The organism is Gordonia sp. (in: high G+C Gram-positive bacteria), from assembly GCF_052106715.1.
Taxonomy (GTDB): domain Bacteria; phylum Actinomycetota; class Actinomycetes; order Mycobacteriales; family Mycobacteriaceae; genus Gordonia.
Genome location: NZ_JBQEDL010000002.1, coordinates 129,050 through 182,729 on the forward strand (window position 1 = coordinate 129,050; position 53,680 = coordinate 182,729).

Annotated in this window: 64 protein-coding genes and 2 tRNA genes (1 of these 66 only partly in view); 12 read left to right on the forward strand and 54 right to left on the reverse strand. The window is 64.6% G+C overall.

Features of this window, described 5'->3' with window-relative positions:
- Window positions 1–142: 142 nt before the first annotated feature.
- Both coaD and rsmD read right to left on the reverse strand, forming a co-directional pair.
- Window positions 143–631, reverse strand: a complete 489-nt coding sequence (gene coaD / locus ACTIMF_RS01600; protein ID WP_442348518.1) for a pantetheine-phosphate adenylyltransferase — start codon at window positions 629–631, stop codon at window positions 143–145.
- Window positions 628–1,188, reverse strand: coding sequence for a 16S rRNA (guanine(966)-N(2))-methyltransferase RsmD (rsmD, locus tag ACTIMF_RS01605; protein ID WP_442348519.1), 561 nt, complete (start codon window positions 1,186–1,188; stop codon window positions 628–630). The genes coaD and rsmD overlap by 4 nt, the downstream gene beginning before the upstream one ends.
- A gap of 27 nt (window positions 1,189–1,215) precedes the next feature.
- Between rsmD and ACTIMF_RS01610 the strand changes: the two genes are divergently transcribed.
- The 4 genes from ACTIMF_RS01610 to ACTIMF_RS01625 all read left to right on the forward strand — a co-directional run bounded on the left by ACTIMF_RS01610 (window position 1,216) and on the right by ACTIMF_RS01625 (window position 4,493).
- Window positions 1,216–2,130, forward strand: coding sequence for an NAD-dependent protein deacetylase (locus tag ACTIMF_RS01610; protein ID WP_442348520.1), 915 nt, complete (start codon window positions 1,216–1,218; stop codon window positions 2,128–2,130).
- Between the two features lie 106 nt (window positions 2,131–2,236).
- Window positions 2,237–2,761, forward strand: coding sequence for a diaminobutyrate acetyltransferase (gene ectA, locus ACTIMF_RS01615; RefSeq protein WP_237019009.1), 525 nt, complete (start codon window positions 2,237–2,239; stop codon window positions 2,759–2,761).
- 35 nt (window positions 2,762–2,796) lie between these two features.
- Entirely contained in the window at window positions 2,797–4,068 is a 1,272-nt protein-coding gene (ectB, locus tag ACTIMF_RS01620) for a diaminobutyrate--2-oxoglutarate transaminase (RefSeq protein ID WP_442348521.1), read from the forward strand.
- The gene (locus ACTIMF_RS01625) at window positions 4,065–4,493 is read left to right on the forward strand and encodes an ectoine synthase (protein WP_442348522.1); all 429 of its coding nucleotides are present in this window, start codon (window positions 4,065–4,067) and stop codon (window positions 4,491–4,493) included. Before ectB ends, ACTIMF_RS01625 begins: the two co-directional genes overlap by 4 nt.
- Window positions 4,494–4,582: 89 nt before the next feature.
- Here the strand turns inward: ACTIMF_RS01625 and proB are convergent, their stop codons facing one another.
- The 11 genes from proB to mobA form a co-directional block, all read right to left on the reverse strand.
- Window positions 4,583–5,698, reverse strand: a complete 1,116-nt coding sequence (proB, locus tag ACTIMF_RS01630) for a glutamate 5-kinase (protein WP_442348523.1) — start codon at window positions 5,696–5,698, stop codon at window positions 4,583–4,585.
- A complete protein-coding gene (gene obgE, locus ACTIMF_RS01635; protein WP_442348524.1) occupies window positions 5,691–7,187 on the reverse strand; it encodes a GTPase ObgE in 1,497 nt (498 codons plus the stop codon). The genes proB and obgE overlap by 8 nt, the downstream gene beginning before the upstream one ends.
- A 138-nt stretch (window positions 7,188–7,325) precedes the next feature.
- A complete protein-coding gene (rpmA, locus tag ACTIMF_RS01640; RefSeq protein ID WP_442348525.1) occupies window positions 7,326–7,589 on the reverse strand; it encodes a 50S ribosomal protein L27 in 264 nt (87 codons plus the stop codon).
- 39 nt (window positions 7,590–7,628) lie between these two features.
- Entirely contained in the window at window positions 7,629–7,940 is a 312-nt protein-coding gene (rplU, locus tag ACTIMF_RS01645; protein WP_442348526.1) for a 50S ribosomal protein L21, read from the reverse strand.
- 224 nt (window positions 7,941–8,164) lie between these two features.
- A complete protein-coding gene (locus ACTIMF_RS01650; RefSeq protein WP_442348527.1) occupies window positions 8,165–11,404 on the reverse strand; it encodes a translation initiation factor IF-2 N-terminal domain-containing protein in 3,240 nt (1,079 codons plus the stop codon).
- Between the two features lie 331 nt (window positions 11,405–11,735).
- Window positions 11,736–12,152 carry a nucleoside-diphosphate kinase gene (gene ndk / locus ACTIMF_RS01655; RefSeq protein ID WP_442348528.1) on the reverse strand — a complete coding sequence of 139 codons (417 nt, stop codon included), beginning with the start codon at window positions 12,150–12,152 and terminating at the stop codon, window positions 11,736–11,738.
- 37 nt (window positions 12,153–12,189) lie between these two features.
- Entirely contained in the window at window positions 12,190–12,699 is a 510-nt protein-coding gene (locus ACTIMF_RS01660; protein WP_442348529.1) for a hypothetical protein, read from the reverse strand.
- A gap of 93 nt (window positions 12,700–12,792) precedes the next feature.
- A complete protein-coding gene (locus ACTIMF_RS01665; protein WP_442348530.1) occupies window positions 12,793–13,194 on the reverse strand; it encodes a DUF4233 domain-containing protein in 402 nt (133 codons plus the stop codon).
- Window positions 13,191–14,606, reverse strand: coding sequence for a bifunctional tetrahydrofolate synthase/dihydrofolate synthase (gene folC / locus ACTIMF_RS01670; protein WP_442348531.1), 1,416 nt, complete (start codon window positions 14,604–14,606; stop codon window positions 13,191–13,193). The genes ACTIMF_RS01665 and folC overlap by 4 nt, the downstream gene beginning before the upstream one ends.
- The gene (locus ACTIMF_RS01675; RefSeq protein WP_442348532.1) at window positions 14,606–17,269 is read right to left on the reverse strand and encodes a valine--tRNA ligase; all 2,664 of its coding nucleotides are present in this window, start codon (window positions 17,267–17,269) and stop codon (window positions 14,606–14,608) included. The genes folC and ACTIMF_RS01675 overlap by 1 nt, the downstream gene beginning before the upstream one ends.
- 9 nt (window positions 17,270–17,278) lie before the next feature.
- Window positions 17,279–17,881, reverse strand: coding sequence for a molybdenum cofactor guanylyltransferase (gene mobA, locus ACTIMF_RS01680; protein ID WP_442348533.1), 603 nt, complete (start codon window positions 17,879–17,881; stop codon window positions 17,279–17,281).
- A gap of 135 nt (window positions 17,882–18,016) precedes the next feature.
- Here mobA and ACTIMF_RS01685 point away from each other — a divergent pair, with 135 nt between their 5' ends.
- Window positions 18,017–18,970, forward strand: coding sequence for a hypothetical protein (locus tag ACTIMF_RS01685; protein WP_442348534.1), 954 nt, complete (start codon window positions 18,017–18,019; stop codon window positions 18,968–18,970).
- A gap of 129 nt (window positions 18,971–19,099) precedes the next feature.
- Here the strand turns inward: ACTIMF_RS01685 and clpX are convergent, their stop codons facing one another.
- From clpX to ACTIMF_RS01710, 5 genes are all read right to left on the reverse strand, one after another.
- Window positions 19,100–20,383: an ATP-dependent Clp protease ATP-binding subunit ClpX gene (clpX, locus tag ACTIMF_RS01690; protein WP_442348535.1), complete on the reverse strand. Its 1,284-nt coding sequence runs from the start codon at window positions 20,381–20,383 to the stop codon at window positions 19,100–19,102.
- An 87-nt stretch (window positions 20,384–20,470) separates the two neighbouring features.
- Window positions 20,471–21,151: an ATP-dependent Clp protease proteolytic subunit gene (locus ACTIMF_RS01695; protein ID WP_442348536.1), complete on the reverse strand. Its 681-nt coding sequence runs from the start codon at window positions 21,149–21,151 to the stop codon at window positions 20,471–20,473.
- 41 nt (window positions 21,152–21,192) lie between these two features.
- Complete coding sequence (locus tag ACTIMF_RS01700; protein WP_442348619.1) at window positions 21,193–21,771, reverse strand: ATP-dependent Clp protease proteolytic subunit; 579 nt, start codon at window positions 21,769–21,771, stop codon at window positions 21,193–21,195.
- A 248-nt stretch (window positions 21,772–22,019) separates the two neighbouring features.
- A complete protein-coding gene (gene tig, locus ACTIMF_RS01705; RefSeq protein ID WP_442348537.1) occupies window positions 22,020–23,381 on the reverse strand; it encodes a trigger factor in 1,362 nt (453 codons plus the stop codon).
- A gap of 40 nt (window positions 23,382–23,421) precedes the next feature.
- A tRNA-Pro gene (locus ACTIMF_RS01710) sits at window positions 23,422–23,495 on the reverse strand.
- A 132-nt stretch (window positions 23,496–23,627) separates the two neighbouring features.
- On the opposite strand from ACTIMF_RS01710, the gene ACTIMF_RS01715 reads away from it, so the two are divergent.
- From ACTIMF_RS01715 to ACTIMF_RS01730, 4 genes are all read left to right on the forward strand, one after another.
- Window positions 23,628–23,701, forward strand: a tRNA-Gly gene (locus ACTIMF_RS01715).
- A gap of 220 nt (window positions 23,702–23,921) precedes the next feature.
- Window positions 23,922–24,800: a GmrSD restriction endonuclease domain-containing protein gene (locus tag ACTIMF_RS01720; RefSeq protein WP_442348538.1), complete on the forward strand. Its 879-nt coding sequence runs from the start codon at window positions 23,922–23,924 to the stop codon at window positions 24,798–24,800.
- Window positions 24,797–25,252 carry an excalibur calcium-binding domain-containing protein gene (locus ACTIMF_RS01725; RefSeq protein WP_442348539.1) on the forward strand — a complete coding sequence of 152 codons (456 nt, stop codon included), beginning with the start codon at window positions 24,797–24,799 and terminating at the stop codon, window positions 25,250–25,252. Before ACTIMF_RS01720 ends, ACTIMF_RS01725 begins: the two co-directional genes overlap by 4 nt.
- 7 nt (window positions 25,253–25,259) lie before the next feature.
- Entirely contained in the window at window positions 25,260–26,072 is an 813-nt protein-coding gene (locus tag ACTIMF_RS01730) for a hypothetical protein (RefSeq protein WP_442348540.1), read from the forward strand.
- Between the two features lie 412 nt (window positions 26,073–26,484).
- Here ACTIMF_RS01730 and ACTIMF_RS01735 read toward each other — a convergent pair whose 3' ends face one another.
- Window positions 26,485–26,718 carry a hypothetical protein gene (locus tag ACTIMF_RS01735; protein ID WP_442348541.1) on the reverse strand — a complete coding sequence of 78 codons (234 nt, stop codon included), beginning with the start codon at window positions 26,716–26,718 and terminating at the stop codon, window positions 26,485–26,487.
- 240 nt (window positions 26,719–26,958) lie between these two features.
- Between ACTIMF_RS01735 and ACTIMF_RS01740 the strand changes: the two genes are divergently transcribed.
- Complete coding sequence (locus tag ACTIMF_RS01740; protein ID WP_442348542.1) at window positions 26,959–27,480, forward strand: OsmC family protein; 522 nt, start codon at window positions 26,959–26,961, stop codon at window positions 27,478–27,480.
- A 122-nt stretch (window positions 27,481–27,602) separates the two neighbouring features.
- Here the strand turns inward: ACTIMF_RS01740 and ACTIMF_RS01745 are convergent, their stop codons facing one another.
- From ACTIMF_RS01745 to ACTIMF_RS01805, 13 genes are all read right to left on the reverse strand, one after another.
- Window positions 27,603–27,791 (reverse strand): hypothetical protein, encoded by a 189-nt coding sequence (locus ACTIMF_RS01745; protein ID WP_442348543.1) that lies wholly within the window; start codon window positions 27,789–27,791, stop codon window positions 27,603–27,605.
- Between the two features lie 76 nt (window positions 27,792–27,867).
- The gene (locus ACTIMF_RS01750; RefSeq protein WP_442348544.1) at window positions 27,868–29,541 is read right to left on the reverse strand and encodes a hypothetical protein; all 1,674 of its coding nucleotides are present in this window, start codon (window positions 29,539–29,541) and stop codon (window positions 27,868–27,870) included.
- Between the two features lie 15 nt (window positions 29,542–29,556).
- Window positions 29,557–30,012 carry a hypothetical protein gene (locus ACTIMF_RS01755; protein WP_442348545.1) on the reverse strand — a complete coding sequence of 152 codons (456 nt, stop codon included), beginning with the start codon at window positions 30,010–30,012 and terminating at the stop codon, window positions 29,557–29,559.
- A gap of 34 nt (window positions 30,013–30,046) precedes the next feature.
- Complete coding sequence (locus ACTIMF_RS01760; RefSeq protein WP_442348546.1) at window positions 30,047–30,478, reverse strand: hypothetical protein; 432 nt, start codon at window positions 30,476–30,478, stop codon at window positions 30,047–30,049.
- Window positions 30,479–30,487: 9 nt separating this feature from the next.
- On the reverse strand, window positions 30,488–31,243 hold the full coding sequence (locus tag ACTIMF_RS01765) for a hypothetical protein (protein WP_442348547.1): 756 nt from the start codon (window positions 31,241–31,243) through the stop codon (window positions 30,488–30,490).
- Window positions 31,243–31,584: a hypothetical protein gene (locus tag ACTIMF_RS01770; protein WP_442348548.1), complete on the reverse strand. Its 342-nt coding sequence runs from the start codon at window positions 31,582–31,584 to the stop codon at window positions 31,243–31,245. The genes ACTIMF_RS01765 and ACTIMF_RS01770 overlap by 1 nt, the downstream gene beginning before the upstream one ends.
- Window positions 31,574–32,029 (reverse strand): hypothetical protein, encoded by a 456-nt coding sequence (locus ACTIMF_RS01775; protein WP_442348549.1) that lies wholly within the window; start codon window positions 32,027–32,029, stop codon window positions 31,574–31,576. Before ACTIMF_RS01775 ends, ACTIMF_RS01770 begins: the two co-directional genes overlap by 11 nt.
- Window positions 32,026–32,268: a holin gene (locus ACTIMF_RS01780; protein WP_442348550.1), complete on the reverse strand. Its 243-nt coding sequence runs from the start codon at window positions 32,266–32,268 to the stop codon at window positions 32,026–32,028. Before ACTIMF_RS01780 ends, ACTIMF_RS01775 begins: the two co-directional genes overlap by 4 nt.
- On the reverse strand, window positions 32,268–33,773 hold the full coding sequence (locus ACTIMF_RS01785) for an N-acetylmuramoyl-L-alanine amidase (protein WP_442348551.1): 1,506 nt from the start codon (window positions 33,771–33,773) through the stop codon (window positions 32,268–32,270). The genes ACTIMF_RS01780 and ACTIMF_RS01785 overlap by 1 nt, the downstream gene beginning before the upstream one ends.
- Complete coding sequence (locus ACTIMF_RS01790) at window positions 33,770–34,147, reverse strand: phage gene 29 protein family protein (RefSeq protein ID WP_442348552.1); 378 nt, start codon at window positions 34,145–34,147, stop codon at window positions 33,770–33,772. Before ACTIMF_RS01790 ends, ACTIMF_RS01785 begins: the two co-directional genes overlap by 4 nt.
- A 3-nt stretch (window positions 34,148–34,150) precedes the next feature.
- Window positions 34,151–35,830, reverse strand: a complete 1,680-nt coding sequence (locus ACTIMF_RS01795) for a Gp37-like protein (protein ID WP_442348553.1) — start codon at window positions 35,828–35,830, stop codon at window positions 34,151–34,153.
- A 2-nt stretch (window positions 35,831–35,832) separates the two neighbouring features.
- A complete protein-coding gene (locus tag ACTIMF_RS01800) occupies window positions 35,833–36,744 on the reverse strand; it encodes a hypothetical protein (RefSeq protein ID WP_442348554.1) in 912 nt (303 codons plus the stop codon).
- A complete protein-coding gene (locus ACTIMF_RS01805) occupies window positions 36,745–41,649 on the reverse strand; it encodes a tape measure protein (protein WP_442348555.1) in 4,905 nt (1,634 codons plus the stop codon). It lies immediately after the preceding gene.
- A gap of 70 nt (window positions 41,650–41,719) precedes the next feature.
- Here ACTIMF_RS01805 and ACTIMF_RS01810 point away from each other — a divergent pair, with 70 nt between their 5' ends.
- Window positions 41,720–42,151 (forward strand): hypothetical protein, encoded by a 432-nt coding sequence (locus ACTIMF_RS01810; protein WP_442348556.1) that lies wholly within the window; start codon window positions 41,720–41,722, stop codon window positions 42,149–42,151.
- Here the strand turns inward: ACTIMF_RS01810 and ACTIMF_RS01815 are convergent.
- From ACTIMF_RS01815 to ACTIMF_RS01895, 17 genes are all read right to left on the reverse strand, one after another.
- Window positions 42,148–42,330 (reverse strand): hypothetical protein, encoded by a 183-nt coding sequence (locus tag ACTIMF_RS01815; protein ID WP_442348557.1) that lies wholly within the window; start codon window positions 42,328–42,330, stop codon window positions 42,148–42,150. The two genes, ACTIMF_RS01810 and ACTIMF_RS01815, sit on opposite strands and share 4 nt — an antisense overlap.
- Window positions 42,331–42,533: 203 nt before the next feature.
- A complete protein-coding gene (locus tag ACTIMF_RS01820) occupies window positions 42,534–42,998 on the reverse strand; it encodes a hypothetical protein (RefSeq protein ID WP_442348558.1) in 465 nt (154 codons plus the stop codon).
- A gap of 136 nt (window positions 42,999–43,134) precedes the next feature.
- Window positions 43,135–43,380, reverse strand: a complete 246-nt coding sequence (locus ACTIMF_RS01825) for a hypothetical protein (protein WP_442348559.1) — start codon at window positions 43,378–43,380, stop codon at window positions 43,135–43,137.
- Between the two features lie 62 nt (window positions 43,381–43,442).
- Window positions 43,443–44,027, reverse strand: a complete 585-nt coding sequence (locus ACTIMF_RS01830; protein ID WP_442348560.1) for a hypothetical protein — start codon at window positions 44,025–44,027, stop codon at window positions 43,443–43,445.
- 49 nt (window positions 44,028–44,076) lie between these two features.
- Entirely contained in the window at window positions 44,077–44,376 is a 300-nt protein-coding gene (locus ACTIMF_RS01835; RefSeq protein ID WP_442348561.1) for a hypothetical protein, read from the reverse strand.
- A 68-nt stretch (window positions 44,377–44,444) separates the two neighbouring features.
- A complete protein-coding gene (locus ACTIMF_RS01840) occupies window positions 44,445–44,708 on the reverse strand; it encodes a hypothetical protein (protein ID WP_442348562.1) in 264 nt (87 codons plus the stop codon).
- Window positions 44,705–44,896 (reverse strand): hypothetical protein, encoded by a 192-nt coding sequence (locus ACTIMF_RS01845; protein WP_442348563.1) that lies wholly within the window; start codon window positions 44,894–44,896, stop codon window positions 44,705–44,707. Before ACTIMF_RS01845 ends, ACTIMF_RS01840 begins: the two co-directional genes overlap by 4 nt.
- A complete protein-coding gene (locus ACTIMF_RS01850) occupies window positions 44,893–45,231 on the reverse strand; it encodes a hypothetical protein (RefSeq protein WP_442348564.1) in 339 nt (112 codons plus the stop codon). The genes ACTIMF_RS01845 and ACTIMF_RS01850 overlap by 4 nt, the downstream gene beginning before the upstream one ends.
- The gene (locus ACTIMF_RS01855; RefSeq protein WP_442348565.1) at window positions 45,228–45,608 is read right to left on the reverse strand and encodes a hypothetical protein; all 381 of its coding nucleotides are present in this window, start codon (window positions 45,606–45,608) and stop codon (window positions 45,228–45,230) included. The genes ACTIMF_RS01850 and ACTIMF_RS01855 overlap by 4 nt, the downstream gene beginning before the upstream one ends.
- Entirely contained in the window at window positions 45,547–45,738 is a 192-nt protein-coding gene (locus tag ACTIMF_RS01860; RefSeq protein WP_442348566.1) for a hypothetical protein, read from the reverse strand. Before ACTIMF_RS01860 ends, ACTIMF_RS01855 begins: the two co-directional genes overlap by 62 nt.
- Entirely contained in the window at window positions 45,738–46,775 is a 1,038-nt protein-coding gene (locus ACTIMF_RS01865) for a major capsid protein (protein ID WP_442348567.1), read from the reverse strand. The genes ACTIMF_RS01860 and ACTIMF_RS01865 overlap by 1 nt, the downstream gene beginning before the upstream one ends.
- A gap of 2 nt (window positions 46,776–46,777) precedes the next feature.
- Window positions 46,778–47,152, reverse strand: coding sequence for a potassium transporter (locus tag ACTIMF_RS01870; protein WP_442348568.1), 375 nt, complete (start codon window positions 47,150–47,152; stop codon window positions 46,778–46,780).
- A gap of 55 nt (window positions 47,153–47,207) precedes the next feature.
- The gene (locus tag ACTIMF_RS01875; RefSeq protein ID WP_442348569.1) at window positions 47,208–47,756 is read right to left on the reverse strand and encodes a capsid assembly scaffolding protein Gp46 family protein; all 549 of its coding nucleotides are present in this window, start codon (window positions 47,754–47,756) and stop codon (window positions 47,208–47,210) included.
- Window positions 47,757–47,864: 108 nt separating this feature from the next.
- Entirely contained in the window at window positions 47,865–48,512 is a 648-nt protein-coding gene (locus tag ACTIMF_RS01880; protein ID WP_442348570.1) for a VG15 protein, read from the reverse strand.
- Window positions 48,509–50,113: a phage portal protein gene (locus ACTIMF_RS01885; protein WP_442348571.1), complete on the reverse strand. Its 1,605-nt coding sequence runs from the start codon at window positions 50,111–50,113 to the stop codon at window positions 48,509–48,511. Before ACTIMF_RS01885 ends, ACTIMF_RS01880 begins: the two co-directional genes overlap by 4 nt.
- A complete protein-coding gene (locus ACTIMF_RS01890) occupies window positions 50,110–51,771 on the reverse strand; it encodes a hypothetical protein (RefSeq protein WP_442348572.1) in 1,662 nt (553 codons plus the stop codon). The genes ACTIMF_RS01885 and ACTIMF_RS01890 overlap by 4 nt, the downstream gene beginning before the upstream one ends.
- A complete protein-coding gene (locus tag ACTIMF_RS01895) occupies window positions 51,771–52,238 on the reverse strand; it encodes a phage terminase small subunit (protein WP_442348573.1) in 468 nt (155 codons plus the stop codon). Before ACTIMF_RS01895 ends, ACTIMF_RS01890 begins: the two co-directional genes overlap by 1 nt.
- Before the next feature lie 97 nt (window positions 52,239–52,335).
- On the opposite strand from ACTIMF_RS01895, the gene ACTIMF_RS01900 reads away from it, so the two are divergent.
- On the forward strand, window positions 52,336–52,593 hold the full coding sequence (locus ACTIMF_RS01900) for a hypothetical protein (protein ID WP_442348574.1): 258 nt from the start codon (window positions 52,336–52,338) through the stop codon (window positions 52,591–52,593).
- A 262-nt stretch (window positions 52,594–52,855) separates the two neighbouring features.
- On the opposite strand, the gene ACTIMF_RS01905 is transcribed toward ACTIMF_RS01900, so the two are convergent.
- The 5 genes from ACTIMF_RS01905 to ACTIMF_RS01925 form a co-directional block, all read right to left on the reverse strand.
- Window positions 52,856–53,149 carry an HNH endonuclease gene (locus ACTIMF_RS01905; protein ID WP_442348575.1) on the reverse strand — a complete coding sequence of 98 codons (294 nt, stop codon included), beginning with the start codon at window positions 53,147–53,149 and terminating at the stop codon, window positions 52,856–52,858.
- Entirely contained in the window at window positions 53,146–53,283 is a 138-nt protein-coding gene (locus tag ACTIMF_RS01910) for a hypothetical protein (protein WP_442348576.1), read from the reverse strand. The genes ACTIMF_RS01905 and ACTIMF_RS01910 overlap by 4 nt, the downstream gene beginning before the upstream one ends.
- Window positions 53,280–53,447 (reverse strand): hypothetical protein, encoded by a 168-nt coding sequence (locus ACTIMF_RS01915; RefSeq protein ID WP_442348577.1) that lies wholly within the window; start codon window positions 53,445–53,447, stop codon window positions 53,280–53,282. Before ACTIMF_RS01915 ends, ACTIMF_RS01910 begins: the two co-directional genes overlap by 4 nt.
- Before the next feature lie 74 nt (window positions 53,448–53,521).
- Window positions 53,522–53,653, reverse strand: a complete 132-nt coding sequence (locus ACTIMF_RS01920) for a hypothetical protein (protein WP_442348578.1) — start codon at window positions 53,651–53,653, stop codon at window positions 53,522–53,524.
- Between the two features lie 12 nt (window positions 53,654–53,665).
- Window positions 53,666–53,680: the 3' end of a hypothetical protein gene (locus ACTIMF_RS01925; RefSeq protein WP_442348579.1), read on the reverse strand. Its footprint extends 591 nt past the window's final position; the window shows 15 of its 606 coding nt (coding positions 592–606); its start codon lies beyond the right edge, outside the window; its stop codon occupies window positions 53,666–53,668.

Consider the following 53,680-nt stretch of genomic DNA (forward strand, 5'->3'; position numbering starts at 1 on the left):
CCTGAGATACTTCGTCGCACCCTCATTGCGTCTTAGCAGCCTGGGCGGAGGCTGCTAAGACGCAATGAGGGTGCGTCGACGTTAGCGAGGGTGCGATGACGCAGACGCGGGTGCGCAAACGCAGGTGAGGCTGCGGGAACCGTCAGACGCTCGCGACACCATCGATCTTGCCGCGGAGCGCGGCGTGGATGTGCGGCGCGAGATACGGGGTGACGTCGCCGCCGAGCTTTGCGACTTCCTTGACCAGGGAACTCGAGACGTGCGCGAACGAGGGGTCGGTCAGCATGAACAGCGTCTCGGCGTCGGCGAGTTCCCGGTTCATCTGCGCCATCGGCGTCTCGTAGGCGAAGTCAGTCGCCGACCGCAGACCTTTCACGATGGTCGGAAGGTCGTCGTCGCGGACCAGATCGACGAGCAGACCGGACCAGGACCGCACCTCGACGTTGGGTAGGTCAGCACAGTCGGCGCGGATCAGGTCGATCCGCTCGTCGATCGAGAACATCCCCTGCTTATTGGGGTTCACCACCACCGCGACCACGACTCGGTCGAAGCGAGCTGATGTGCGCTCGACGACGAACCGGTGGCCGAGGGTGAACGGGTCGTACGATCCGGGGCACACCGCAGCACTCATGACGGCGAATCTACCCGTTGCAGCAGATGGACCACCGAGTCGCCGTACTTCTTGTCCACGACCACCTCGAGTCCAGCGGGCAATTCCACGGCTTCGGTCCGGGACCCTCGTTCGACCACGACCCACGCCTCCTGCGCCAACGCGGGCAGGAGCATCGTCAGGACCGCGGCGACATCGTCGGACGCCACGTCGTAGGGCGGGTCGATGAAGACGAGATCGAACGGCCCCGCAGTCGATGCGAGGAAGGATTCGACGCTGCGCTCGACCACACGCACCCGACGCTGGGCCCGACATATACCGACATTGTCTGCGATCACCTTCGCCGCACGGTGGTCGGCTTCGATGAGCACAGATGATTCTGCACCCCGCGAGACCGCCTCTATACCGAGCGCGCCGGTTCCCGCATACAGGTCGGCAACCTGGGCGCCTTCGAGATCCGTGCGTGCGCCGAGCATCGAGAAGACCGCCTCGCGGACGCGGTCAGACGTGGGTCGGGTGGTGTCGGCAGGCACGCTCAGACGGCGCCCGCGGAACTCTCCGGCGATGATCCTGGTCATATCGGTGAACCATCGTATCCTCGGAGCATGCGAACGCGCGTCACGGCTTGGACACCGGCAGCCCCGACCGTTGCCGACGCAGACCCGTTCGAACGCGCGAATATCGCGGCCCGCGTGCTGGACGGGCGGCGGACCGTCGTCCTCACCGGAGCCGGAGTGTCGACGCCGTCGGGTATCCCCGACTATCGCAGTCCCGACGCGACCCCGCGCAGTCCGATGACGATCGAGCAGTTCCTCTCCTCCCCCGAGTTTCGCCGCCACTACTGGGCACGCAACCACCTCGGGTGGCGACACATGGACTCCGCGACGCCGAACGCCGCCCACCGCGCCATCGCCGATCTGCAGCGTTCAGGCGCTGCGACCGGAGTCATCACCCAGAACGTCGACATGCTGCACCTCAAAGCCGGTTCCCGCCCGGTGCTCGACCTCCACGGCTCGTACGGGCGGGTTATTTGCCTCTCGTGCGGACATACCCAGTCGCGGCACCTGCTCGCGCAGGCTCTGGAAGCAGCGAACCCCGGCTTCGCCGACCGGGCACGCGGGCGCGGAGCCATCGAAGTGGCGCCCGACGCCGACGCGATGCTCGATGACACGTCCGATTTCAGAATCGTCGACTGCACCGCATGCGGCGGGATCTTGAAGCCTGACATCGTCTACTTCGGCGAGAGCGTCCCGCGCCCGGTCGTCGACCGTGCGTTCGCCATGGTCGACGACGCCGACGCATTGCTCGTAGCGGGATCCTCTCTCAGCGTCATGTCCGGACTACGTTTCGTGCGACACGCGGCCCGAGCGGGCAAGCCAGTCGTCATCGTGAACAGGGGCCGCACCCGCGGAGACGATGTCGCCACAGTCAAGATCGACCATCGGTGCGAGTGGGTCCTGCCCATGCTCGTCGATCTGTCACAACCGTCCGCTCGACGTGTTTCGGACATTTTCGTGTGATTCAATGCACACTCGGTGGTTGGCCTGCACAAAGCTCAGCCATTATCGGGCCTCCTGCGCCGATCGTGTGACATCGATGTGACCGCTGGCTAACCTTGAACACGTCATGAACCCGGAATCAGAGACTCAGTTCGATTTGAACGACGACAACGGTGTCGCCTACCGGCGACCGAGGGTTGACGATGGAATCAGAATGTGGGAGATCGCTCGCGACTCGCAGGTACTCGACGTGAACTCGAGTTACGCCTACGTGTTGTGGGGCGCAGACTTCTCCGACACCTCCATCGTCGCCGAAGTAGAGGGAAGGGTCGTAGGCTTCGTTACCGGATACCGCCGACCGCAGGCCGATCACGCACAGATGGTGTGGCAGGTCGCGGTCGACTCCGATCAGCGGGGCAAGCGGATCGCCGGAACCATGCTGCGCGAGCTGTTCAAGCGCAACGCCGGGTCGGGCGTGACAGCTATCCACACCACGATCAGCCCCGACAACGAGGCCTCGCAAGCGCTCTTCGCGGGCGTCGCCCGCGAGCTCGGTCTGGAATTCACTCGCGAGCCCTTCCTCAAGGCCGAACTCTTCGGCGATTCACACGAGCCGGAAGATCTATACCGGCTTTCGCCGGCGTCCAAGTAATCACGACGCCGACAAACTGTTAGGACAACTACACAATGACGACGCAGAATAGCCCCGTGACTGAAGACATCTTCACCACGTACGAATCCCAGGTCCGCTCCTACTGCCGTAACTGGCCGGCGATGTTCGACACCGCCAAGGGAAGCTGGATCACCGACGTCGACGGCAAGCGTTACCTCGACTTCTTCGCCGGTGCAGGCGCACTGAACTACGGGCACAACAACCCGAAGTTCAAGGAAGCACTGATCGACTACATCTCGCGTGACGGCATCACGCACGGCCTCGACATGAACACCGTGGCCAAGGGCGAGTTCCTCGAGGCTTTCGCAAACAAAATCCTCGCTCCGCGAAACCTGGACTACGTTGTCCAGTTTCCCGGCCCGACCGGCACCAACGCCGTCGAGTCCGCGCTGAAGCTGGCACGTAAGGTCACCGGCCGCGAAGCCATCGTGAACTTCACTAACGCTTTCCACGGTATGACCCTCGGCTCGCTGTCGGTCACCGGTAATGCGATGAAGCGCGCCGGCGCGGGCATCCCGCTGGTCCACTCGACCCCGATGCCGTTCGACAACTACATGGGCGGCGCCCACGAGGACTTCAGCTGGTTCGAGCGAGTCCTCAACGACGAGGGCAGCGGGCTCAATCACCCCGCAGCCGTCATCGTCGAGACCGTTCAGGGCGAGGGCGGCGTCAACGTCGCCCGGGCCGAGTGGTTGCAGGGCCTGGCTGAGCTGTGCAAGCGCCAGGACATGCTGCTGATCGTCGACGACGTGCAGATGGGCTGCGGCCGCACCGGCGACTTCTTCTCGTTCGAGGAGTCGGGCATCACCCCGGACATCGTCACGCTGTCGAAGTCGATCGGCGGCTACGGCCTGCCGATGGCGCTGACCCTCTGCCGTCGTGAACTCGACGTCTGGGAGCCGGGCGAGCACAATGGCACGTTCCGCGGAAACAACCCGTCGTTCGTGACCGCCAAGGCCGCTATCGACACCTACTGGTCGGACGACTCCTTCGCCGAGCAGACCAAGGTGAAGGGCCAGCGCATCGCCGACCGCTTCGAGGAGCTGTGCAAGCGCAACGAAGGCATAAAGCGTCGTGGCCGCGGCATGATCCAGGGCCTCGCATTCGAAGACGCCGAGAAGGCAGGCCAGGCCTGCGCCAAGGCGTTCGGCAGCGGAATGCTGGCCGAGACGTCGGGACCGTCCGACGAGGTCATCAAGCTTCTGCCGCCCCTGACCCTCAGCGAGGACGAGCTCGAGCAGGGCATGGACATTCTGACCGCATCCGTTGAGGAGGTACTCCGATGATCGTTCGCACCACCCAAGAAATCACCGGCACCGACCGTGAGGTCGCCGACCCGAAGGGCAACTGGGTCTCCAAGCGCATCGTGCTCGGCGGCGACCGCGTCGGTTTCTCATTCCACGAGACCACCATCAAGGCCGGTTCGGTCAACGAGTTCCACTACGCGAACCACATCGAGGCCGTGTGGCTCGTCGAAGGCGAGGGCGAACTGCTCGACCGCGAGACGGGCACTACGTACCCGCTCGCCGCGGGCACCATGTACATGATGGACAAGTACGACCGCCACACCGTCACCGCGAAGACCCAGCTGCGCATGCTGTGCGTCTTCAACCCGCCCGTCGTCGGCACCGAGGTGCACGATGCGGACGGCGTCTACCCGCTGGTGGAGGTTCCGCCGGTGGAGGACGCTTCGGGCAAGCACCGGGCCTGATCGGCGAACACGCCGCTACCGAAGAGCGCGTCGCAGCCACTGTCCTTCGAGTGGTAGCGACGCGCTCTTTCGTCGTTCGAACCAGATCCCTACACGGGCACGAGATGATCTGCGTGGATCAACGGCCGCTGCAGATCTGATGGGAGCTCATCGGTCGACTTGCCGATCATCCGTGCGATGTCGTCGGCGTCGTACCCGACCACTCCCCGTCCGCGAACGCGCCCGGCGAGATCGACGAGGTCGACGACGTCCCCACTGGAGAAGTCGCCGTGCGCGGCGACGACACCCGCGGCCAGAAGCGAACGCCGCCGCAGACAGACTGCTGTGACCGCGCCGGCGTCGAGAACGAGTCGGCCGTGCGACTGCGCAGCGTGCCGCACCCAGAATCGGCGCGCCGACAAGCGCTCGGGTCGTGCCGCGAACGCCGTACCGACCGTCGCCTGGCGCAGCGCGAGGTCGGCGTCAGACGCCGATGCCAACAGCACCGGCACACCGGAGTCGGAGGCGAGGCGGGCAGCAGCGAGCTTCGAGGCCATCCCGCCGGTCCCGAGGGCTCCGCCCGACCCGGCGATCACGCCGTCGAGATCGTCCGGCCCGTCGACCTGCTCGATGAGGCGCGCAGGCGTACCGTCCGGCCCCGGCCTGCGGGGGTCGCCGCTGTACAACCCGTCGACGTCGGACAGAAGCACCAGCGCGTCGGCACTCACGAGGTGTGCGACGAGTGCGGCGAGTCGGTCGTTGTCGCCGAATCGGATCTCGTTGGTTGCCACCGTGTCGTTCTCGTTGACGACGGCCACCGCGTGCAACGAGCGCAGGCGGTCGAGTGTCCGCTGCGCATTCGCGTGATGCGCCCGGTCGGAGAAGTCGTCGGCGGTCAACAGTACCTGTCCCACCACGCGCCCGTACCGGGCGAACGACGTTCCCCATGCATGTGCGAGCGCCAGTTGGCCGACACTGGCTGCGGCCTGCTTGGTCGCAAGGTCGGTGGGTCGTTTCCGTAGACCGAGTGGTGCGATCCCGGAGCCGATCGCCCCCGACGACACGACGACCACGTCCGATCCGGACCGCATGCGGCCTTCGAGAGCATCGACGAGAGCGTCAAGACGATCCCGGTCGAGACCGGTCGCGATGTCGGTGACCGCGGATGAGCCGATCTTTACGACGATGCTGCGCGCGGACGCTATGCCGCGGCGAACCTCACTCATCGTCCTCGGAGGCCTCGTCATCCCAACCGAGGGCCTCCTGCGACTCGTCGTCAGAGCTTCGACGACGCATCTCGCGGGCGATCTTGCGTTCGGCTGCGCCGATACGATCGGTGCGGTCGAGGCGGATGTCGGTTCCTCGGCCCGTCAACGGCACCTGTTCGATGCCCGGGGTCGTCGGCTCCCAGTCGAACGTCACGCCGGCAATCGTGACTCCAGCACCGGGCTGTGCGCCCTTCTTGACGAGCGCGGCCTCGACACCGAGCCGGTTGAGTCGGTCGGCGAGGTAACCGACGGCCTCGTCGTTGTCGAACTGAGTCTGTCGGATCCATCGCTCGGGTCGGGCACCACGGACGATGAACCCGCCTTCGATCGACGGGTCTGCCTCGACGGTGAACTCGCCATGGTCGACGGCCTTGGGCCGAATCACTTGACGACGCGCGACGGGCTTGGCGTGTGCGGCGCGGTACTCGCGGACCATCTCGGCGAGCGCGAAGGTCAACTCCTGCAGTCCCTTGTGTGCGACGGCGGAGATCCGGAACACCGGCCAGCCTCGCTCCGCGATATCGGCTTCGACGAGTTCAGCGAGCTCATCGGCCTCCGGGACGTCGACCTTGTTGAGGACGACGATCCGTGGGCGGCTCGCGAGGTCGCCGAGTGAATGGTCTGCGTCGAGGGCGGGCTGGTAGGCGGCGAGCTCGGTTTCGAGAGCGTCGATGTCCGACAACGGGTCGCGTCCGGGGTCGAGAGTCGCGCAGTCCACGACGTGCGCGAGCACTGCGCACCGTTCCAGGTGCCGCAGGAACTCCAACCCGAGCCCACGGCCCTGCGAAGCGCCCGGGATGAGGCCCGGGACGTCTGCGACGGTGAACACGTCGGCGCCCGCTGTGACCACTCCGAGGTTCGGGGTCAGCGTCGTGAAGGGGTAGTCGGCGATCTTCGGCTTCGCCGCGGACAGCACCGACACGAGCGACGACTTGCCCGCCGACGGGAAGCCGACGAGCCCGACGTCGGCGACGGACTTGAGTTCGAGCACGAGTTCGCGCTCTTCCCCCGGCTCGCCGAGGAGCGCGAAGCCGGGAGCGCGCCGCGCCTTCGACGCAAGCGCCGCGTTCCCGAGACCTCCGCGCCCGCCCTGTGCGGCGACGAACTCGGTGCCCTCACCGACCATGTCCGCCAGGATCGCCCCCTTGTCGTCGAGGACGACGGTACCGTCCGGCACCGGGAGGACTAGCTCGGCGCCGTTGGCCCCGCTGCGGTTCCCGCCCTCTCCGGGCCGACCACTGCCGCCGCGGGCATGCGGGCGGAAGTGGAAGTCGAGGAGCGTGTGCACCTGAGGGTTGACGATGAGGCGTACGTCGCCGCCGTTCCCACCGTTGCCGCCGTCGGGACCGCCGAGCGGCTTGAACTTCTCGCGGTGAACCGACGAGCAGCCGTGCCCGCCGTTACCGGCGACGACATCGATTTTGACGCGGTCGACGAAGCGCGACACGGCGTCTCCTTCCTAGGATGAATCTAGAGCGGCCCGATTCGGGACGGGCCAGAAAAACGAAGCAGGGCGGGTCGGGGTTCTCGATGACCCTGACCCGCCCTGCTGCAGAGCTGAGTTGTTACCAGTTCGACCGGGTCGTCAGACCGAGGTCGGCTCCGGAACGATGTTCACAGTCTTGCGTCCGCGCTTGGTGCCGAACTCCACCGCGCCCGCTTCGAGAGCGAACAGCGTGTCGTCGCCACCGCGTCCGACGCCAACGCCGGGGTGGAACTTGGTGCCGCGCTGGCGAATCAGGATCTCACCGGCGCTGACGACCTGGCCGCCGAAGCGCTTGACGCCGAGTCGCTGAGCATTCGAATCGCGACCGTTGCGCGAGCTGGATGCACCCTTCTTGTGTGCCATGGTTCATTCCTCCTGGGAACTAAGAAATAGTGAGAGCTACTACTTGATACCGGTGACCTTGAGGACCGTCAGGTTCTGACGGTGACCCTGGCGCTTGTGGTAGCCGGTCTTGTTCTTGAACTTGTGGATGCGGATCTTCGGGCCCTTCACGTGCTCGAGGATCTCGGCGTCGACCGACTTGCTTTCCAGCTTGTCAGCATCGGTGGTGAGGTTCGCACCGTCGACGATCAGCGCCACGGGCAGCGACACGGTGCTGCCCTGCTCGGCGTCGATCTTCTCGACCTTCACAATGTCGCCCTCGGCGACCTTGTACTGCTTACCGCCGGTCTTGACGATCGCGTACGTTGCCATTCCCGCTGTCCTCTTACTCGTCTCATAGGGCCGAATCCGCAGGCCAGTCCTGCTCATCAGCGAATCTTTGGTGTGCTGCAGCTCCGAGAACCCTCGAAGCAGCTTCCGCGCCATGCGCGCACGTCAGCGCGCGTCTGCGGAAGGCGACTTGTCAAGGCTACGGGACCGCAGCCTATCGGGTCAAACTCATCGACAGCGCGTCGATGCGTGCCCCGCGGCCGCGGTCACTCGCCCGACGGCGGAGGCCCCGCCGCCCGTCGCCCGGTCCGCCTGCGCGGTGTCCGGGTCACTGCGACGACCGGCTCAGCGGTCTGCGCAGCGACCGTTGTGACGGGATCGTCCGTCGTCACCGTGATCGGTTCCGGCGCGAATGCCGTCGGAGCCGACGTGCGCCGCACCGCCCGACGCCGTCGCGTCACCGTCGTCGCGGGAGCGACGGGTTCAGGAGCAGGAACGGTAGCGCGCGGCGGCTCCGGCGCGGCCTCGACGACCGGACTACTCGCGGATTCATTCTTGCCGTCTGCCTTCTTGCCACGCGAACGCTTGGCCCGCGAGTCGCTGTCGCCCGTGTTCTCGTTACCCGAGTTCGCATTGTGCGAGTCGCTGTCGCCCGTGTCCTTGGCCACCGGGTCCTTCTGCTCGACATCGTCGTCGTGGTGGGCCATCGCTCGGAACAGCGGATGCTCGGCCGCAGGCTTGTGCGGCGCCTCCTTCGGCTGCTCTGACGTCTGCGGGCCCGGCGACTCCGTGCGAGCGTTGTTGCCGCCCTTCTTACGTCGCGAACGCCTGCCGCTGGAATCCGATCGGGAACCGTCGTCGGACGGACGGACCTCCACGGGGTTGGCGTGCACGATGACGCCGCGCCCCGCGCACGCGGTGCAGGTCGTCGAGAACGCTTCGAGCAGACCGGTGCCGAGACGCTTACGCGTCATCTGAACGAGTCCGAGCGACGTGACCTCAGACACCTGATGGCGAGTCCGATCCCGACCGAGCGCCTCGGTGAGGCGCCGCAGGACCAGATCCCGGTTACTCTCGAGCACCATGTCGATGAAGTCGACGACGATCATTCCGCCGATGTCGCGCAGACGCATCTGGCGGACGATCTCCTCGGCCGCCTCCAGGTTGTTGCGCGTGACGGTCTCTTCGAGGTTGCCGCCCGACCCGGTGAACTTGCCGGTGTTGACGTCGACGACGGTCATCGCCTCGGTGTGCTCGATGATCAGCGTGCCGCCGGAGGGCAACCACACCTTGCGGTCGAGCGCCTTCGCTAGTTGCTCGTCGATGCGATGCACAGCGAACGAGTCGGGAGCGTCGGCGTGCGCCTTGGTGAACTCCTCGACCCGGTCGAACAGATCGGGCGCGACGTCACGGACGTATCCGGAGACGAGCTTCCACGACTTGTCGCCTTCGACGACGAGCTTGGTGAAGTCCTCGTTGAACAGGTCGCGGACCACGCGGACCAACAGGTCCGGCTCCTCGTACAGCGCACGAGTAGTGCCCGACCCCTTTTCCTTGTGTTCGGTCGCTGCCACGTCGATGGTCTTCCACTGCGACTCCAGACGCGCGACGTCTGCCGCGAGTTCGGATTCGCTGACGCCCTCGGACGCGGTGCGGATGATGACACCGGCGCCATCCGGCACAACCTTGGACAGGATCTGCTTGAGTCTCTTGCGTTCGGTGTCCGGAAGCTTCCGACTGATACCGGTCGACGACCCGCCCGGCACGTACACCAGGTAGCGGCCCGCGAGTGAGATCTGGGTCGTCAGGCGTGCGCCCTTGTGACCGACCGGGTCCTTGCTGACCTGGACGAGCACACTGTCGCCCGGTTTGAGTGCCTGCTCGATCTTCCGGGAGCGGCCGTCGAGTCCGGCTGCCTCCCAGTTGACCTCGCCCGCGTACAGGACGCCGTTGCGACCCCGACCGATGTCGACGAATGCCGCCTCCATGCCGGGCAGCACGTTCTGAACGCGACCGAGGTAGATGTTGCCCACCATCGACTGCGACGTCTCCGTTGTGACGAAGTGCTCCACGAGGACGCCGTCTTCGAGGACTGCGACCTGCGTGTAGTCCTCGGTGGGCGCGGCGTGCGCCTCGTGCGAGGAGACCGCGCCGTTCGCGCGGCGCTCACGGACCACCATGACCCGCTCGACCGACTCGCGCCGTGCCAGGAACTCCGACTCGGTGAGGATCGGCGGACGACGGCGCCCGGCGTCCCGGCCGTCCCGCCGGCGCTGACGCTTGGCCTCGAGACGAGTGGAACCGGAGATGCCCTGTACCTCGTCACGGACGCGCTTGGTGCGCGGCTCCCGCTCGTGGACCACGGTGTTCGGCGGATCGTCGGCCGGCGTCGCATCGTCGCCTTCGCCGGTGCCACGACGACGGCGACGACGCCTACGACGCTTGCTGGTCGGCGTCGAATCGTCGTCCGAGTCACCGTCGGACGTGTCCTCCGACGAATCCTCGTCGGTGTTCTTGTTCTCTGAGTTTTTGTTCTCTGAGTTCTTGTCGTCAGCGCTTCTGGCGTCTGAACTCTTGTTCTCGGCGTGCTTTCCGTCAGCGTGCTTGCCCTCGCCACCGTCTTTGCCGCCGCGGTTCTTGCCGCCGTCGTTCTTCTTAGCGGCGTTCTTCGCGTCTGCGCTGTCGTCGGCAGACGAACTGGTCGCGTCAGCGGACTCGGTGTCGGTGTCGGTGTCGGTCTGACCGTCGGCGTCCTCGGCCTGATCGCCGCGTCCGCGACCACGTCCGCGACGACCGCGGCGCCTGCGGCGCGACCTCGACTCGGTATTCGACCCCTCGGCGTTGTCGCTCCCTGCGTTGTTGTCCCCGTCGGTGTCGTCCCCGTTCTCGGTGTTCTCGTCCGGGGTGACGTCCTCCGCCTGCGCGGAATTGTCGACAGTCGCAGTAGGTGCGCTCTCGCTGGACTTCTTGGCGGTGCCCTTCTTCGCCGATTTCTTGCGGTCGGCGTTCGCGTCGGCAGTCTCGCCTTCCGCGGACTTCGTCGACGCTGACGCTGACTCGTCCCCGGCGCTCTCGTCGCGCTTCGCGGCGACGGCTTTGCTCTTCGTCCCCTTCGAGTCCGGCTCTGCAGCCAGGAACAGCGGAGCCGCGACGTCGGCCGCGGACTCCGATGCCGACGGCTCGACGACCTCAACCGCCGAGAACAACGACGGCCCGTCCGACTCCGGTTCCGGCGCGGACTCCGGTTCCGACGGCGCTTGCGCCGCAGGCTCAGTTGTGTCCGGTGCAACCGCACCGAAGCGCGCTGCGACACGCATGGCGTCGTCGCGCGAGATCGACGACTGCGCGGTGCGCGCCGTCACTCCCAGCTCTCCGAGGTGCCCCAACACGTCCCGGCTGGTGGAACCCAGCAGTCGGGCGAGTGCGTGCACGCGGAGTCGAAGGGGAAGTTCTTCCGCCGTGAGATGCGCCGAATCGGCGTTCACCGGCGACCCGTTATCGGTCACGTGGTCTCCTTGAGACCCCCGGGCGCGTCGAAAGAGCTGTACGACGCGGCCACGCGAGGGCCTTCCCAATGTGTGCCGGTCGTCGTGCGACCGGGTGTTGTGTGGTCTTCGCGCTTGAACTTCAACGCCTTGCTGTAACGGTTCCCAAGCGACCACCGCTCACCCGGACCCTGTGGGGTGCAACCGATGGCGGGCGGGTCGCTAGCGTTCCGTCGAGCCCTCGAAGTCAAAGTGTGACTCCGCGGGCCCGTTCAAGTATCCCACATACACGGGGCAGTACCCGCACAGCATTGGAAAACTGGCCCTCACGCGCCGCGACGCAGGGGATATTTCAGGAGTTCAGGGTCGGAAACCAGAGTTCAATCTCCCGTGCGGCCGACTCCGGCGAGTCTGACCCGTGGACGAGATTGAACTGGGTCTCCAATCCGAGATCCCCGCGGATCGTGCCGGGGACAGCCTTCTCGACGGGATCGGTTCCGCCCGCGAGTTGGCGGAACGCTGCAATGGCGCGCGGCCCCTCGACGACGGCCGCGACGACCGGTCCGGAAGTGATGAATTCCAAGAGTGACCCGAAGAACGGGCGCTCGGCGTGTTCGGCGTAGTGCTCGGAGGCGATCTCGGTGGTGACCGTCCGCAGTTCGAGAGCGGCCAGGGTGAGGCCTTTGCGCTCGATGCGGGAGATCACGTCACCGATGACACCGCGCTGCACACCGTCGGGCTTGATGAGTACGAGAGTCTGTTCAGTCACCAGCACACTCTAACGGGCGCGGGGTGCAGAACTCACGTCACCGGGGGCAGTACTCCGGTTCCACGGCGTAGAAGCCGTACGTGAACAGACCGCCGTCACGCGGGCCTCCGACGATCACCTGCACGCAGGCCCCGCGCTCGGCGACCGCGGCGTCCAACTGGCCACCCAGGACGCCGGCCATCGCCCGGTTGTCCTCACGGTGCCCGACGGGCAGGTTCGCGATGATGTTCTCCGGCTGGCGCTCGGCCATCCACCGGGTGGCGCTCGGCGTCGCGATGTACCCGAACGATCCTTCGGCGACGGGCTGCGGAACACCCGGCTTGTTCGCCTGGTCCTCGATCGACGGCGTACTGGTTGACGGCATGCTGGTCGACTGTGTGCTGGTCGACGGCGCAGAGCTGGACGGTCCGACGGTCCGGCTCGTATCGGCATGTGCGGGCGCTCCGAACAGCGTGGTCGCCGCTCCAGCTGCTACGGCGAGGAGCGCGAACCGCGCGATCGGGCGATAGCTGCCCCCGCGGTGGTTGCCGTCGTACCGAAATCCCATTGAGCGCACCTGTCTCTCGCGGCAGCGAGGTCGTCGAACCACCGAGTGTAGTCGAGGGTTCTCCTTCGATCAGACGACGCCGCGCTCGAGGAGTCAGTCCAGGCGTTGGCTCGGAAGCAGGCCGTGTTCGATCCGTCGTGCGACGTCGCGTCGAATGTACGCGATGTAGACCCAGACACAAAGAAAGATCACACCGATCACCGCGAGTGACCAGTGGAACAGCCCGCCTGCGATGAGCACCAGTTGCAACACGAGGATCGTCGGCAGCGCCCACGGGCGCGAACACATCCCGGAGAGCACGATGAACGCGAGCGTCAGCGCGCCGAGGAACAGTCCCGAGCCCCACGAGAGACCTCCCCCGATCTTCGCAACAATAGGGAACGCGAGAAGGACGATGATCACTTCGAGAATCAGCGTTCCAGCCATCACCCCGCGGAACCCCTTCCACGGATCGGTGGCAGGCGGATTGATTCCCGGCGGCAGATTCCCGGTCATGACGGGTCCTTCCCGAAAAGGGTGCGACCCGCACCCGCGGTGACGACCGACCCGGTGATGACGACGCCCGCTCCGGACACCGACCCGGCCTCGTTGTCCTCGGCGAGCGCGATGGCGCGTTCGACGGCGTCCGGCAGGAATGGCACAGCCTCGACGCGTTCGTCACCGAAGATCGGGCGGGCGATGTCCGCGAGCGTCTCGGTGTCGAGGGCGCGTGGTGAGCCGTTGTTCGTGAGGACGACGGAGTCCAGGACCGGTTCGAGTTCGGTGAGGAGTCCGCGGACGTCCTTGTCACCGAGCACGCCGACGACGCCGACGAGGCGGCGGAAGTCGAACTCCGACATCAGCGCCCGAGCGAGGGCCTTCGCCCCGTGCGGATTGTGAGCCGCGTCGATGAAGACGCTCGGCGCATTGCGCAGGCGCTCCAATCGGCCCGGTGTCGTGACGCCGGCGAACGCTTCGCGGACGGCGTCGACGTCGAGTCGACGGTCGACGCCTGCGCCGAAGAATGCTTCCACGGCCGCAAGGGCGAGCGCCGCGTTCTGCGCCTGGTGCGCGCCGTGCAGCGGGAGGAACACCTCGTCGTACACGCCGCCGAGCCCTTGGATGGTCAGGAGCTGCCCGCCGACGGCAGTCGCCGAGGACACCACGCTGAACTCCGAGTTCTGGCGGGCCACGATCGTGCCCGCATCAACGCTCGCACGGAGCAGGACGTCGGCTACTTCGGGTTCCTGAGGTCCGATGATCGTCACCGGGTCGGCCGGGACGATCGCGTCCGACGGGCCCGGTTTGATGATGCCTGCCTTCTCCCCGGCGATCGCGGTGAGCGTTTCGCCGAGGTAGTCGGCGTGGTCCATCGCGATCGGCGTGATGACCGCGACCTGGGAATCAATCACATTGGTAGCGTCCCAGCGTCCGCCCATCCCGGTCTCCACGACGGCCACTTCGATGGGCGCCTCCGCGAAAGCGGCGTACGCCATCGCGGTGAGTACCTCGAATTTACTCATCCGAGGGCCGCCCTGGGCAGTCGACGAGTCGTCGACCATCGTGATGAACGGCTCCAACTCGCGGTAGGTGTCGATGTAGAGCCGCGGACTGATCGGCGCGCCGTCGATCGCGATCCGTTCGGTCGCCAACTGCAGGTGCGGGCTGGTGATGCGGCCGGCCCGCCGGTGAAACGCCTGTAGAAGCGCGTCGATCATCCGGGTGACCGATGTCTTACCGTTGGTCCCCGCGATGTGGATCGACGGGTACGCGTGCTGCGGGTTCCCGAGGAGCTCAAGCAGCGCAACGATGCGCGTGAGCGACGGCTCGATCTTCGTCTCGGGCCACCGGGTGTCGAGTTCGGCTTCGACCGCCGCGAGTTCGGCGAGGTCCGACGACGATTCGGAGCCTGCCTGCGAAGCGGCCATCAGGAGCCCAGCGCTTCGAGTTTGGCCTTGAGACGCGCGACGTCGGCCTCCGCCAGGTCGCGGCGGGCCTTGATCTTCTCGACAACCGCATCCGGAGCCTTCGACAGGAACTGCTCGTTGCCGAGCTTGCCGGTGGTGCCCGCCAGTTCCTTCTCCGCAGCTGCCAGATCCTTGGCGGCGCGCTTGCGCTCGGCGTCCACGTCCACGGTGCCGGACGTGTCGATGGCGACGCTCGCCGTTCCCGTCGACAAACGCACCTCGATGGTGGCCGTCGCCGTGAACCCGTCGTCCGCCGCTTCGAGTCGGGCGAGCGAGTCGAGCTGGCCGCGGAGCTCGGCGAGACCGAGCTCGTCGAGGCCGTCGACGACGGCGGCGACACGCTGACCTGGCTTGAGACCCTGGTCGCTGCGGAATCGTCGCACTTCGGTGACGAGCTTCTGCAGGTCGTCGATGCGCTGAGCGGCCGCCGAATCGGCCGGCTGCTCCGAGGAGGCAGGCCAGTGGGCGATCACGACCGACTCGCCGCCAGTCAACGCCTTCCACAGGACTTCGGTGACGAACGGCATCACCGGGCTCAGTGCGCGCAGCAACTTGTCCAGGACGGTGCCCAGCACGAGTGCGGTCCTCTCGGCGCGTTCGCCGCCCTCGGCCACCTGAACCTTCGACAACTCCAGGTACCAGTCGCAGACCTCGTCCCACGCGAAGTGGTACAGCGCTTCACACGCCTTCGAGAACTCGTAGGTCTCGAAACCCGTGTCGACGTCGGCGAGGACCTCGTCGAGACGACCGAGTATCCAACGGTCGGAGATCGTCAGCTTCTCGACGTCCAAGACGTCATCCGAGGAGGGAACCCGTGCGCCGTTCATCAGCGCGAACTTGGTCGCGTTGAACAGTTTGGTCGCGAAGTTGCGCGAGCTCTGCGCATGCGATTCGCCGACCGAGATATCGCTGCCCGGGTTCGCACCGCGCGCCAGCGTGAAACGGAGCGCGTCGGCGCCGAAACGTTCCACCCAGTCGAGCGGATCGATGCCGTTGCCCTTCGACTTACTCATCTTGGAGCCGTGCTCGTCGCGGACCAGGCCGTGCAGGAAGACGTCGGTGAACGGCACTCGCGCCGAACGATCCTTGAGTCCGGCGATGTCGAGTCCGCCGACGTATGTGCCGAACATCATCATGCGGGCGACCCAGAAGAACAGGATGTCGTAACCAGTGACCAGGACCGATGTCGGGTAGAACTTGTCCAGTTCGGGAGTCTGCTCGGGCCACCCCATGGTCGAGAACGGCCACAGACCCGACGAGAACCAGGTGTCGAGGACGTCGGGGTCGCGTTCCCACCCTTCGGGGACGCTCTCGTCCGGACCGAAGCATTCGATCTGTCCGTCCGGGCCGTACCAGACCGGGATGCGGTGCCCCCACCAGAGCTGACGGGAGATCGTCCAGTCGTGCATGTCGTCGACCCAGGCGAACCACCGCGGTTCCTGGCTCTTGGGATGGATGACGGTGTCGCCGCCACGGACCGCGTCGCCCGCGGCCGCCGCGAGCGAGCGGACGTCGACCCACCACTGCATGGACAGGCGCGGCTCCACCGGCTCGCCTGCACGCTCGGAGTGGCCGACGCTGTGCACGTACGGCCGCACCTCTTTGACGATCCGCCCCTGCTCGGCGAGCGCCTCGCGCACGGCGACCCTGGCAGCAAACCGGTCGAGGCCGTCGAACTGTGTTCCGGTGCCCTCGATGACGGCCGTCTTATCCATGATCGTGATCATCGGCAGCTTGTGGCGCTGCCCGATCGCGAAGTCGTTCGGGTCGTGCGCAGGCGTGATCTTGACTGCACCGGAACCGAATTCGGGATCGACGTAGTCGTCGGCGACGACCGGGATCGTGCGGTCGAGGAACGGGTGGTCGAGCTCCACGCCGATCAAGTCTGCGTAACGGGCGTCGTCGGGGTGGACGGCGATCGCGGTGTCGCCGAGCATCGTCTCCATACGGGTGGTGGCCACCACGATGTGCGGCTGCGCGTCGTCCATCGAGCCGTAGCGGAACGACACGAGTTCGCCCGCGACATCCTGATACTTGACCTCGATGTCGGAGATCGCGGTCTGCTGCGCAGGCGACCAGTTGACCAGTCGCTCGGCGCGGTAGATCAGACCGTCGTCGTACATCTTCTTGAAGACGGTGTGCACGGCGCGCGAGAGACCGTCGTCCATAGTGAAGCGGTCGCGATCCCAGTCCACACCGTCACCTAGACGTCGCATCTGGCCTTGGATGGTGCCGCCGGACTCAGCTTTCCACTGCCAGACTCGTTCGATGAACTTCTCCCGGCCGAGGTCGTGGCGGCTGGTTCCCTCGTCGGCGAGCTGCTTCTCGACGATAGTCTGCGTCGCGATGCCCGCATGGTCCATGCCAGGCAGCCACAGGACCTCGAATCCCTGCATCCGCTTACGGCGAGTCAGGGTGTCCATCAGCGTGTGATCGAGTGCGTGCCCCATGTGCAAAGAGCCGGTCACGTTGGGCGGCGGCAGCACGATCGAGTAGCCGGGCTTGTCGGACGACGCGTCCGCACGGAAGTATCCGGCGTCTACCCACCCCTGGTACAGGGCCGATTCGTGCTCGGACGGATCCCAGGTTTTGGGCAGGGCGTTGCTCAGCTCGGGGTTGCTCACACTTTGATTCTAGGAAACGCCTGTTGCCCGTAGTCGGTGCAGGTCCTCGGGAGCATTCACGTTGGTGAGCCAGTTCTCATCGCTGACGCTGACCCGGCGGGTCTGAACGGCTTCCACGGCCGCTCCCATCCGAAGCTCCCCGGCGTCCACCAGCGCTTGAAGGCCGTCCACGGCGCGGGTGCGGTAGACCCCTGCCATCGGGTGATCGCGCTGGGCGTCGTGCGCGATCACGACGTCGGTCGACTCGGTGAGTCCGGCCAGGAGTTCGTCGACCAGGCCGCCTTCGATGAGCGGCATGTCGGTGGCGCAGACGAAGGCGACGTCGGCTCCGGCCGCGGCAGCCACGTGCAGCGCTGCGACGAGTCCGCCGAGCGGTCCGCTCCCCTCCTTCTCGTCGGTCACCCACTGCAAGTCCGATTCGCTCGACAGTTCGCGGTAGGCCTGCGACGACGTGGGTGCCGCCACAAGGACCGGCGAGCACCGCTGCGAGATCTTGTCCGCTATTCGCGTCAGCATCGTCACCCCGTCGAACTCCAACGCTGCCTTGTCTTGCCCCATTCGGCGCGAACGCCCGCCCGCGAGAATGATTCCGGCGACTGTGTCGTAGCTCATGCTGACACGGTAGCCGTGCGCGTCGACTGGCGTCGCGCTTTACGCCCAGGGCACGAGTTTGCGCTCGGAGTCGGGAGTCGTGCGCAACGCTCGCGCTCTGAGCGCATTCGTGCGAGAGGCGGGGTTGGGGAATTCGTGGGAGACAAAGCTGGCATCGGGGTGTTCACTTCGGGCATGTGGCCGGTGGACGAGTTCGGAATCATTCGCAAGGACGCGGCTCGCGACGTGGGACGCAGCGACCGAGATGTGCGACTCGCCGTGAAGGCGCGCGAGCTGACGCCCCTCGAGCCCGGGATGTATGTCCTCACCGAGTCACTGCCGGAGTACGACGTCGACGACGCGATCTACCTCCTACGTTGCATAGCCGCTGCCGGCGATTCAGACCTGCCGTTGAGCCACGAATCGGCCGCTGCCGTCCACGGACTCGATCTGCTCGGTCCTGAACACGTCCATATCCATTTCGCGAAGCAGCGACGAGGTGGTGGCCGGTCGACTCGCTACCGCCACGTCCACAGCGGTCTGCCGGACGACTCCGTCGTCGTTGTCAACGGGCTTCTCGTCTCGAACCTCGCTCGGACGACGGTCGACGTCGCCGCAGATCGGCCATTCGCGCAGGCGCTCGCCGCAGTGGACAGCGCACTCGCTCTCGGCCTGACCGCCGCCGAAATCGAGATCGAGCTGTCTCGCCGCCGAGTGCGCGGCGCCACGGTGGTCGCTGCCGCACTGCGGTACGGCGATGGCCGGTCGGCGAATCCAGGCGAGTCGTGGAGTCGGGCGCAGATGATCGAGGCGCGACTTCCCCTGCCCGACTTGCAGTGCGAGTTCACGCTCCTCAGCGGGCGGACCGTGTACACCGACTACGGCTGGGACGACCGCCTCGTCGGCGAGTTCGACGGGCTGCGAAAGTACGGACGCGACCTCAGGCCCGGACAGAACGCCGAAGACGCGGTCGTCGCCGAGAAGATCAGGGAGGACCGACTGCGAGACCTGGTCTGCGACGTCGCCCGCTGGATATTCGCGGACCTGCGATCCGGTGCGATGATTCCGATGCTCAAGCACCGGATGGAACGTGCCGGGCTACTGTCCTGAACTCGAACCGACTTTGTGCCCTGGGCACCACGATTGCGCTCAGATCCGGGCCCGGTGCACAGACTCGCGCCCCGGGCACAAACGAACGTGCCCTGGGCGCAACGACTGGCGGATGGAAAGCGCCAGCCGCTAGGCCGACTTCTCGGCCGGACTGTCGTCGTCCTTGCGCGGGACGACGGTGGGGAGCACGTTGTCTCGCACCGTCTCACCGGTCACCACGACCTTGGCGACGTCGTCGCGGCTCGGGATGTCGTACATGACGGGAAGTAGGACTTCCTCCATGATCGCGCGGAGACCGCGCGCACCGGTCCCCCGGTGGATCGCCTGATCGGCGATAGCCTCCAGCGCCTCATCGGTGAACTCGAGTTCGACGTCGTCCATGTCGAAGAGCTTGGTGTACTGCTTCACCAGTGCGTTCTTCGGCTCGGCGAGGATCGAGACGAGCGCCTCCTTGTCGAGGTTGCGCACCGATGCGACCATCGGCAGACGCCCGATGAACTCGGGAATCAAGCCGAACTTGATTAGATCCTCCGGCATGACCTCGGCGAAGTAGTCGCTCGTGTCGACCGCCCCCTTGCTCGGAACCTCGTTGCCGAAACCGATGCCGCGCTTGCCGATCCGGTCCGCGACGACCTTGTCCAGGCCGGCGAACGCGCCCGCGACGATGAACAGGACGTTGGTCGTGTCGAGCTGGATGAACTCCTGATGCGGATGCTTGCGTCCACCCTGCGGCGGCACCGACGCCTGCGTGCCCTCCAAGATCTTGAGCAACGCCTGCTGCACGCCCTCGCCGGAGACGTCGCGCGTGATCGAGGGGTTCTCGCTCTTGCGGGCGATCTTGTCGACCTCATCGATGTAGATGATGCCCGTCTCGGCGCGCTTCACGTCGTAGTCGGCGGCCTGAATCAGCTTCAGCAGGATGTTCTCAACGTCCTCACCGACATAACCGGCCTCGGTGAGAGCTGTCGCATCGGCGATCGCGAACGGAACGTTCAGCATCTTGGCGAGGGTCTGCGCCAGGTACGTCTTACCGCACCCGGTGGGGCCGAGCATCAGGATGTTCGACTTCGCCAACTCGACCGGCTCGGCGGCCGACCGCTTGTCGCTCTTCTCCCCAGCCTGAATCCGCTTGTAGTGGTTGTAGACCGCCACCGCGAGCGTCCGCTTGGCCGTGTCCTGACCGACGACGTAGTTGTCGAGGAAGTCACGGATCTCCGCAGGTTTGGGAAGCTCGTCGAGCTTCACGTCGCCACTGGTCTCGGCGAGCTCCTCCTCGATGATCTCGTTGCACAGGTCGATGCACTCGTCGCAGATGTAGACACCCGGACCTGCGATGAGTTTCTTGACCTGCTTCTGGCTCTTACCGCAGAACGAGCATTTCAGGAGGTCACCACCGTCTCCCATTCGGGCCATGTGGCCACACCTACTTTCTCAGGGGGCTATGCGCGTCACCGTGAACGGTACTCGCGCGGGGGCGGGTTCGAAGGAGAAGAACACGTCTTACTTGCGTGCGGATTTCTTGCGGTAGTCGAACACCTCGTCGACGATCCCGTACTCCTTGGCTCCCTCGGCCGTCAGGATGTTGTCACGATCGGTGTCCTTGCGGATCTTCTCGGTGTCCTGACCCGTGTGGAACGAGAGGATCTCGTCGAGGCGCTTGCGGATGCGCTCGATCTCCGCAGCCTGAATCTCCAGGTCTGAGACCTGCCCCTGGTACGCGCCGCCGGTGCGCGGCTGGTGGATCAGCACGGTCGCATTCGGCAGCGCTGCGCGCTTGCCGGGGGTGCCGCCGGCCAACAGGATCGCGGCCGCCGACGCGGCCTCGCCCAGGCACACCGTGACGACGTCGCAGTGGACGTACTGCATCGTGTCGTAGATCGCGAGCATGTCGGGGACACTGCCACCCGGCGAGTTGATGTACATCGTGATGTCGCGATCGGGATCCTGGCTCTCCAGGACCAGCAGCTGCGCCATCACGTCGTTGGCGACGGTCTGGTCGATCGGTGTGCCGACGAAGACGATGCGCTCCTCGAACAGCTTGGCGTACGGATCGTACTGGCGCTGACCGTTCGGCGTGTTCTCGATGAACGACGGCAGGATGTAGCGGGCTTCAATGCCCTTGAGCGCCAGCGCGGCATCGGGGATGCCTGCGCGGACGTCGGTGGGAAGAGATGAGTTCATGGTGTCTCCGTAACCGGTGAAGGGTGTTGGGCGGGTGGCGTTCACACGCCGGGACGCGTCACGTGGGTCACAACGTGGTCGACGAGACCGTAGTCCTTGGCCTCGGTGGCGGTGAACCAGTTGTCGCGGTCGGCGTCGGCTTCGATCCGCTCGAGCGATTGACCGGTGAACTCGGCGTTGAGCCGGTTCATCTCACGCTTGGTCGCTGCGAACTGTTCGGCCTGGATCGCGATGTCCGCCGCGGTGCCGCCGATACCCGCCGAAGGCTGGTGCATCATGATCCGCGCGTGCGGGAGTGCGTGACGCTTACCCTTGGCGCCTGCGGCCAGGAGGAACTGGCCCATCGATGCCGCCATCCCCATCGCATAGGTCGCTACGTCGCATGGCGCGAGCTGCATGGTGTCGAAGATCGCCATGCCCGCGGTGACGCTCCCGCCCGGCGAGTTGATGTAGAGGTTGATGTCCTTCTCCGGATCCTCCGCGGACAGCAGCAGGATCTGTGCGCAGAGCCGGTTGGCGATTTCGTCGTCCACCTGGGTTCCGAGGAAGATGATTCGCTCGCGAAGCAGGCGCTCGAACACTGAATCGGTCAGGTTCAGGCCGGCGACGCCCGAGCTCATGGAGGGCGTGTCGAGATTGCTCACTTGTTGTCCCTATCTGTCGAAAATGATGGCCGTGCTCACGCGAAGGTGTGCGGCGTTGTCACCGAGGTTAATCAATTCCACCCCCCGAATTGTTCCGCCGACACCCCTTATTCGCTCACAGCGGAACGGGGTTCGTCCGTTCGAACACGGTCCGAACAGCACGACAGCCGGGACGCGTTCGCCGTCCCGGCTGTCGAGGTGTGCCCGTTACCCGGGCGTGTGGATCACGCGTCGGCGTCGTCGCCTTCTGCGGCGTCTTCGTCGTCGCTGCCACCGAAGAACGCGTCGGTGTCGATGGTCTCGCCGTTCGTATCGGTGACCTTGACCTTGCCGATGACGTCGGCGAGCGACTTGTTACGTCGAACATCCGCGTAGAGGGCACCGATCTGGTTGGCGCTCTGCAACTGCTGGATGAACTCCTGCGGAGCAACGCCGTAACGCTGGCTCTGCATGAGAATCTGCTGGGTCAGCTCGTCCTGGCCGACCTCGGTGCCCGCCTCATCGGCGATCGAGTCGAGCAGCAACTGCGTACGAACCGACTTCTCGGCGTCGGTGCGACTCTCGGCGTCCCACTCCTCGCGAGTCTTGCCCTGCGCCTCGAGGAACTTGTCGACCTGTGCGTCGTCGTGGCCGAGTGCGTGCACCAGCTGATGCTGAACGCCTTCCACCTCGGCGTCGACCACGGCCTCGGGTAGCGGGAACTCGACGGTCTCGAGGAGCTGGTCGAGGACTGCGTCACGGATAGCGGCGGCCTGCTCGTACTTCTTCGAGTCGGCGACCTGGTCCGAGAGGCTGGCGCGCAGCTCCTCGGCGGTGTCGAACTCGCTGGCCAGCTGAGCGAAGTCGTCGTCGACGGCCGGAAGCTCGCGCTCCTTGACCGAGTTGACGGTCACGGTGACGTCCGCGTCGGCTCCCGCGTGGTCGCCTGCGACCAGCTTGGTCGTGAAGTCCTTCTTCTCGCCGTCCTTGAGCCCCTGAAGGGCTTCGTCGAGACCCTCGATGAGGTTGCCGCTACCGACCTCGTGCGAAAGGCCCTCGGTGGTGGCGTCTTCAACGGGCTCGCCGTCGACGGTCGCTTCCAGGTCGATGGACACGAAATCGCCGTCCGCAGCGCCACGGTCGACGCCCACAAGCGTGCCGAAACGGGCACGCAGGTTCTCGAGCTCTTCCTCGATGTCGGCGTCAGAGATCTCGATCGGATCTACCTCGACCGCCAGGGTCGAGAAGTCGGGAAGGGTGATCTCGGGACGGACGTCCACCTCAGCGGTGAACTTGACCGGCTCGCCGTAGACGAGCTCGTCGACGTCGATCTCCGGCTGACTGATGGCCTTGAGGTCGGCTTCGGCGACGGCCTGCGAGTACTTGTTCGGCAGCGCGTCGTTGACGACCTGCTCGAGGATCGACTGACGGCCGACCCGCGCCTCGATCAGCTTCGCAGGGGCCTTGCCGGGACGGAATCCCGGGATACGGATCTGCTGAGCGAGTGCCTTGTACGCCTGGTCGAAGTCACCGGAGAGTTCCTCGAACGGAACCTCGACATTCAGCTTGACTCGGGTCGGGCTGAGCTGCTCGACGATGCTCTTCACGGGGTAGAACTCCTTAGGTCTTACGGACGACTCGTGATCGTCGGGATGACAGGATTTGAACCTGCGACCCTCCGCTCCCAAAGCGGATGCGCTACCAAGCTGCGCCACATCCCGCGGTCGGGTCCGTTGTTCGGACACGGCCAAACGCACATAGTACGGCCCACCGGGCCGCGGACACGAACCCGGGACAGGTTTTGAAGTTCCGCGTCCACCTGCTGTAGTGTCTTGCTCGCACATCAGTGCAGCGCGGGTGTAGCTCAATGGTAGAGCCCTAGTCTTCCAAACTAGCTACGCGGGTTCGATTCCCGTCACCCGCTCCAGGTGAGACATAGTGCAGGACCGCAAGGTACACACTATGGGCCACACTAGCTTCCAGTGAGTGTGGCGAGAGGCCCCGGATCGCAGACGATGCGAACCGGGGCCTCACTCGTTTCAGGCCGGTGACCTGACTCACCATCCGACGCTCGCCTCTGTCACCCGTTGAGACGAATATCGAGCCGATCACTCCTGTTCACGGGTTGATTCTGAGAACCTTCTGAGATGCGAACTAAATCCCTCCTCGCCGCTATCGCGGTTGGAGTAGGCCTCGTGTCTGCTCCCGTCCTCACCTCCCCCGCCGTCTCGGCAGCCCCCGCGCCGACGACCGCCCAAACCCTCCACACACTCGACACACTCGCGGTGAAGGGACGAGCCCCGAAAACCGGCTATGACCGCGACCTCTTCGGGCAGGCATGGTCCGACGACGTCAACGTCGACGGCGGCCACAACGGCTGCGACACCCGCAACGACATCCTGAACCGCGACCTCACCAACAAGACGTACAAGGCTGGCACCCGCGACTGCGTCGTCCTCACCGGCACGCTGAACGACGCGTACACCGGCAAGACGATCCAGTTCGTGCGAGGCACGTCGACGTCGTCCAAGGTGCAGATCGATCACGTCGTCGCACTCTCGGACGCCTGGCAGAAGGGCGCCCAGCAGTTGACCAGCGAACAGCGGCAAGCGTTCGCTAACGACCCGCTCAACCTGCGCGCGGTCGACGGCCCCGCGAACATGCAGAAGCGCGACGGCGACGCAGCGACCTGGCTGCCGTCGAACAAGAGCTTCCGTTGCACGTACGTGACGACGCAGGTTGAGGTGAAGGCGAAGTACAACCTGTGGGTCACCTCGGCTGAAAAGTCGGCGATCCAGCGCGTCCTGTCCGATTGCTCGAGCACGCAGGCACCGGCCCCGAAGGCGACACCACGCCAGAGCACCCCCAAACCTGCACCGCGCCAGCAAGCGCCCGTCGCGCCGTCGGGCGCGTACTACAAGAACTGCTCGGCCGCACGAGCCGCCGGTGCCGCGCCGCTGTACCGCGGCCAGCCCGGATACCGATCTGCACTCGACCGCGACAATGACGGGGTGGCCTGCGAATGACCTGGCAACAACCCGCCCAGAAGAACAGCAAGCGGACCGCAGCATTCGGGATCGGTGGCCTGTTCGCACTGCTCGCCTCATGCGGAATCGGTGCGGCGATCGGTGGTGAGGACGCCCCAGATGCGGCACCGCCCGTCACGACAACGATCACCGACGTAGCAACCGAGACAGTCACGGAAACACCGACGACATCGCGAGCGGCAGCCACCACCGAGGAGACGACGACTGCGGAGACGACCGAACCAGTCGACGTCGACGAACCAGACACCACTCCCCCGGTCCGGTTGGTTCCGACAACGGTGCAGGAAGTTGTTCCAACCGAGGACGGTGGTTCGACCTACTACGCGAATTGCTCGGCAGCCCGCGCGGCCGGAGCTGCGCCGGTACACGCAGGCGATCCCGGCTACGGAGACCACCTAGACCGCGACGGCGACGGAGTCGGCTGCGAATAGACCCACCGTGACAGAAGACGGCGATGAATCGCCTCAAGAAGGTACCGACGACAGGCGGGCTTCGCGTGTTCAGCGGACATGCGAATGGGCTGCCCGGGAACGAAAGAAGGCACTCGGAAACGTCAAGGAGCGATACACGCATTGGAAGGACTACGTATCCGAGACCCATGGGCGGCAGTGGGCTGCGTGTCTCGGCATTGCTTCCCTTGCGGAGGTACTCGTCGTCTGCATACTGCTGTGGGCCGACAACGGGTGGGTGCAATGGGGAAATGTTCCTACATGGGTCGGTGCGAACCTGACCGCTGCTGCGGTCTCCCTCGCGCTAGCGACCACTATCGCCGACCGACGTAAACAGGCAGAGGAACGCCAAGTCGCCGAGGAGGAGCGCCGCGAACAGGAGAAACGCCAAGCACGATTGGTGTTCGTCGAGACGAAAAGCGGCAAGGTCGTTATTACGAACTACAGCGATCGGCCGGTATTTCGTCTCAGTGCAAAGGTAATGGAGCAGGGCTACAACCCCGAGACGCAAATACAGATAATTTTCGAACGTCTTACCGGAGGTGGAGGTCGGAAGATTCCTGACCTGAACGTCCTAAAGCCAAACGACGTGTACGTTCTGGAAGGCGCAAAGCTACCCTCCGACGACCAGATCAAAGCTTTCCACAACAAGCCGTTGACTGAACGGCTTGTCGCTGGGATATTGCCCGGAATGGGTCTGCCTAAAGTTGAAATCCGGATCACGGATGCCGAAGGGAACCGATGGCGGTGCGTTCACACAATCACCAATGCCGACGAGCCTTCGATTGAACTTGTCATCTAAAAGTCACCGAATCGCCGATACCGCCCACACTTCGCAGTGTGGGCGGTATCTTCTTGTCAGGCCCCGCGCACGCGTCCCCCCGATGCAGCGCGGGGCCTACCTCGTCATTTACGTCGGCACGATCTCGAAGTGCGCACAGAAAGTTTGATCGTCAGTATTGGTGAACGAGTGCCGACGACGTCGTCCCCGGGCGCGCCTCCACACTTGTATGGTGCTGGCGGCTCCTTGTATCATTGAGCTGGCGATCGATGTCAGGCAGGAGAGCGAATCATGAACGTAGGTGCAGGTGCGAGCATCTCACTGACCTTGACGGTGCCCCTACTAATCTTGCTCGTGCTTGCCGGGTTTGGCGTGATCGCGTGGACAGTGCCCACGAGCGTAGCGACTGCGGTCGTAGCCCTCGCGCTGTTCACTATGTGGCGTACTCGTCAGCCGCGACTCGGCACCTAACACCCAGTCGCGCCGTCAGTCGAGAGAACGCGGGGCGAGCTCGTACACGGGGTATGCCGTCGCGCATACGTCCGTGGTGCTGGTACACGTCCATCGTCAGGGCGGGCACGTCATCACCGAGGACGTCGTCGCTGAAGTTCACGACCCGCCACGGCTTCCCATCATGGAAACCGCCTGAGAGTTCGACGTCGATCACAGCGTCAGGATACGACGAAAGCGTCCCGCCCCCTTATGAACCTTCACCAGGGAGACGGGGCGCCGTTCGAGGACCTAGCAATGCAGCCAGCGCATTGCAGGATGCTCAGAGTCCTTCGTGTTCTCGAACCTCAGTCGGCGGAAAGGAGTACGCGAATTCGAACCCCCGTGCGCCTAACTATTAGGTCAGGCCGCGTATCGACCTATCGTGGGAACTCACCAACGCGAGAGGGATTGAACAATGACTGAGACCGTGACCAGCAAACTCAATGACGTGAACATCGCCGCCGTTAGCGGTTTAGTACAAGCAATTGAGGCGGACTCAGACAAGGCCAAGACCACCTGGGCGGCGCACGTGACCTGGAAGGGCGCGTTCGAGTCTGAGGCCACGGTGCGATCGTTCAGTCCGTCGCCGTCCGACGAGCCCGCGGGCCTGGGCGGCGGCGACACCGCGCCCAACCCTGTCGAACAGTTGCTCGGCGCTCTGGGCAACTGCTTGGCCGTGGGGTACGCGGCGAATGCCACCGCCGCGGGCATCGAACTCAAGGATGTCCGGGTGGATCTGAAAGGTGACCTCGATCTACACGTCTTCCTAGGACTTGCTGAAGGCCACGCCGGCTTCGAATCGATCACTGCCACAGTCACGGTCGACTCCGATGCGCCGCGCGAACAGTTGGAGACGCTGCACGCCAACGTACTCAAGAGCTCGCCCGTTGGACACACGATCGGTAGCGCTGTACCTGTGGATATCGTCCTCGCCTGAGTCTTGCAGCAGCGGACATGCACTCAGGAGGCGGCGACCCGCAACCGTCACCGAGAATCCAGGTCCAACGCTTCCACTCAAGGCACATTCACGCCGCAAACCTCATCACTCGTCCACCCGATCTACTGGGCGAGCTCGTAGACAGTGATGCCGTCGTGTATCCGTCCCGCGCGCCGGTAGCTGACAACGTGCAGTCGAGGTGCCTCGTCACCGCGGCGGCGTAGGACGGGCATCAGAACGTCGTCGTCGAGGGTGGCGACCTCCCACAGTTTCCCGTCGTGGAAGCCGCCCGGCAGTTCGACGTCGATCATAGCGAGAGAAGCAGCGCAGAGACGACAAAAAGCGCCCCACCCCCTTGTGAGGGGTGGGGCGCTTGGTCGTGCGAGATCAGTACAGGCGTAGTGCGCTGTAGCTGATGGAGCCAGCCGACCCGAGGTTCGCGGTGACGGTGTCCGACGTCGAGTCGACGAACAGAATCGACTTGCTGTTGGTGTCACTGTTCTTGATTCGTGTACGGATGGCGCCGGTCGAGGTCGTGCTGGGATCACCGATACCCGACCCGTAGAAGCCGTAGAGGTTCAACTGTCCGGCACCGTAGAGGGCGGTCGCTGTCCGGGTGGACGTGAACGTGCCCGAGTCTCCGTTGCCTATGCCGATGTCTGTCACACCGGTGTAGGAGACAGCCGTCATGGAGATACCTGCCGTCGCACTGAACGTGATCGTGTGCGAGCCAGCCGCCAGACCGCTAGCGATCCACCACTGATCTGTACCGCGCGTCGCCCCGTCGACCTTCACAGCGTCGACGCCGTCGACCTTCACGGTGCCGCTCCCGGACAATGTCGCGTCGACGACAATGACAAGGGTCGCGCCGGCTGCGGTCGTAATCGTCCGTGACGTGGAGCCGGATGAACCGTAATAGCTGATAGCCGCATCGAACGTCGGCACGCCAACAGCCGGCCGAACCTCGATGTAGCCGCCCGCCGCTGTCTGCGAACCGGTCGAAGAGATCGACGTCCACAACGACAGTTCGTCAGCGTGCGACAGGTCGAGCGAGTATTGCCCGCTCACGCTCGTCGACACGCCAGTCAGAACGTCCGGCTGCACATTCGCCCCATTGTGGCGCAGGTACAGGTCTCCGTTGATCGACGAGTTCAAGTCGAGCTTTGTGCGAACGTAGACGTGCTCCCCTGCTCCGACCACACTGAGATTCTGGTCGCCGGTAACGGTGCCAGGGTAGGTTGCGTCTGACGTCCAGCCCGCGATGTAGCCGGACGTGACGTTGGTGCCCGACGACTTGTTGATGCGTTGGCGGGTAAGTGTCGCCGACACGCCTTCGCCCGGCGCGAGCTCGAGCGTGTAGGAGATCGGCTGGCCCGATGCCGCAGACGATGCGGACGGGCTCGGCGCGACTGGTGCCACCACTATCGACGAGGCCGCACCTGCAGGACTCGACGATGCTGTGATCGACGTCGGCGCGACAACCTCGGCTGTGTACTCGATGACGCCGCCGTCAACGTCTGCGAACGCACCCACCGTAGGTGCGGCGGGTTCGATGTAGAAGACCATCGGGGGCGCGGACACGTTCGCGTCTGCGTGAACGACTGGCGCCGGCAGACCGACCGTGTACTCCATCGGATCGACGAACTCGCCGCCGATCGACGACGCGACCGCGCCGTCCTCGAGGTCTGCCGTGTACTCAGTAGCAGGTGCCCCGATCTTGTGCGACCCGGACAGGCCTGACGGGGCTTCGAGGGTCGCCGTGTACTCGATCGGTGGCCCCACGGGCGAGGATCCCGCAGACACCGAGACCGTCGGCGGACTGAGCCAGTATGTGATCTCGGCACCTGCGACTGTGGCGTCCGCGTGCACCTCTGGCGAGGGCATCGACACGACGAACGGGATCGCGGGCGCGGGTATGTTCTCGGAGATCCGACCATCCCAGACGATGACCCGGCCGAGGATCGGGTCATCGTAGACGGCTTTGAGGATGATGACGCGGCCGATCCCGTCGCCGTCGTAACGGATACCTCGGATACTGCGGCCACCCTTTTCAATCGCCATGTGTGGCCGCCTCCCTTACGGAGTGCTGAGGTTGATGACGCGGCCACCATTCCAGGTGATCGTGAAGGTGCCCGACGTGGTCGACACGTCAGCATCGAACACGCCGTACCCGATCAGCGGCTTAGCCGAGTCCGCGGTCGGGGTGTCGTCGTAAATCACATAGCCACGCGCGGTCGTGGTCGACGTCGGCCATACCGGGTTATCGGCGTTCACGCGCACAGTGTTCGTCGCCGCGTCGTAGGAGACGGTGACGTTCTTGAGGAACTGGCCGCCTGCCGTGTATCCCGCGCCGGACGCTTCGCCGGTCACCGAAGCCTTGTACTGGTGGGCGTCCTGGTCGACCGCACCGGTGCCGGTCGAGGTGAGCAGCATGATCTTGAGGTTCGAGTCGCCCGTCGAGTTGGCGATCAAGATTTCCTTGTTGATCAGCGACAGGATCGACTTGCCGTAAGCCTTCGCAGTGGTTGCCATAATGAACTCCTAAAAGGGGTGAGAGGGTGGTCGGCTATTCGCCGATGAAACTGTCGGTGATGAGATAGAAACTGCCGGGGTCGAACGGCTGCGCGTCCATCTCGGCCTGCGTCAACGCGACGCCGCGGGCGAGGCCGCCGCCGTTGCGGACGAACTGGTAGCGGTCATCCTCGGGCGGGCTCGGCATTCCAGCGTCGATGAGCGGCCACAGACGGATCGGGGTCGACGAGTCAGGCACGAGAATGTTGTAGGTCGCCTGACGTGATCCGCCAAGCGTCACAGTGGCCGGGCCGGGATCGAGTTCAGGCGTTGTGATGACGCCGTCGACAGGCTGCACCCTGTGCCGCAACGGAACCACAATCGAGTCACCGTCCGCTGACTCGCGAACCTGCTGAACAGTGAACATCACTGGTGTCAGCAACGGCCCGCCGCCGACATCCTCCACCCGGTCGGTAATGACAGTCATAGAGGTCTCCTATTCCGGTTCGTTAGACCACTTGTTGACGACGAGCGACGTATAACCTTTGCCGCCGAGAATCGCGCGGGTGTCAGTGCCGACGACAGACGGGTCCGCGGCGAGCTCCACAGAGAGCCGATACCCAGCCTCGGGTACGCCGAACGTGTGCGAGTTGAACACTGTGACCGTGTTAGTAGCCCGCTGTATCGCAGGCTTGCGCGAGAACTCGGTACCGTTCGGTCGCCGTACGACGATGTCCATGTAGCAGCCAGACCCACCGAGTGTGATCCATGAGAAGAAGGACTGAGCGTCGGCTTTGAACAGCCCCCGGCTGTTGAGGATGATTTCACTACCGGAATAGGTGACTCCCACGCCTTCGTGAATGTTGCCCGTAAACGGCGCTCGCGTGAGGTTCGATGTCGGGGTCATGTTGGACGGCATGTAGCGGGCGCCGTAGACCTGTATGCCCTCGAACTTTTGGGTCGAGTCCTGCATGTCCTGGATGATCGGAGGCTGCCCGAACATGTTGAAGAAGTCTTCGAATGATCCTCCGAGCACCCCGATCGCCAGATTCGCCAAGGTGCGAACGACATCGAGCGGCTCGCCCATCGGTTTCAGCTTGTTGTCCCAGCCCTGCTCGAGCATCGCTTCCCAGTCGCCACGCTCACGCGACGAGAAATCCGAGAGACCGCCAGTCGTACCGTTCGCGACATTCGCGGGGATGAAGTACTGACCGAAATCAGTACCAGCACCGGGAAGATTCGGAACTGTCATCAGACGACCTCCTTCGCTCGTGACGCGATCGCCCGCAACGCCCGCCGCGTCTCCGTATGCTCAACCGGCAGAACCGGCAAGACGTCACGCTCGACAGTCCGCACCAACTCCTCGAGAACCTCACGCAAGTTTTTGACCTCGTTCGATAGGCGCTTCACCTCGACGCGGAGCTCCTTATTGCTTTCCTTGGTGCCGAGCACTTCGTCCTTCGACATCTCGAGCAGCACTTTGGTGATCTCGACGCTGTTGCGTTTCCGATTCAGCAGAGCCGTGACAATCGCGGTGACGACACTCGAGGAACCGATAGCAGCAATGACAGCGATAATGACCTCACTGGACATCAGCTCCCCCGTCCTCGACGATGCGACGCGCCTCTACCTCAAGGCCCCGTATTTCCCGCGGGATCTCACGGGTCACCCGGTACACGAGGTAGACGGACAGCATGAAGATCGCCCAGGTCGCCGCGGTGAGTGGCACGGTCCCGTTGTTGATCGTCACCGACGCCGTGTACATGAATCCGGCCGTGGCTAGCGCGGTGCCGCCGATCCGCTCGAGCTGCAACGACATGAGTGCGCGCCGCGTGTACAGGCCCGCCAACAGGACGGCTGCCCCGGCTGGTTGCATCGCCGCGTACACGACGTCGAACGCCTGCGGAGCACTGTTTGCAACCGACGCCGGCACCTTCCAGTAGATGGTCTGCAAGATTCCTGAGACGAGGACGCCGAGGACGATCAACCGGTACAACGGGAAGTTGCCCGACGCGACCCGCCGCCACGACGAGTTCACCCGTCAGCCTTACGGTGGCGACCCGCGCTCGCAGACACGAGGGATGCCGAGCCGGACACCTGCGCCGACGCCAGCGACGTCAGCAGCGAAGCGAGAGCAGCAGTACCGACCGCTGCACCCGCAGCCGACCATGACAGCGAGACGATCGTTGCGTCAGCGACGAACAGACCTGCCGCGGTCTGCGCCGCGGTCTTGATCGCGCGTTCGGCCGCGTCGCGCCAGAAGGCTAGAGTCCACATCACTTGACCACCTTGATTGCGCCGGACGGGTCCCATTCGAGGTGCCCATTTTCGAAGTCCTGCCGTTTACCACCGGTGCCGTTGTCGTATTCGTCCGACGTCGGCCAGCCGAGGGGGCCGGTCTCGTAGCCTTCGAACGCCCAGCGGTCGCCGATGACACCGCGCACCGGGTAGCCGGTCTGCCCGTACTTTCGGTAGATGACGCCGCCTTCGAATGCCTGGATATCGCCGACGTCTTTCACAACGGTGTGGCGGCGAGTCGGGTAGCCGAGTGCGCCTTGCTCCCACTTGTAGGTCGCCCACGTCTCCAAGATGTTCGCGGGTACCGCGGTCGCTAGCCCGCCGCGGACCTTCGGGTGCCAGTAGATCGACCCGTTGGCGAAGTCGGCGAACTTGCCGCCGCGTGCCGCGTCCTTCTCTCCCGAGCCGATACGGTCACCGATCCATGACGCCGCGGCCTTCGCCTCGGCGTCAATCTGGTTGATGACCGGGGCTGCTACGGTGCCGCCCTTGGCGTACTCGATGAGCTTGTCGTAGGGGAAGTTCGCACCGGGGTCGGTGTGGTCAGTGCCGCCCCATACTCGGGTGTCGACGTGGCCGAGGATGCCGGGCAGGCCAGCAGCAGTCACCTTCTTGAGCGGGATGCCGTATTTGTCGGCCCAGTACTTGACTACCGTGGCGCCCGCGCGCAGCATCTTGTCCTGCGCCAACCACTCGGCTCGAGTCTGCGACGCGTTACCGACGAAGCATAGGTGCAACAGGATGTTGTTGCCCTTGTTGCCCGTCGACCAGGTAACCCAGTCGTCGGTGTTCTGTCTGATGCGCTTGCCGTCGACGCCGACCATAACGTGGTAGCTGCCGGTCTGCGAGTTGACCTGGTAGGTGGTCACGCTGTCAGCGGTCGCGGATGTTGCGGTCGCCGACTTCCCCGACTCGGTCGTGTGGATACAGATTCCGACGATCCCCGACGTAGGGCGGGACGACCCGAACCCGAACTCGCTTGATCGGTCGCTGTCGTAGTAGGCCACGATTGAACCTCCGGTGGTTGTGACGAGACGGTCGTAGAGTGTCGACGCCTCCGAGAACTTGCCGTCGTAGCGGTCTGGGTACGCCGACTTCTGAACCGCCTGCGCGAACGAACCCGGCGACCTCGACGTGTTGTTGTAGTCGAGCTTCACGAGCTCGGTGAAGAACAGTCGCGCCGACTTGTACGGGTCCATGCAGGTAGCGCAGTCGGCCCACCACCACGCACCGTTCGTGCCCTTACGGACCTGCTGTTGGAAGGTGCCGACGCTGTAACCGTCCGACCCGACGTCGTCGTGCGGGAGGCTCAGCGACTCGGGAACCTTCGCGTTCGCGTACATGAGGATCGGCCCAGCGGCACGCGGGGACGTCGGCCCCGCCTCGACGAGATTCGTTGCGAGGCCGATCTTGATACCGCGGGGGGAGACGCCGAGGTCCTGTCCGGCGCGGATCGTCGCCCGCGCGTAATCGTCCGAACTCATCGTCGGCCGCCCTCCTTCTTGCCGCGGCGCCGCTCAACCTCAGCGAGATATTCTTCGTGCTGTTCGCGAGCGAGCCGTTTGATCCGGTCGCGCGGATCCTCCACACCTTCGACGCCATCGCGGTACACCCAGACGCCGGCCGCCGAATCCTTGTCGATCGACGTACCCGGCCGGTAGTCCTTGATCGGCTCGCAGCAGATACGGACACCGACCTCGACCTGGTGGCGGGCGACCTCCAACCAGTACTCGGGGCCCATGACCATCGGTGCGCCGACGACCAGAGGGAGGCCGACGAACGTCGCCGAGATCCGGTCGATCTGGTCGTTGAGTTGGTCCTCGGTCAGGTCCGCGAACGGAACACATGCGTCACACATTCGTCACCACACTCCGATCATTGATGCTGCTGATGCGACGTCGGAGATCATCTTGATGATCTGCTCGACGGGGTCACGGTCGGCGGGTGCACCGAACTCGGCTTCCCACTGCGCGAAGTGATCGGCAGCCCAATCGAACGTCGTCTTCGTGCAACGCTCGACATGGATCTCGCCCGACTCGTCACCGGCGATCTCGAACGAACCGCGATCACCCTTGTAGAAGTGGCCCGAGCCCTTCCAGCCGACGACGTACGGGCCGCCGACACTCGTCACCTTGCCGTGGCGTTGACGCTCCGTCGCTTTCACACCCGACCGGATCGCCATGAGACTCGACAGCGTGTACGCCTTTCCGGGCAGGTCAACGTGGTACTCGAGAAGGTGCGACGATCCTTGCTGCGCTATCCGGTGCGGGAGCTTCACGCTGATCCACGCGAGCACGGTGTCGGTATAGAACGGCTTCAAGATCGCGTCTACAGCACCGCCCTGGGGCCCGATACCGTACCCGGCGATGTTGAGGTTCGACGTGGCGAGGTCGACGAGTGATTGAATCCCTGCTGACATGGCCTCGTTCACGCCCGGTGCCGACTGGCCACCAGTGTTGATGATGATGCCCTTGGATGGTGACGTCGTGAACTCGGTCTCCGTCGGATAGTCCGCCGGGAAGTGGACGAACGGGAAGCCCTTCGGCGTCTCGAACATCGTGGAGTAGAACTGCGACGGCCATGATGGTTCACCCGTCAGCTCGACCTCGATGTCCTCGAACATGTCGCCGATGGATTCACGGATCGTCCGGGTCAGCCCGTCGAAGATCGTGCCGCCATTCGCGGCGCCCTCGCGGTGACCGGATTTGTCGACGATGTCGACGACCAGCGCACCGTCCTTGATGTCAGCGCCAGGCCACGGCTCGGGGTCGCCCTTCCGCCACCGCCGGGTCACGACCGATAGTTCGCCGTCGGCCATGATCGGTGACGCGATGTCATCCCACTTCCCCCACCGCGACATGAACAACGCCCACGTCGTACCCGCCGCCAAGTCCTGCAACAGCGTCGTCGGCTTGATGACGATGTCCCAATTCGACATGTCCAAGCCGTCGAGCCAGGTCATCGGGTTCATCGGATCGTCCGGGATCTGCCAGATGCTCGAGTAGATCCGCAGCAGGTTCAGGAACAGTGCCGTCTTGAGTGTCCAGATCGCAGGCCCGGCGAGCAGGAAGATCCGAGGGAACTGAAAGATGGCCGGCAGGAACGGGTTGCTCCAGCAGTCGACCCATTTCAGGTTCTCGTAGTCGGTGAGGAACGTGACGACCAACAGTCGTTGGCCCTTCGCGTCCTTTTTGACCGTCTTCGAGTCGTATCGGCCCGACAGTCGGACACCGTTGTGTTCGACGTCGACGTGAAAGTTTTCGCCCTCGCCACGCTTCATGCGGCCGCGGTCGTCGTTCATCCACTGCGCGACCGGATGATCGAACGGGATCGTCAGATCGATGCTGCCGGTGTCGTTCTCTTTGTCCTCGGCGTGAACCTCCACGACATCGAGCAGCAGATGTTGCAGCCGTTGATGGCCGTCAAACACGAAGATGCCGGGCGGCGTTTCCTGCATCGCCTCAACACGGCGATCCTCAGCGAGCGTCGCCTCCCAGATCGCCTCGCACTGATCTTCGAGCGTCATCGCTGGAGCGGTCATCGTTAGAGCTCCATTCCGATGAATCGCGACCACAGCCGCGGCATGTGCAGTTCAGCGCGGGCACCCGATGCTGGGGCACCCGAAACGGAGATCGGGAGTTCAGTCGGCGGTGTGTATGGCGGGATGTCGAAGCGGATCCAGTTGCCGTTCATCCGGCCCAACAGATTCGCACCCGTGAGTGTCGCCGCGTGCAGCTTGCGGCGTTCGCGCGTGATCCGTGCACCACCATCAGCGACCGTCACCTCGACCGGCACCGTCCGCGCCGCATGCTCCCCCGCTGGCACCCGCGCACCCTCCGGCCCGAGCCATGACCGATCCGGAAGAACCCACTTACCCGGAGTCAGGATCCACGTCTGTCGGCACGGAGTGTCAGCGGGATTCGACACAGTGACAGTTCCACTCCCACTGCTCCCCGATGTCTCGAACACCGATACTTCAGTCCCTGACGTCGGCAACGGCTGCGGCGCCCGCAACTCGTAGGTGATGTCGAAAATATCGTTCGTGTACGGGTCACGCTCCATCTTCATCTCCGGAGCCGCCTTCAAATGCGCATCCAAGGTCCGAACACCAGACAGCTCCGAGAAGACCTCCACTCGAGGCAACCGTGCTGCCGGATTCCACGGATCCCGACGCGCCGAAAACGCACGCCGGAAATCAGACTCGAGTCGGCCAGCCTGCCGCGACCCCGACAACTCTTCCGCAACATAGAGACCGAGCGTCATATCGCGCGGCAGAAACCGCTCGCCCGAGAACGTCGCACCCTCGGTGTCCTCGATCCAATCGGTTTCCATCGGCGCATCCATCAACCCGTCCACCGACGACTCAGCGAGCGTGATCCACGGATGACGGTCCGACCCCCACACCGGGAATCGGGTGCCGTCACCCGCGATCAACGTGACATCGAAACCGGGCATCTAGGGTCGACCTCCCTTGCCGGCCGCAACCAGCCGTCGATTCTTCTGCCGCTGCTTGTCCGCGAAATCCCGGTCATTGCGTGCTGGCTGCACCCCGTTCGGGCCCTGCGCGATAATCACTTTCACGAGTTGGTCCAACTTCGCCTCGAGCGCACTGGTGTCGCCACTGAACCCGCGACGCATGCCGTCCTCGAACGCTGCCGTCTGAGTCGGCGACAACACGCGCTCTGGACGGAGCGTGTTCTTGAGCATGTGACCGACGCCCTGAGCGACACCGCCCTGGTCGTACCAGTTGTTCGCCTCATGGAAGGCCTTCGCCTTCGTCGGCAACTCGTAACGGCCGCCGACATACTTGTCGAACGCCTTCGCCTGCAGCGTCGGATCGACAGTGTTCGGATCAACCCCCGCCGCCCGATACACCTCCGCACCAGCCTGGATCAGACCGTGATACTTACCGTTCTGCGCGGCCGGATTCCACGTCGACTCCTTATTGACGATCCAATCCGTAGCCGCCCACTCGCCACCAGTCCGCCACGCCTCACGCAAACCCTTCTTGAACTGGTCCTTGACCAGATCAATCCCGGTGAGCGCGGGAGCCGCCGGAGTCGTCTCCGTCGTGTCGGCAGACTCGTCCGAGCCGCCAGCCTTGGACTTACCGGTGTCCTCACCTTCCGCAGGCTTGTTCGTCCCCGGATCAGTGACACCAGCACCCGTACCGTCAGTACCGGGCTTCTTGATCGCAGCCCAACCAGCCAGAACACCCGGCGAATCATTGATGCCGAACACGCCGAGAATGTCCTGGACCTGGCCCGACACAGCCTCCTGCGCGGCCTTGCCAAACATCCCCGAGATTGTCGACTCGCGCGACTCGGTGGCTCCCGGCGAAGTGGTCGTACCGCCATCCGGAACCGTCTGCGAATCGTCGATACCGAGGACCTCCGGCAGCAGATCCGTGTGCTGCTTCGGACGTTCCGGAGTGACCGGCATGAACCAGTGATCGGTGAACTGTGAATGATTTGCGCCCACACTGCCGCCGACCATGCCGCCGCCGTACGAGCCGCCCATCTCGACGTTCGTGCCATCGGGAAGTGTGCCCGCAGTGTGTCCACCACCTGGCCCACCATTGTAGAAGCCGACACCCATCGTGCCCGACTTCCACATGCCCTGCTGGAACCCCATCGCGGGGAGATCCGACGCAGCCGAACCTGTCGACCAGCGCCCGCCGAACGGAGACAGACCTGCGGCGGCACGAGTCAACGCGCTCATGGCGCCACTACAGTCTCCCCAGTTCACGCCACCCCACACATAGGGAGCGCCCTTGAGAGGTTGCGATGCACCGGCACCGTTTGCGAGATCCTTCAACTGCTTCGCGTTGAAACCGCCGTCCGCGAACCGAGTCAGACCGTCCGCGCCCGCAGCCTTCAGCAGTTTCGAGACCGCGCCGCCGGCAATACCGCCGAGGATCCCTGAAACGGTGCCTTCCTTCGGGACCAGCGACATACCGAACATGTCCGCGACCGTCGCCAGGATCGATGTCGAACGATTCCGCTTCGACTTGGCGAGCGGAATGTACGCCTCGCCGCCCGTCTCTTCCTCAGCGAAGACCGTACCTGCGCCCTTGCCCTGGAAAATGTCCGCCGACATGGGCTTCGTGATGACCTTCATGCCACCGTTCGCGAACGCCTCGGCCTCGTTAATGCCGCCGTTCACGTACTGATTGATGCCGCCGTTCGCCCGACCGAAGATGCCAGCCACCGACGACCCAGCTCGAGCACCGGCATCATTCGCCTGAACCACGATCTGCTTGTATTCGGTCTCGGTCCACTTGTGCGACTTGTTCACGTAGTCGTCGTCGTTCGCCTTGACGATGACGTTCTTGCCGTTCCGGTTGATGACCTCCAGACCGATCTGATGCAGAAGATCCTTAACGCCCGGCGCCAGCGGCGACTCGACCACGATGTTCTTGTTGTTGTCCGTCCGCACCTTCACGCCCATGTCGGCGAGCAGTGCGCGCACACCCTCGCCGCCCGGAGCCGTAGTAGCAATCGCCTTGCCGGGTGGGATCGAGTTGACCGTATTCAGGACGCCCTGCAACTTCGCGCCAGCATCGCCGGTCGTGTCGACGCGGATCGTCTTACCGTCCGGCATCGTCGTCACCTTGATACCGAGCGTCTCGAGCGTATCCAGCGTCCCCTGTGTCAGCTCGCCAGTCTGGAACTCGACATACTTGGCGTCAGGCGTCGCATTCATCGCAGCCTGAATGGCTCCGATCTGCTGCACCGTCTCAGGCGCACCAGTCAACTTCACCATCAGATCGATGTTCTCGCCGCCACCGAACGACGCATACAGCTCGCGGATCTTCTCGATTGGCTGATTCGTCGAATCCGCGAGCGACTGCAAGGTGCCTTCGATCTCGCGGTTCGTGCGTGCGATCGCGTTCTTATCGCCAGTTGCAGCAACGCCCTGCTGCTTCTCCGCAAGATCCGAAAGCGTGTCGGTCAACTTGCCGCCCGACTCAGACATGGCATCCAAGCCACCCTTAGCATCGAAAGCATCCGGGCCGATACTTGCCGTCGCATCCGCAGCCTTGCGGATCGACTCGCCCATCTCCTTGACGGCCTCAGCCTTCGACCTCTGCGGGTTGAGCGCATCCATCGCCGTCTTGATCGCGTCCAGCTTGTCTGCCGCCGTCGCAGACTTATCGCCGAGAACGTCGATCGCTTCACCAAACTCAGCTACACCTGGAGTTACCCGAGCTGCGACATCACGCTGGGCCAGGAAGTCCTGCCGCATCTGCTGAAGCCTCGGCAGGAACCCAATGATCGCCGGGTTCGCCATCGTCATGTTCGTGACGAACTGATCCCACGACGCGTCACTGCCAGCCATCGCGCGCGAGAGATCATCCGTCGTCACGCCGAGCTTCGTCAACGCGCCATCCAGGCCCTTGACGCCAGCCGTCACCAGCGGATTGGCCCACTGCTTCGAGGCGAGCTTCGACATGGCGTCGATCTGCGACGACATCGCGGTAACGACGCCATCGTCGAGCGCGCCCGCAGATTCTCGGAGCGCGACGGTCGTGTCGCGCGTCGCGCTTCCGACCGCAGCCTGTGCCTCGGCGAGTTCCCGTGCCCGCTGCTTCGACTTCTGCATCTCGGACGTGATCGCCATGACTGCGACCATGCCGCCCATCATTGCGAGCCCCCAGGGACCGCCCATCATGCCCATCAGCCCGGATCCAGCCTTGGATAGACCGGTCATCGCACCACGCGCCAGACCTGCGGTCCTGGTGAACCGGGTCGCTCCCGCCGCGCCTTGTGCGTACGCGGTGCGGATCGTCCCGCCGAACGTCGTCGACTGCGCCACGGCGGCAGCCTGGGCTGTCCGCATCTGGTTTGTCGCCGTCGTCACGCGGTTCGCAGCCTGAGCCGCCATCAGCCGCTGCGCAGCAAGCCGAGACTCTGCTGAGGCAACCTGTCCCGCAGTTGCCCCAGCCGTCGCGCGGACGCGAGCCAAGTTCTCCTCGGCGATCATCACTCGCGCAGCCGCCTGCTGGGCACCAACCTGCGCCTTCGCGTGGTTCGCTGCCGCCGAAGCGAGCTGCTGCTGATTCGCCGCAGAGATAGTCCCCGCGCGAGTCAGCGCGGTGATCTTGTCCTTCATCCCCCCGATCGCGGTACCAGCGCGCCCGACCATCGTCGGGATCGTCTTGAATCCAGCCCAGGCAAGAACCGCAGCAGCAACCAGTGCGGGCTGCGCCTCCATCACGTCAGCAATCATCGAGAGAACGGGCTCGAATGCAGACAGCACGGACGCCGCACCCTGCACGACCGTCAGGAACACCTGCCACGTCGACACACCCAGCGCCGACGACACCTTCGCAAACTGTGCGACGATCCGACCGATCGTCGGCGCCAACTCACGGCCAGTGTCGACCAACTGCAGGAACGTGTCCTTCGTCTGATCCACCACGCCAGAACCCTTGAGGGCATCCCACACGCCCATCAGGGAGTCGCGGACCCGCGGCCCCCAGTTCTCGATCACGTTCGACGAGAAGGTTTCAACCAGCGCGGCGACCTTCGGTTCCAACTGGTCGATCGCGTCCGTGATCCCAGAGAACCCGCCCGGCAAAGCCTTAAACAGCGGATCCAGAGCTGTCGCACCGATACGCCCCGCAGCAGCCTTCAAGTTCTCGAACGCGCCCTGGACCGTCTCGCCCATCTCCTCAGCGCCGCCGCCGACCTTCTCGGTCATCACCTTGGCGAAGTCCTCGAACGAGACCTTGCCCTCCGAAACCATCTTCGCGGCCTCTTCAGTAGTGACGCCGTAGTTCTTCGCCAACTCCGGCAGAATGCCGATCTGACGCTCCATGAGCTGGTCGAGAGTTTCCCCGTCCAACTTGCCCTTAGCTGCGATCTTGCCCCAGATCTGCCCCATGTCATTGAGGTCCGTACCCGCGATAGCAGCCGAGTCCGCCACCAGACGCAGCGTCGACTCAAGCTCCTGCCCCGGTTTGATGCCAGCGGCAACCATCGTGCCCGCTAGGCCCGCAGCGTCACCGAGACCGAACGCCGTGCCCTTCACTGCGGCGAGAGCGTTGTCCATGATGGACTCGACCTCTTGGCCACTCGACCCGAGCGCACGCAGCTTCGCCTGCGCCTGGTCGATCGTGTTGAGTCGCGAGAATCCCTTAGTGAGAGCCCCGCCGATACCCGCGAATGCCGCAGTTCCCGCCGCCGCGCCGCCGACCTTGAGTGACATCGCGAGAGCGGACGACAGCTTGCCGCCCATGCTCTTGCCAGCAGACGCAGCCTGACCATCCGCAGAACCAAGGGCCTTCTTGATCCCCGGACCGATCTTGCTGGTCTCGGGGACGATGGACAGATACGCGGTTGCGACCTCAGTCAAGGTGTCCTCCATTCAGATGGGCACGCCAGAAGGGCGCAAGATGCCAGAAATGAGCACGTAAGATGCGCTCATGAAGAAACAGTTCGCAGCACTCGTGGCAGCGTCCGCGATCGTTGTGCTCGCTGGATGCGGCAGTGATGATGGGTCTGCAACTAAGGCCAGCAGCGTCGCGGAGACAACTCCAACGACAACCGACGAGATCACGTCATGGAAAACGTTCGGTCAGGTGGGCGTTCACCTCTACAGCGAATGTGGCGACGGCGAGTGGGGATGCCTGTCAGACCAGATCGCTGCGCTTCGCGACGCCGCGCAGACACTCCCCGCGGACGCGGAGCATGATCCTGGATCACTCACATTGTTCCTGGACACATACAACAAGTGGGAAACGGACCGGTGCTGGATCAACACAGCAGACCGCATGTGCGTCGTGTACGACATGCAGTTGAACACGCACTCCGAGGGCATCCTCCGTGGGATGCAGAGGTTCGCCGACGAGCCCTAGCCGGCCATCAGTTCGTCGGCGACGGCTCGCGCCCGCGCATCCCGGTCGTCGTTGACGGCGTCCTCGGCAGAATCGTCGTCCTCATGAGTCGGCCCGTACTGGACAGGGAGATACTCGTCGGGGATCTCGTCGAACACTCGGAGTCCCATGATCGTCCAGAACCGAACCGCCGACAGCATTGTCGCGGACTCTGCCGCCAGATACGTTCGGGCGTCGTTCCAGAACCAACCGTCAGGGTCGATCGATCGGGATAGTGCGGAGTCGAAACGCCGCGTCTTGACGATCGCCCGCAGGTCCGACCACGAGAACTCGTACGTCCCGAGGTCACGCAGTCGGAGTCCGCGGTCGATAAGGTCGGCCTCGATGGCCTCCCCGTGCTCCGCTAGGAGCCCGTGGAGGCCGAAGATTCCCCCTCAGTGATCTCCGGCTCGTCGTCGTCTTCGCCCGCACCGAGGATCGCTTGGAAGATGTCGTTCGCAAGACCCGGCGAGCAGTTCTCGACGATCCGCTTGTACTCGGCGTCCGTGCAGAACGGCTTGAGGTGCCGGAGCTGGAACAGTCGCGGCTCGGTCGGCAGATCGTCGGGATCGCACGGAGCGTCACCCGGCTTCTTGCGAGGCTTCGGGTCCGATTTCTCGTACTCCTCGACAGCCTTCTGCCACTTGTCGTACTTGTCGCCGAGTTCGGTGACGTGCTCGATCCACTGCTTGTAGTCGTTGACCGCCGAGCGCGGCATCCAGTTCATGAGCGGCATTGTCACCTCGATGACGTCGCCGCCATCCTCGAGGTCAATCGGCAGGATGATCATATGGTCGGTGGAGCCGCCGAGCTTTACGCGTTGGGCCATGGTCAGGAGCCTCCTGGTTGTAGACGTTGGGTGGTGGTCGGAGCTGGAACCCGGCCTCGCGGGGGTTCTGCCAACGCGATGCGTTGGCGGCTCCTGACCAAAGGGGTTGCACCCCGCGAGGCCAGGTTGGTGGCAGCTATTCGGCTGCCGCTTCGAGCGCGGCGATCCGCGTCTCGTAGTCGTCGAGGATCGCCTGCAGTCCCGTCACGTCAGCGACGTCATGCGAGTGTGTGGCGGGCGGGAATGTCGACGGCTTGTTCGACACCTGCCCCCACGTAGCGGTCTTCCCTGCGTCCACGATCGCCGTGTCACGCTCATTCAGACGCGCCGCGGTCAACGGTGTCCCGCCGACCGCGCCGTCCTGCCAGTCGTTCAAAGCCACAGGTCATTCACCTCCTGGGTAGAGCGCCGAGCCGGGGAAGAGGCCCGACCCCGGCACGGCGATCAAGGGGCCGTCACGATTTCGCCGTCGTCGCTGTACTCCTCGATGTAGTTGTTGTTCGAGTTCTTCGACGACCGGACGGTGACCTCGACCTTCGTCGATTCGCCGCCCTTGTGGACCTGCTCGCCGATCTCGTCGACACGACCGTTCTCGACGACCAGCAGTTCACGCTTCTTGCCCGACTTGGTCAGGAAGAAGAACGGCTTGATCGGGAGCTGATCAGCGTTGTGCTTGATGTGGTACTGGTTGCCGTGAGTTTCGTCGGCCGGCGTGAACTCGACGTTCGCGTCGCCGTACAGCATCTTCTTGACCGTCTCGAGGTCGACGTCGAACAGAGTGAACTTGAAGAGACCCGAGTACTCCGACTGCGTGGTCACGTAGTCGCCGCCGTCGAAGTCCTTCTCGACGTTCGACGTGCGGGTGATGCCCTTCGACAGACCCGAGTCGGTGAGGACGCCGAGCGAACCCGCCTTCTGGTCCTCGGTGAGGGCCGCGGTCGGATCGTCGGGCAGCAGCGCCGGATCGTCCAGCATGAAAGCCACGCCGCCGTCCACACTCTGCGCCTGGTAGGTGTGCTGAATAGCCATGAGAATGCCCTCCTAGAGCAAGTTGGTCAGGAGCCGTGGAGGGGAATATTCAGTTGAAAGTCATCGTGACGAGCGTCCCAGTCACCGTGAACCGGGCTTGCGTAGTCACTTCCGGATCCGCAAAGTCCGCGATGGTGTTGGTGTCCCAGTGCGTGACCCATCCGCCGCCGTGCGGACCGCCAGATGGCGCGGTTCGTAGCGCATCGGACACCGTCAGCGCATCCAGTTCGGCCTGCACGCCGTCGGGCGCCCAGCACTCGACGACAAGGAGCATGCGGTCGAGTTCGCGTGAGTGCCCGCCACCCACTCGCACCAGACGGATGAACCGAGATGGTCGAGGGTTGGGCACCTTCGTTGCCACTGGTACACCCGGCACTGCTTCAGTCAGCACCGCTCGCGCAACCCCAAGAGGCGAGATCACGCGCCACCCGCAGACAGCCCACGCAGCAGAATATGGTGCTTCGCGTTGTAGGCGATCGCCGTCGCGTCCGCAGTCACGACCGACGCACGCCAACGACCCTGCGGAGCCTTACGGCCCTGCTGAGATCCGACCGCGTACGTCCCCTTGCCGTTGGCGTTGCACCAGTCGGCGGTCTTCTGCGCGATCTTGTCCAACTCGGCGACCACGGCAGGCTCACGGCGGATCTCGTAGAACGCTTGCGGGTTGAACTCGATCTTCATGACGACCTCACCTTCTGCCACTGGCCTGGCGCGTACGCCACCCACAGCTTCCCCGGAGATTGCATGATCACGAGCACCCCAGACGGTTCGGTTATCCACGTGACCTGCGGACCGTCGAAGCTGTCGAACACATCCTCAACTTCGCCGGTCTCGTTGGTTTCAGTGCCGACAATGACCTCGATCATCATCCGTCCACCTTCTTGAGATTCACGATGCCGCCGGGATTCCAGCCGAACGGGTTGTGGTCGAACATCTCTGGGCCCCCGATCACCTCGAACTCGACACCGTCGAGAACCATCCGATCCCGCGCACTGCACGAGAATCCCGGAGGAACCAGCAACTCGACTTCGACGATCTCCCGGTCGTGGCCCGCCAGTTTCGGCTCCGATGTTTGCGGAGAACCCCAGCCGTACACTTCGCGCACGACCGGAGTCGCCCACGATTCGACAGGGTTACCGTGAGCGTCCTCGCCCGACCCGTTGTAGACACGGTGACCGACAGAGAACAACAGTGGGAACGTCATCGGGTCTCGAAACTCCATGCTCGACTACGGCAGCCGAAGCCGCGCAGTATCCGCTTGTCGTCCTTGGTCATCCACGGGCTCCCCGACGTCGACCCCTCAGTGAAGGTCCCCGACTGCGAGTACGGTCCCGCGCCGCGGGAGAACTGCTCCATGTGTTGCGGAACAGCCTGCGTCACCGGTGTTTCCAGGACGCGTTTGACCATCCGAGACACGACCAGCGCGACATCGTCCGGTACCGGATCCGGGACGCACCGCATGAAGGCCCGCACGGATGCCGACGCTTCGTCGAGAAGCGCCGGCACCCGCTCGGCTTCGTCAGTCGTCAGAGGTCGCCCGAGACGTGCTTCCACGTCGGCGGGTTCGGCCAGTGCTGCCACTGTCGGCCTCCTTGACCTTCTCGGCAACCAGGTGGTCGCCGACCGTCACACCGTCCGGGACGGTGTCGCCAGCAGCGAGCACCACCCCGCCGATGTGGACGACGCCGACCAGATCGCTGCGGATACGCATCAGGCGAGGACGGTCGCGACCATCGACGCGACCGGATTCACGAGCACCGGCAACGCGATCGCGTTCGAGTGCACCCAAAGCCCGATCGGATCCTTGGTCTTGTACGCGCCGACAGCGATGCCCGGCTGCTCCGATGCGCCGATCCCGTACTCGGGCTCCATCGACTCCAGGGTCGGACCGTAGAAGGTCGCGCCGAGAACGTTGCTGCCCGAGTTAGGGTCGACCGCTTCGGGAAGAAGGAACAGCTTCTTCTCGCTGGTGGTGCGGGTGCCCTTGACCTTCCGGTCGTAGACGTGCACGTTCGGCAGACCGTAGCCGGTCAGGACAGCGTTCAGGCCGTCGATCGACACCGGAGCGTCGACCGTCGAGTTCGCGCCGCGAACCAGCGCCTGGATGCCCGAGTCCTTGAGCATGGCCGCGAGGACCTTGCGGGACACGACGAGCGAACCGGGAGCGGCACCTTCGTTGGCGTCAGCGTAAGCCTCCGACCACAGCATCAGGTCGTCGAGGATCTTGACGCCCGAGCTCGCCGACCACAGCACCGCCGCAGTGACGGTGTTGTCGTTGGGGCGACCGAACGACGGGGTCTGGATGAGTCCGTTCTCGTTGATCGACAGCGCACCGGTCTCGAGTGCCTGGCCGCGGGCGACCTCGAGGCGATCGGAGATCGCGCGGACGGTGCGGATGGTTGCCGCTTCGATACCGCCGAGGGCGATCGCCGCGCCGTCACCACCGCGGGCACGGAGCTGATCGTATTCACCGATCCGCTCCTTCAGGCCGAGCGGCAGAAGCTCGAAGATCTTGCGCTCAGCCTTGCCGCCCGACCCGATCGGGGTCTCGGCGTCGAAGCTGCGGTACTGGGCGAGTTCGCCAGCACCGTTGCTGCCGACCACAGTGCGAACGACGACGTCGTTCACGGGCTTGTTCGGGAGCCACTGAGCGAGGGTGCCCTGCTTGGCTTCGATGTCATCCTGGGCTGCGCGGGCGAACCCGGTCAGCTCCTGAGGGGTGATGGTTTCGGTGTAGAGGGTCGCCATGATCAGGCCTCCAGGAGGAACTGGCCCGACTGGGTCGCATCAGCGGCGACCGTCGACGGGAGCTTGGACAGGATGATGCGGCCATGCCAGACGCCCGCGAACGTGACGTTCCCGCGGGACGCGTTGACCGGGGTGTCGGTGAACACGAAGCCCGCGAGGACTTCTGCACCGGCTTCGTCGGCCGAGTCGTACGGGACGGCGAGGCCCGACTTGATGGCGTAGGGTTCGCCGGACTTGATGCGACCATCCGAGACCTTCGCCGACCAAGCGGCCGGGGCGAGGGTCGCGGACTTCGCGACATCAGTACCGTGGCGCGAGCCGAGCCACGACTGGTCGCCTGCACCGAAAGACTCCGTGCTCGGGTTGAGCTGGGTCATGGGTGATCACTCCTTCCAGAGTGTTCAGGATGCAGACGACCATCGTCTGCAACGTTTAGGAGTGCGCCGCTTTGTAGCGGTCGCGGCCAGCGGCGATGGAGCCGCCGGTGTTGCCCGGAGCCTGACCCTGTTGCGGGTTCGGCGTCGGACCGGTCTTGATGTGCTGCGCCAGCGTCTCGACCTGCGCAGTGATCTCCTCTTCGGTGGTTCCAGTGAGGAGGTCGAGGAGTTCGGCGGGCAGTTTGGCGCCGAGTCGCGAACGCAGGGCTGCGGTCTCGGCCGCGGTACGTGCCGCCTTCTCGTCGTCGAGTTGCTTCTTGAGTTCGGCGAGCTGGTCGGCGACGTCGTCGCCTTCAGTCTTCGGTTCCGGCTTCGGTTCGGGGGTTGCCTTCGCGGCATCCTCGAGCGCCTTGATCTGAGCGCGGAGATCCTTCACGGTCGCGCGCTCAGCAGCGAGAGCCTTCTTCCCTGCTTCGCCGAGCGGTTCGTCCCCGTCCCCTTCGGGTGGGTCTGTCGGCTTCGGATCCGCGGGCGGTGTACCGCCTCCCCCGTCGCCGCCTTCGCCGCCCTCGATGAAACGGAGACGCATCTGCTGCTTGGTCATGGTGTTCCTTCCGCCCCCATCGCGGAGGTCGGGTCAAAGCCCATCGCGGGCAGATCTGGCCGTTGAGCGCCGGCCAAGCGCCTTCACCCCATCGCGGGGCGGAAGCCTCTACAGGTTTGCGTCGATCCAGCGACGGACACGCTCAGCGTCCGCAGCCTTTACCTCGTCCGATCGGCGTCGCGCGGACGGGACGTACAGGTTCTGCACTGCCTGCGTCTGACTCGGATTCCACGACGGAGCCGCCGAACAGTTGCAGTGGTCGTGCGGCGCGAAGTCGACTGTCGACTTGCTGTACACAGCGCCTCGGCCGATCAGCATCGAGCAGAAATCGCAGTTGCCGTCGCCGATCCGCATCCAACCCTTCGATCGCGGGTCCCGGATCGACGACGTCATGATGACGTCGCGCGAGTAGTTCGTGATCCGCTTCTGCAGGCCCCCCGATATCAGCGACTTCAACGAATCCTCCGACGTCGCCTTCACGGTCGCCCACTCAACGAGAGCAGTCGTTCCAGGTATGGCCGGTTCCGGGATGACCGCCGAGAAGCCCGGCCGCACACCAGTATCGCGGCGCAGGTCGTCGTACCACTCGGCCGCGACCGACGCCGACATCGCACCGTACGTCTGCACGACCTCGGCCAGGATCTCCGCGAGCGCCGCGGGATCACCAGCCGACGACCGCCAGATCGTGTCCAGGTCGCGTTGCGCCTGCACATTCAGGTCGCGGATCGCCCGACGGAAAATCTCGTACGGATTCATCGCGCTTCGAGCTTGGCCGCGTCCTGTTCGGGCATGCGGAGCGCCACCGGGATACCGCCGGTGAACTTGACGCCCTGCAGCCCGAGACGCGCAGCCGCATCCTGCGGATCGACACCAGCACGGACTGCGACACCGAGCGCCTCGAACTTTGCCTTGAGCACGTTCACGTCCTGCGCCGGATCGGCAGCCGCATCCTCGCCCGACTGGCGAGCCAGAATCGCATTAAGAAGGCCGCCACCGGAGGCGGCACGCTCCTCAGTCTTGAGCTCTTGCTGCTCCTGCGGCGACAACCCGACACGATCCCGCGTCACCTTCGACGTCGGGGTCAACACTCCCGCGCCGATCAGCTTCACAGCCTCGTCAGCGGCCGCTGACCTCGTCGGAGTGTACGGGTCACGCCAATCGACGTTGACCTCACGGAACTCGGCAGGATCGACATCAACACCGCTGATCCGCAGCGACAGCAGCGCAACCTCCAGCCAGGAGTGACCGAACGACCTCTGGCGGCGCTCCGCGCGCTTGGCCAGCGGTGCCTCCTGCTGCCGGATGCTGTCAGCGCTCGGCGGATTCTCCGTCCGGAAGCCCAAGTAGTAGTGCGGCAGATTCGACGCCGAGCAGACCATGTCGCCATACATGCGGATCTGATCGATGTACGGTGCCGGGCTCGCCGGACGAAACTCGTGCATCTGCGGCGTCACCGGATTGCCGTCCTCGTCAAGCTGAGGCGGCACAACGTTCATGTTGCCCTGAGTCGCCTTCCACCCGGCGCGCGCATTCCTCTCCGGCGAATTGTCCTCACTCAACCCGAACACCTCAGGGTCAGCGTTCAGGATCGTCCACTTCGGCGACGTATAGAACTCGCGGTTGATCTCCATCCCGGACAAGGTCCGCGCGGCCGCCCGTGTGGCGTAAGCAATCGGCCGCGTGATCTCCGACCGGCCGCGCACGTCCGACGCCCGATCCTGGTTCAGCATCCGCGCAACAGGCACCCGACCCAGGCCGTGTACATCGCGCGCCACAACAGACAGACGCCCACCGAGACCACGCTCGAACCGGACCGTCTCGTCCGGCAGGTACAGCGTCTCCATGACAACGTTGCCGTTATCGTCGTGAGTCTGAGAGAGCGCAGATACCGCGCGGCGCAACCGGAAGTCCCATTCGACCGTGCATGTCTCGGTCGACTCTGCGGTGATCAGCACCTCGGGTTCCCCGGCGTCAGTGTCTCCCCGACCGACCGTGACGAATCCGACCCCATAAATCAGCGCGTCCAGATGGCATCGTCCACACTCGACATCCAGGTGGTTATCCCTATAGACGGCCGCCAGTTCGTCCTCGTACGCACCGCGCCATCCACGGTTCTCCAGACGCTCCTCCACCGCATTGACCACGGTTGCCGGCCACGCGAGAACAGCATTGATCACGTCCGGCAGATCCTGCGGCGCCGCGATTCCCAGATCCTCCGGAGGAGTCTTCGCCTCGAACAGATCCGACTTGATCTTGTTCTTCGCCTTCACCTGCACGAGACGGTTCCGCAGAAGACCAACCGTGTCCTGCTCCGACTCCGACAGAGTCAACGTCGGCAGACTGATCGACGTGGTCATCCGATCACCGCCTTTCGTACGCGCTTCTGTCGCACTGTTGTGAGTCCAGCCGCGAGAGCGTCCAGACGAGCCTTCCAAGCCATCACCGCTGCATAGGCGGCGTCGATCTTCTCCGGCGAATCCGGGTAGGCCTTGAAGATCAGGTATCCCGTCCGCGTCGCCCGCCGACGAGCGTTCAGAATGTGTCGGCCGAGTGTCGGCCCGCCGTCGTGCTTCACCTCGCCGTTCACGACAGCGGAGTGGAACGCTTCGACCGCGTGGCCGACGTTCGAGGTCTTGCCGCGGGGCCACACCGAGATCGGTTCGCCCTGCGTCGCACGCACCTTCAACCGGCGCCCGTACCGGGACTCCCAACGGGCGATGTGCTCAGTCCAACCCGACGGATCCGCATAGAACCCAACGACCTTGTACCGCTCGAAGCACTGCTGCACCGTCACGTCGACCTCGGTCGCATTCGGTGTCCAGTCCTTGCCCGCCGGTCCGTCTGGTTGCTCCCAGACACGCACCTCGAACAGCAGACCGTCTGACACCCGGCAGCCGATCAACGCCGTAGCGTCCGCCTTGCCGCGGGCCCGGCCGCGCGAACCGTCGAAACCGAGCACGACCGGATCGCCATCAGAGAGCACCGCATCGACATCGAGGCACGCCGACCATTCGGGTTGCGAGATCCACGAGTCCGAGGCGTGCGTGATCTGGTTCAGGAAGTCCGAACGAACCACTTGGACGTCCGATGTCGGATCCCAGATACGGGCTATCAGCGTCTCCAAGTCGACATGGCCTGGCGCGCACGGCGGATCATGCAGGACACATCCGTCGGGATGGCCTGAGCTGTCGCCGTAAGCCACGCGCAGGCCGTGAGTCAGCGACTCGCGATCCGACATATCCGTGTCGGCCGGCGCTTCTCGATGGTCGAGAAGCAAATCTGTGTTCCGTGAACGTCCCTCGCGGATCGCCGACGCATACGCTGCCGACTCCTCCGCGACCGAGTTCTCGCCAGGGATGAACGCGTTCGGCGACTCGATCGTCCGGCCACCGTTCTTCGCAGCGTTCGTCCGGATCGCCTGCGCAAGCCGCGGGCCACCGTTCGACGGCACCCACTCCTCCGTCTGATCCAACGTCGCAAACGTGACCGGTGCGCCCTTCGTGGAACGCGCCGACGCCGTGATCATCTCTATGCGGCCCTTCGGCAGCACGACGAACGTGTCCAACGGATCCAGGCCGCGGTAGTTGTCGATGACCGGTCCCTCGCGCAGCATCTCCAGCAGCGGCTGCCACGTGTTCCGCGTCTGGTCCTCCGACACCGCAGCGATATGCACCAGCGGCGTGCGTACCGTCGACCACGGTCGGCCGACTGGTTGGCCGTCAGCGTCCCAGCCATCAAACAAGACGTCGCCGAGACCCTCGAGCGCGGCGATCGCCGCCAGCAGTGGACTCTTGCCCCAGCCACGTGGTCGGCCGATCAGCCCCCGCTGGTTCTTGAACCGGCCCGTCGTCGGGTCGATCTCGTACCAGCGGAGAATGAAGTCCTCCTGCTCGCGGTACGGGACCATCGGTTCGTAATCCATCTTCGCCGGTGCCGCCAGATTCTCGGAGATCCAGTCCAGCGCATACCAGCCAAGCGTCGGCACCTCGTCCGGTGCCGAAGGCTTCCACGGCATCAGACAGCCCTCAACGGGCCCCGACGTTCACGAGCCGACGACTGCGGCTTCGACCGTTTCTCATCCGCCTCGTCCGCCTGCGCGTAAGCGATCCGCAGACGAGCACGGTCCTCAGACGTTGCACCCATCTTCGCCACCCGCAACCGGAGCTCCGGCAGCAACTTCAAGTCACCAGCACCCCACACCTTCGCGTGCAACAGCGCCGAATCGAGCAAGAAATCCCAGTCCGTCGCGGTGAAGTCCTGAGCCATCGGCTCCGCACCCCACGTCGCCCACCAACGCCGCGTAGCCTCCGGCCACACAAACGTCTGCGAGACCGTAGTCCCGTCAACCTCGACCTGGACATCGAACTCCGGGAGCTCCGGCTGCGACACCGGATCCGCCGCGTAGACGCGCATCCCCGTCGGGTCGCTGTTCGTCCGCGCGCGCTTGGCGGGATCCTTCGGAGCAGGTCCACGACCAGCCATCTAGATCACCTCCCTGGGGGTCGTTCGTTCGAAAGAAGGCGGTCTCTCATTGGATCGCGGAGAGGCTACGCGCCCGGTTCGCCGTTATCCTGAAACGGTGAACGAAGAGCAGATTGTCGTGGACGGTGAGACATTCATCGTCAGACACGCAGGCGACGATGTCTGGTCGTACGAATGGGTGTCCGGCCCGAACCCGAACTACGGATTCACCAGCAGTCGCCTACGGTGCATTCACCACACCGACCCAGGCGACGGCACGATAGTTCCAGACTCCTCGGTCCCTCCTGACCATGACGACGCCATCAGGAACTTCCTCGCAATGATCGACCCAGAGACCGGATACATCGGCGACTGACCCACGGGCATTCTCCGGTCTGGCCCGAATCCCCCAGACCCGTAGCCAGCCGCAACGCCTATGCCCTACGCCTCCTGGCGAGGGGTGGGGGTCGGGGGTGCCCCCTGGGTCACAATTCGGACATCGGTCGGGTTTTCGGCGTGACGGGGGGTGGGTGTCGCGTTTCCGCAGGTCAGGGGCTTGCTGGGGTCTTGGTTTCGGCGTAGTGCCTGGTCAGTGGCTTTTCTGTTGGCCGAACTCTCCCGCGGTTCGTTGAGGTTTCTCAGAGGAGTCCGGGGTGCTTCTCTGCGGGTCTGCGCCCTCGTGCTGCGCGTCGTGCGCGTCCTCGGATGGCTTCGGCGCGGGTCTTTTCGCTGTGGCAGCGGGGGCATAGCCATTGGGCGTTGTCGATGGTGTCTGTGCCGCCTTCGGCATTGTTGTTGATGTGGTCGAGCTCGAGTGTGGTGTCGTCTCGTCCGCATGTTGCGCAGTGGTATGGCAGGACGCGGTGGGCCTGGGCGACGACCGAGGTGGGGAACCCGCGGTAGGTGCGGCCTCCGTGTCCCCAGTTGCTCATGCTGCGTCGTCGCTGCTGTTGGTGACGTACAGCGTGTGGTCTGTTGTGCTCAGGTCGTCGTGCCTGCGCTCGGCGAAGCAGACGATGGAGCAGTCGGCGAGGCGGCGGACCAGGCAGCGTTCACACCATCTCATCGCGTCTCCTTGTCGTGCGCGTGATCGGTGAAGGTGACGCCTGCGACGGTGTGGTGTTCGCCGGTGTGGCCGTTCTCTTTGGCGCACCAGACGTGGATGGTGTGGCCTGCGTGCTGCGTGTGTTGTGCGGCGTAGCAGGCGCGTGGTGTGCGGCGCGTGGTCATGGGAGTAGGTCTCCGACGTCGCCGAGTAGTGGTTCGTCGTCGTCGAACACGTCGTGCATGTCGTCCCACATGGTTCAGTCCTCCAGCGTGAAGCGGATGGTGACGTCGACGCGGACACGCTGTGCGATGTCGCGGGCGATGCGGTCGCTGATGGGGCGGATGGCTTCTGCGAGCTGGTCGGTGAGCCAGTGGGCGAGGGAGGTCATGGTGGCCGCCTGTCAGTACCGGTGCTG

Excerpts from the sequence above, each read along its gene's own strand:
- proB (WP_442348523.1), bottom strand. The coding sequence starts at position 5,698 with ATGAGTGAGGTTCGCCGCGGCATAGCGTCCGCGCGCAGCATCGTCGTA.
- ectB (WP_442348521.1), top strand. The coding sequence starts at position 2,797 with ATGACGACGCAGAATAGCCCCGTGACTGAAGACATCTTCACCACGTAC.
- ACTIMF_RS01740 (WP_442348542.1), top strand. The coding sequence starts at position 26,959 with ATGACTGAGACCGTGACCAGCAAACTCAATGACGTGAACATCGCCGCC.
- ACTIMF_RS01860 (WP_442348566.1), bottom strand. The coding sequence starts at position 45,738 with ATGCGTATCCGCAGCGATCTGGTCGGCGTCGTCCACATCGGCGGGGTG.
- ACTIMF_RS01810 (WP_442348556.1), top strand. The coding sequence starts at position 41,720 with ATGAAGAAACAGTTCGCAGCACTCGTGGCAGCGTCCGCGATCGTTGTG.
- ACTIMF_RS01665 (WP_442348530.1), bottom strand. The coding sequence starts at position 13,194 with ATGACCGGGAATCTGCCGCCGGGAATCAATCCGCCTGCCACCGATCCG.
- ACTIMF_RS01660 (WP_442348529.1), bottom strand. The coding sequence starts at position 12,699 with ATGGGATTTCGGTACGACGGCAACCACCGCGGGGGCAGCTATCGCCCG.
- rpmA (WP_442348525.1), bottom strand. The coding sequence starts at position 7,589 with ATGGCACACAAGAAGGGTGCATCCAGCTCGCGCAACGGTCGCGATTCG.
- ACTIMF_RS01800 (WP_442348554.1), bottom strand. The coding sequence starts at position 36,744 with ATGCCCGGTTTCGATGTCACGTTGATCGCGGGTGACGGCACCCGATTC.
- ACTIMF_RS01870 (WP_442348568.1), bottom strand. The coding sequence starts at position 47,152 with ATGACCCAGCTCAACCCGAGCACGGAGTCTTTCGGTGCAGGCGACCAG.
- ACTIMF_RS01815 (WP_442348557.1), bottom strand. The coding sequence starts at position 42,330 with ATGCTGTCGGCGGTTCGGTTCTGGACGATCATGGGACTCCGAGTGTTC.
- ACTIMF_RS01765 (WP_442348547.1), bottom strand. The coding sequence starts at position 31,243 with ATGACAGTTCCGAATCTTCCCGGTGCTGGTACTGATTTCGGTCAGTAC.
- ACTIMF_RS01785 (WP_442348551.1), bottom strand. The coding sequence starts at position 33,773 with ATGAGTTCGGACGATTACGCGCGGGCGACGATCCGCGCCGGACAGGAC.
- ACTIMF_RS01725 (WP_442348539.1), top strand. The coding sequence starts at position 24,797 with ATGACCTGGCAACAACCCGCCCAGAAGAACAGCAAGCGGACCGCAGCA.
- ACTIMF_RS01700 (WP_442348619.1), bottom strand. The coding sequence starts at position 21,771 with ATGAGCTCGGGCGTCGCCGGCCTGAACCTGACCGATTCAGTGTTCGAG.
- rsmD (WP_442348519.1), bottom strand. The coding sequence starts at position 1,188 with ATGACCAGGATCATCGCCGGAGAGTTCCGCGGGCGCCGTCTGAGCGTG.
- ACTIMF_RS01920 (WP_442348578.1), bottom strand. The coding sequence starts at position 53,653 with ATGACCTCCCTCGCCCACTGGCTCACCGACCAGCTCGCAGAAGCCATC.
- ACTIMF_RS01910 (WP_442348576.1), bottom strand. The coding sequence starts at position 53,283 with ATGAGATGGTGTGAACGCTGCCTGGTCCGCCGCCTCGCCGACTGCTCC.
- ACTIMF_RS01625 (WP_442348522.1), top strand. The coding sequence starts at position 4,065 with ATGATCGTTCGCACCACCCAAGAAATCACCGGCACCGACCGTGAGGTC.
- ACTIMF_RS01610 (WP_442348520.1), top strand. The coding sequence starts at position 1,216 with ATGCGAACGCGCGTCACGGCTTGGACACCGGCAGCCCCGACCGTTGCC.
- ACTIMF_RS01915 (WP_442348577.1), bottom strand. The coding sequence starts at position 53,447 with ATGACCACGCGCCGCACACCACGCGCCTGCTACGCCGCACAACACACG.
- ACTIMF_RS01905 (WP_442348575.1), bottom strand. The coding sequence starts at position 53,149 with ATGAGCAACTGGGGACACGGAGGCCGCACCTACCGCGGGTTCCCCACC.
- ACTIMF_RS01845 (WP_442348563.1), bottom strand. The coding sequence starts at position 44,896 with ATGATGATCGAGGTCATTGTCGGCACTGAAACCAACGAGACCGGCGAA.
- ACTIMF_RS01880 (WP_442348570.1), bottom strand. The coding sequence starts at position 48,512 with ATGAATCCGTACGAGATTTTCCGTCGGGCGATCCGCGACCTGAATGTG.
- ACTIMF_RS01895 (WP_442348573.1), bottom strand. The coding sequence starts at position 52,238 with ATGGCTGGTCGTGGACCTGCTCCGAAGGATCCCGCCAAGCGCGCGCGG.
- ACTIMF_RS01865 (WP_442348567.1), bottom strand. The coding sequence starts at position 46,775 with ATGGCGACCCTCTACACCGAAACCATCACCCCTCAGGAGCTGACCGGG.
- rplU (WP_442348526.1), bottom strand. The coding sequence starts at position 7,940 with ATGGCAACGTACGCGATCGTCAAGACCGGCGGTAAGCAGTACAAGGTC.
- ectA (WP_237019009.1), top strand. The coding sequence starts at position 2,237 with ATGAACCCGGAATCAGAGACTCAGTTCGATTTGAACGACGACAACGGT.
- ACTIMF_RS01885 (WP_442348571.1), bottom strand. The coding sequence starts at position 50,113 with ATGACCACGTCGATCAGTCTGCCGACGTTGACTCTGTCGGAGTCGGAG.
- ACTIMF_RS01760 (WP_442348546.1), bottom strand. The coding sequence starts at position 30,478 with ATGACTGTCATTACCGACCGGGTGGAGGATGTCGGCGGCGGGCCGTTG.
- ACTIMF_RS01790 (WP_442348552.1), bottom strand. The coding sequence starts at position 34,147 with ATGTGTGACGCATGTGTTCCGTTCGCGGACCTGACCGAGGACCAACTC.
- ACTIMF_RS01755 (WP_442348545.1), bottom strand. The coding sequence starts at position 30,012 with ATGGCAACCACTGCGAAGGCTTACGGCAAGTCGATCCTGTCGCTGATC.
- ACTIMF_RS01850 (WP_442348564.1), bottom strand. The coding sequence starts at position 45,231 with ATGACGTTCCCACTGTTGTTCTCTGTCGGTCACCGTGTCTACAACGGG.
- ACTIMF_RS01795 (WP_442348553.1), bottom strand. The coding sequence starts at position 35,830 with ATGACCGCTCCAGCGATGACGCTCGAAGATCAGTGCGAGGCGATCTGG.
- ACTIMF_RS01745 (WP_442348543.1), bottom strand. The coding sequence starts at position 27,791 with ATGATCGACGTCGAACTGCCGGGCGGCTTCCACGACGGGAAACTGTGG.
- ACTIMF_RS01890 (WP_442348572.1), bottom strand. The coding sequence starts at position 51,771 with ATGCCGTGGAAGCCTTCGGCACCGGACGAGGTGCCGACGCTTGGCTGG.
- ACTIMF_RS01830 (WP_442348560.1), bottom strand. The coding sequence starts at position 44,027 with ATGGCTATTCAGCACACCTACCAGGCGCAGAGTGTGGACGGCGGCGTG.
- ACTIMF_RS01770 (WP_442348548.1), bottom strand. The coding sequence starts at position 31,584 with ATGTCCAGTGAGGTCATTATCGCTGTCATTGCTGCTATCGGTTCCTCG.
- ACTIMF_RS01875 (WP_442348569.1), bottom strand. The coding sequence starts at position 47,756 with ATGACCAAGCAGCAGATGCGTCTCCGTTTCATCGAGGGCGGCGAAGGC.
- ACTIMF_RS01720 (WP_442348538.1), top strand. The coding sequence starts at position 23,922 with ATGCGAACTAAATCCCTCCTCGCCGCTATCGCGGTTGGAGTAGGCCTC.
- ACTIMF_RS01695 (WP_442348536.1), bottom strand. The coding sequence starts at position 21,151 with ATGAACTCATCTCTTCCCACCGACGTCCGCGCAGGCATCCCCGATGCC.
- ACTIMF_RS01750 (WP_442348544.1), bottom strand. The coding sequence starts at position 29,541 with ATGGCGATTGAAAAGGGTGGCCGCAGTATCCGAGGTATCCGTTACGAC.
- coaD (WP_442348518.1), bottom strand. The coding sequence starts at position 631 with ATGAGTGCTGCGGTGTGCCCCGGATCGTACGACCCGTTCACCCTCGGC.
- clpX (WP_442348535.1), bottom strand. The coding sequence starts at position 20,383 with ATGGCCCGAATGGGAGACGGTGGTGACCTCCTGAAATGCTCGTTCTGC.
- ACTIMF_RS01840 (WP_442348562.1), bottom strand. The coding sequence starts at position 44,708 with ATGAAGATCGAGTTCAACCCGCAAGCGTTCTACGAGATCCGCCGTGAG.
- folC (WP_442348531.1), bottom strand. The coding sequence starts at position 14,606 with ATGGCCGCTTCGCAGGCAGGCTCCGAATCGTCGTCGGACCTCGCCGAA.
- ACTIMF_RS01780 (WP_442348550.1), bottom strand. The coding sequence starts at position 32,268 with ATGTGGACTCTAGCCTTCTGGCGCGACGCGGCCGAACGCGCGATCAAG.
- ACTIMF_RS01820 (WP_442348558.1), bottom strand. The coding sequence starts at position 42,998 with ATGGCCCAACGCGTAAAGCTCGGCGGCTCCACCGACCATATGATCATC.
- mobA (WP_442348533.1), bottom strand. The coding sequence starts at position 17,881 with ATGAGCTACGACACAGTCGCCGGAATCATTCTCGCGGGCGGGCGTTCG.